At 68.3% G+C, this 55,838-nt stretch carries 52 protein-coding genes and 1 tRNA gene (1 of these 53 running past the window's edge); 22 read left to right on the forward strand and 31 right to left on the reverse strand.

Features of this window, described 5'->3' with window-relative positions; genetic code table 11:
* Window positions 1-61: 61 nt before the first annotated feature.
* The gene (gene topA / locus S2M10_RS18810) at window positions 62-2,629 is read right to left on the reverse strand and encodes a type I DNA topoisomerase (RefSeq protein ID WP_168847412.1); all 2,568 of its coding nucleotides are present in this window, start codon (window positions 2,627-2,629) and stop codon (window positions 62-64) included.
* Window positions 2,630-2,772: 143 nt separating this feature from the next.
* On the opposite strand from topA, the gene S2M10_RS18815 reads away from it, so the two are divergent.
* Complete coding sequence (locus S2M10_RS18815) at window positions 2,773-3,171, forward strand: hypothetical protein (protein ID WP_168847413.1); 399 nt, start codon at window positions 2,773-2,775, stop codon at window positions 3,169-3,171.
* Between the two features lie 44 nt (window positions 3,172-3,215).
* Here the strand turns inward: S2M10_RS18815 and yghU are convergent, their stop codons facing one another.
* Complete coding sequence (gene yghU, locus S2M10_RS18820; RefSeq protein ID WP_168847414.1) at window positions 3,216-4,121, reverse strand: glutathione-dependent disulfide-bond oxidoreductase; 906 nt, start codon at window positions 4,119-4,121, stop codon at window positions 3,216-3,218.
* Between the two features lie 130 nt (window positions 4,122-4,251).
* Window positions 4,252-4,857, reverse strand: coding sequence for an outer membrane beta-barrel protein (locus S2M10_RS18825; RefSeq protein WP_168847415.1), 606 nt, complete (start codon window positions 4,855-4,857; stop codon window positions 4,252-4,254).
* Between the two features lie 196 nt (window positions 4,858-5,053).
* Here S2M10_RS18825 and S2M10_RS18830 point away from each other — a divergent pair, with 196 nt between their 5' ends.
* Window positions 5,054-6,436 (forward strand): hypothetical protein, encoded by a 1,383-nt coding sequence (locus S2M10_RS18830; RefSeq protein WP_168847416.1) that lies wholly within the window; start codon window positions 5,054-5,056, stop codon window positions 6,434-6,436.
* Window positions 6,437-6,438: 2 nt separating this feature from the next.
* Here the strand turns inward: S2M10_RS18830 and dprA are convergent, their stop codons facing one another.
* A complete protein-coding gene (dprA, locus tag S2M10_RS18835) occupies window positions 6,439-7,518 on the reverse strand; it encodes a DNA-processing protein DprA (protein ID WP_168847417.1) in 1,080 nt (359 codons plus the stop codon).
* Window positions 7,511-8,095, reverse strand: coding sequence for a glycerol-3-phosphate 1-O-acyltransferase PlsY (plsY, locus tag S2M10_RS18840; RefSeq protein ID WP_168847418.1), 585 nt, complete (start codon window positions 8,093-8,095; stop codon window positions 7,511-7,513). Before plsY ends, dprA begins: the two co-directional genes overlap by 8 nt.
* 138 nt (window positions 8,096-8,233) lie before the next feature.
* Here plsY and murI point away from each other — a divergent pair, with 138 nt between their 5' ends.
* Window positions 8,234-9,031: a glutamate racemase gene (murI, locus tag S2M10_RS18845; RefSeq protein WP_168847419.1), complete on the forward strand. Its 798-nt coding sequence runs from the start codon at window positions 8,234-8,236 to the stop codon at window positions 9,029-9,031.
* Window positions 9,032-9,034: 3 nt separating this feature from the next.
* Here the strand turns inward: murI and S2M10_RS18850 are convergent, their stop codons facing one another.
* Complete coding sequence (locus S2M10_RS18850; RefSeq protein WP_168847420.1) at window positions 9,035-9,205, reverse strand: hypothetical protein; 171 nt, start codon at window positions 9,203-9,205, stop codon at window positions 9,035-9,037.
* Between the two features lie 303 nt (window positions 9,206-9,508).
* On the opposite strand from S2M10_RS18850, the gene hemA reads away from it, so the two are divergent.
* Complete coding sequence (gene hemA / locus S2M10_RS18855; protein ID WP_168847421.1) at window positions 9,509-10,753, forward strand: 5-aminolevulinate synthase; 1,245 nt, start codon at window positions 9,509-9,511, stop codon at window positions 10,751-10,753.
* 6 nt (window positions 10,754-10,759) lie between these two features.
* On the opposite strand, the gene S2M10_RS18860 is transcribed toward hemA, so the two are convergent.
* From S2M10_RS18860 to S2M10_RS18870, 3 genes are read right to left on the reverse strand one after another with little or no spacing between them, the layout of a single operon-like run.
* On the reverse strand, window positions 10,760-11,323 hold the full coding sequence (locus S2M10_RS18860; protein WP_168847422.1) for a Uma2 family endonuclease: 564 nt from the start codon (window positions 11,321-11,323) through the stop codon (window positions 10,760-10,762).
* A gap of 43 nt (window positions 11,324-11,366) precedes the next feature.
* On the reverse strand, window positions 11,367-12,032 hold the full coding sequence (locus S2M10_RS18865) for a class I SAM-dependent methyltransferase (protein ID WP_168847423.1): 666 nt from the start codon (window positions 12,030-12,032) through the stop codon (window positions 11,367-11,369).
* Entirely contained in the window at window positions 12,029-13,273 is a 1,245-nt protein-coding gene (locus S2M10_RS18870) for a DUF3419 family protein (protein ID WP_168847424.1), read from the reverse strand. Before S2M10_RS18870 ends, S2M10_RS18865 begins: the two co-directional genes overlap by 4 nt.
* A 235-nt stretch (window positions 13,274-13,508) precedes the next feature.
* Here S2M10_RS18870 and msrB point away from each other — a divergent pair, with 235 nt between their 5' ends.
* Complete coding sequence (gene msrB / locus S2M10_RS18875; RefSeq protein ID WP_211091145.1) at window positions 13,509-13,997, forward strand: peptide-methionine (R)-S-oxide reductase MsrB; 489 nt, start codon at window positions 13,509-13,511, stop codon at window positions 13,995-13,997.
* On the opposite strand, the gene S2M10_RS18880 is transcribed toward msrB, so the two are convergent.
* Window positions 13,998-14,531, reverse strand: a complete 534-nt coding sequence (locus S2M10_RS18880) for a CHAP domain-containing protein (RefSeq protein ID WP_247650914.1) — start codon at window positions 14,529-14,531, stop codon at window positions 13,998-14,000.
* A gap of 416 nt (window positions 14,532-14,947) precedes the next feature.
* On the opposite strand from S2M10_RS18880, the gene S2M10_RS18885 reads away from it, so the two are divergent.
* Entirely contained in the window at window positions 14,948-15,499 is a 552-nt protein-coding gene (locus S2M10_RS18885; protein ID WP_168847425.1) for a hypothetical protein, read from the forward strand.
* A gap of 145 nt (window positions 15,500-15,644) precedes the next feature.
* Here S2M10_RS18885 and S2M10_RS18890 read toward each other — a convergent pair whose 3' ends face one another.
* From S2M10_RS18890 to S2M10_RS18935, 10 genes are all read right to left on the reverse strand, one after another.
* Window positions 15,645-16,376: an extensin family protein gene (locus tag S2M10_RS18890; RefSeq protein WP_168847426.1), complete on the reverse strand. Its 732-nt coding sequence runs from the start codon at window positions 16,374-16,376 to the stop codon at window positions 15,645-15,647.
* On the reverse strand, window positions 16,373-17,107 hold the full coding sequence (locus tag S2M10_RS18895; protein ID WP_168847427.1) for an NUDIX hydrolase: 735 nt from the start codon (window positions 17,105-17,107) through the stop codon (window positions 16,373-16,375). Before S2M10_RS18895 ends, S2M10_RS18890 begins: the two co-directional genes overlap by 4 nt.
* A gap of 275 nt (window positions 17,108-17,382) precedes the next feature.
* Entirely contained in the window at window positions 17,383-18,435 is a 1,053-nt protein-coding gene (locus tag S2M10_RS18900) for an SMP-30/gluconolactonase/LRE family protein (RefSeq protein ID WP_168847428.1), read from the reverse strand.
* Between the two features lie 13 nt (window positions 18,436-18,448).
* The gene (locus S2M10_RS18905) at window positions 18,449-19,792 is read right to left on the reverse strand and encodes a gluconate:H+ symporter (protein WP_168847429.1); all 1,344 of its coding nucleotides are present in this window, start codon (window positions 19,790-19,792) and stop codon (window positions 18,449-18,451) included.
* Entirely contained in the window at window positions 19,792-22,026 is a 2,235-nt protein-coding gene (locus tag S2M10_RS18910; RefSeq protein ID WP_168847430.1) for a glycoside hydrolase family 3 N-terminal domain-containing protein, read from the reverse strand. Before S2M10_RS18910 ends, S2M10_RS18905 begins: the two co-directional genes overlap by 1 nt.
* Window positions 22,027-22,037: 11 nt before the next feature.
* Window positions 22,038-23,135: a Gfo/Idh/MocA family oxidoreductase gene (locus S2M10_RS18915; protein ID WP_168847431.1), complete on the reverse strand. Its 1,098-nt coding sequence runs from the start codon at window positions 23,133-23,135 to the stop codon at window positions 22,038-22,040.
* Window positions 23,136-23,243: 108 nt separating this feature from the next.
* Complete coding sequence (locus tag S2M10_RS18920; RefSeq protein ID WP_168847432.1) at window positions 23,244-24,578, reverse strand: HAMP domain-containing sensor histidine kinase; 1,335 nt, start codon at window positions 24,576-24,578, stop codon at window positions 23,244-23,246.
* Window positions 24,575-25,297, reverse strand: a complete 723-nt coding sequence (locus S2M10_RS18925; protein ID WP_211091146.1) for a response regulator — start codon at window positions 25,295-25,297, stop codon at window positions 24,575-24,577. Before S2M10_RS18925 ends, S2M10_RS18920 begins: the two co-directional genes overlap by 4 nt.
* Window positions 25,298-25,365: 68 nt before the next feature.
* Window positions 25,366-26,667, reverse strand: coding sequence for a M28 family metallopeptidase (locus S2M10_RS18930; RefSeq protein ID WP_168847434.1), 1,302 nt, complete (start codon window positions 26,665-26,667; stop codon window positions 25,366-25,368).
* Between the two features lie 35 nt (window positions 26,668-26,702).
* Window positions 26,703-27,158, reverse strand: coding sequence for a universal stress protein (locus tag S2M10_RS18935; protein WP_168847435.1), 456 nt, complete (start codon window positions 27,156-27,158; stop codon window positions 26,703-26,705).
* 129 nt (window positions 27,159-27,287) lie between these two features.
* On the opposite strand from S2M10_RS18935, the gene S2M10_RS18940 reads away from it, so the two are divergent.
* The 7 genes from S2M10_RS18940 to S2M10_RS18970 all read left to right on the forward strand — a co-directional run bounded on the left by S2M10_RS18940 (window position 27,288) and on the right by S2M10_RS18970 (window position 34,500).
* On the forward strand, window positions 27,288-28,604 hold the full coding sequence (locus S2M10_RS18940; protein ID WP_168847436.1) for a pyruvate dehydrogenase complex dihydrolipoamide acetyltransferase: 1,317 nt from the start codon (window positions 27,288-27,290) through the stop codon (window positions 28,602-28,604).
* 13 nt (window positions 28,605-28,617) lie between these two features.
* Window positions 28,618-28,845, forward strand: coding sequence for a hypothetical protein (locus tag S2M10_RS18945; RefSeq protein ID WP_168847437.1), 228 nt, complete (start codon window positions 28,618-28,620; stop codon window positions 28,843-28,845).
* Window positions 28,838-29,233, forward strand: a complete 396-nt coding sequence (locus S2M10_RS18950) for an acyl-CoA thioesterase (RefSeq protein ID WP_168847438.1) — start codon at window positions 28,838-28,840, stop codon at window positions 29,231-29,233. The genes S2M10_RS18945 and S2M10_RS18950 overlap by 8 nt, the downstream gene beginning before the upstream one ends.
* 2 nt (window positions 29,234-29,235) lie before the next feature.
* On the forward strand, window positions 29,236-29,829 hold the full coding sequence (locus S2M10_RS18955; protein WP_211091154.1) for an endonuclease domain-containing protein: 594 nt from the start codon (window positions 29,236-29,238) through the stop codon (window positions 29,827-29,829).
* Window positions 29,822-31,219 (forward strand): dihydrolipoyl dehydrogenase, encoded by a 1,398-nt coding sequence (gene lpdA / locus S2M10_RS18960; protein ID WP_168847440.1) that lies wholly within the window; start codon window positions 29,822-29,824, stop codon window positions 31,217-31,219. Before S2M10_RS18955 ends, lpdA begins: the two co-directional genes overlap by 8 nt.
* A gap of 157 nt (window positions 31,220-31,376) precedes the next feature.
* Window positions 31,377-32,852, forward strand: a complete 1,476-nt coding sequence (locus tag S2M10_RS18965) for a hypothetical protein (RefSeq protein WP_168847441.1) — start codon at window positions 31,377-31,379, stop codon at window positions 32,850-32,852.
* 67 nt (window positions 32,853-32,919) lie between these two features.
* On the forward strand, window positions 32,920-34,500 hold the full coding sequence (locus tag S2M10_RS18970) for an alpha-L-arabinofuranosidase C-terminal domain-containing protein (protein ID WP_168847442.1): 1,581 nt from the start codon (window positions 32,920-32,922) through the stop codon (window positions 34,498-34,500).
* Window positions 34,501-34,637: 137 nt separating this feature from the next.
* On the opposite strand, the gene araD1 is transcribed toward S2M10_RS18970, so the two are convergent.
* Window positions 34,638-35,633, reverse strand: a complete 996-nt coding sequence (araD1, locus tag S2M10_RS18975; protein ID WP_168847443.1) for an AraD1 family protein — start codon at window positions 35,631-35,633, stop codon at window positions 34,638-34,640.
* Window positions 35,634-35,756: 123 nt separating this feature from the next.
* Between araD1 and S2M10_RS18980 the strand changes: the two genes are divergently transcribed.
* Window positions 35,757-36,515, forward strand: a complete 759-nt coding sequence (locus S2M10_RS18980) for a FadR/GntR family transcriptional regulator (protein WP_168847444.1) — start codon at window positions 35,757-35,759, stop codon at window positions 36,513-36,515.
* Window positions 36,516-36,777: 262 nt separating this feature from the next.
* Here S2M10_RS18980 and S2M10_RS18985 read toward each other — a convergent pair whose 3' ends face one another.
* Window positions 36,778-38,079: a sugar MFS transporter gene (locus S2M10_RS18985; RefSeq protein ID WP_168847445.1), complete on the reverse strand. Its 1,302-nt coding sequence runs from the start codon at window positions 38,077-38,079 to the stop codon at window positions 36,778-36,780.
* Window positions 38,080-38,224: 145 nt separating this feature from the next.
* Here S2M10_RS18985 and S2M10_RS18990 point away from each other — a divergent pair, with 145 nt between their 5' ends.
* The 5 genes from S2M10_RS18990 to S2M10_RS19010 all read left to right on the forward strand — a co-directional run bounded on the left by S2M10_RS18990 (window position 38,225) and on the right by S2M10_RS19010 (window position 44,680).
* Window positions 38,225-39,358, forward strand: a complete 1,134-nt coding sequence (locus S2M10_RS18990) for an aldose epimerase family protein (protein WP_168847446.1) — start codon at window positions 38,225-38,227, stop codon at window positions 39,356-39,358.
* A 26-nt stretch (window positions 39,359-39,384) separates the two neighbouring features.
* A complete protein-coding gene (locus tag S2M10_RS18995) occupies window positions 39,385-41,178 on the forward strand; it encodes an IlvD/Edd family dehydratase (RefSeq protein WP_168847447.1) in 1,794 nt (597 codons plus the stop codon).
* 183 nt (window positions 41,179-41,361) lie between these two features.
* Window positions 41,362-41,901, forward strand: coding sequence for a GNAT family N-acetyltransferase (locus S2M10_RS19000; protein ID WP_168847448.1), 540 nt, complete (start codon window positions 41,362-41,364; stop codon window positions 41,899-41,901).
* A gap of 300 nt (window positions 41,902-42,201) precedes the next feature.
* A complete protein-coding gene (locus S2M10_RS19005; RefSeq protein ID WP_168847449.1) occupies window positions 42,202-43,680 on the forward strand; it encodes a porin in 1,479 nt (492 codons plus the stop codon).
* Between the two features lie 139 nt (window positions 43,681-43,819).
* Complete coding sequence (locus S2M10_RS19010; protein WP_168847450.1) at window positions 43,820-44,680, forward strand: PhzF family phenazine biosynthesis protein; 861 nt, start codon at window positions 43,820-43,822, stop codon at window positions 44,678-44,680.
* On the opposite strand, the gene S2M10_RS19015 is transcribed toward S2M10_RS19010, so the two are convergent.
* From S2M10_RS19015 to S2M10_RS19035, 5 genes are all read right to left on the reverse strand, one after another.
* A complete protein-coding gene (locus S2M10_RS19015; protein WP_168847451.1) occupies window positions 44,661-45,881 on the reverse strand; it encodes a cation:dicarboxylase symporter family transporter in 1,221 nt (406 codons plus the stop codon). The genes S2M10_RS19010 and S2M10_RS19015 overlap by 20 nt on opposite strands.
* 77 nt (window positions 45,882-45,958) lie before the next feature.
* Window positions 45,959-46,873 (reverse strand): hypothetical protein, encoded by a 915-nt coding sequence (locus S2M10_RS19020; protein ID WP_168847452.1) that lies wholly within the window; start codon window positions 46,871-46,873, stop codon window positions 45,959-45,961.
* A complete protein-coding gene (locus S2M10_RS19025) occupies window positions 46,870-48,027 on the reverse strand; it encodes a glycosyltransferase (protein WP_247650916.1) in 1,158 nt (385 codons plus the stop codon). Before S2M10_RS19025 ends, S2M10_RS19020 begins: the two co-directional genes overlap by 4 nt.
* Before the next feature lie 263 nt (window positions 48,028-48,290).
* Window positions 48,291-48,365: transfer RNA gene (locus S2M10_RS19030), tRNA-Val, on the reverse strand.
* Window positions 48,366-48,420: 55 nt separating this feature from the next.
* Window positions 48,421-48,795 (reverse strand): response regulator, encoded by a 375-nt coding sequence (locus S2M10_RS19035; RefSeq protein WP_168847453.1) that lies wholly within the window; start codon window positions 48,793-48,795, stop codon window positions 48,421-48,423.
* Between the two features lie 106 nt (window positions 48,796-48,901).
* Here S2M10_RS19035 and S2M10_RS19040 point away from each other — a divergent pair, with 106 nt between their 5' ends.
* A complete protein-coding gene (locus S2M10_RS19040; protein WP_168847454.1) occupies window positions 48,902-49,753 on the forward strand; it encodes an N-formylglutamate amidohydrolase in 852 nt (283 codons plus the stop codon).
* Between the two features lie 432 nt (window positions 49,754-50,185).
* Here the strand turns inward: S2M10_RS19040 and S2M10_RS19045 are convergent, their stop codons facing one another.
* Both S2M10_RS19045 and S2M10_RS19050 read right to left on the reverse strand, forming a co-directional pair.
* Window positions 50,186-50,959, reverse strand: coding sequence for a SapC family protein (locus S2M10_RS19045; RefSeq protein ID WP_066726031.1), 774 nt, complete (start codon window positions 50,957-50,959; stop codon window positions 50,186-50,188).
* 53 nt (window positions 50,960-51,012) lie between these two features.
* The gene (locus S2M10_RS19050) at window positions 51,013-52,461 is read right to left on the reverse strand and encodes an FAD-binding oxidoreductase (protein WP_168847455.1); all 1,449 of its coding nucleotides are present in this window, start codon (window positions 52,459-52,461) and stop codon (window positions 51,013-51,015) included.
* A 51-nt stretch (window positions 52,462-52,512) separates the two neighbouring features.
* Here S2M10_RS19050 and S2M10_RS19055 point away from each other — a divergent pair, with 51 nt between their 5' ends.
* Both S2M10_RS19055 and S2M10_RS19060 read left to right on the forward strand, forming a co-directional pair.
* The gene (locus S2M10_RS19055; protein ID WP_247650917.1) at window positions 52,513-52,986 is read left to right on the forward strand and encodes a hypothetical protein; all 474 of its coding nucleotides are present in this window, start codon (window positions 52,513-52,515) and stop codon (window positions 52,984-52,986) included.
* Window positions 52,987-53,069: 83 nt separating this feature from the next.
* Window positions 53,070-54,560, forward strand: a complete 1,491-nt coding sequence (locus S2M10_RS19060) for a DEAD/DEAH box helicase (RefSeq protein ID WP_168847456.1) — start codon at window positions 53,070-53,072, stop codon at window positions 54,558-54,560.
* Between the two features lie 87 nt (window positions 54,561-54,647).
* Here S2M10_RS19060 and S2M10_RS19065 read toward each other — a convergent pair whose 3' ends face one another.
* The gene (locus tag S2M10_RS19065) at window positions 54,648-55,283 is read right to left on the reverse strand and encodes a glutathione S-transferase family protein (RefSeq protein WP_168847457.1); all 636 of its coding nucleotides are present in this window, start codon (window positions 55,281-55,283) and stop codon (window positions 54,648-54,650) included.
* A gap of 78 nt (window positions 55,284-55,361) precedes the next feature.
* On the reverse strand, window positions 55,362-55,838 hold the 3' portion of the coding sequence (locus S2M10_RS19070) for a dienelactone hydrolase family protein (RefSeq protein WP_168847458.1). Its footprint extends 387 nt past the window's final position; 477 of the gene's 864 nt are visible here — the last part of the coding sequence; the start codon falls outside the window, past its right edge; it ends in the stop codon at window positions 55,362-55,364.

A 55,838-nucleotide genomic window follows, 5' to 3' on the forward strand; every position in this document is an offset into this window, starting at 1 on the left:
CCCTCCCACCGCCTGTCGGCGGCGGGCCCCTCCCTCCCCCGCAAGGGGGGAGGGGGAACAGTCACTCCGCCGCCTTCTTCGCCGGCGCCTTCTTGGCGGCAGGCTTCTTCGCCGCAGTCTTGGCGGCGGGCTTCTTCGCCGCCGTCTTCTTTGCCGGGGCCTTCTTCTTCCCCTTGACCGGGCCCTGCGCCGCCTTGGCGTCGATCAGCTGGGCGGCTTCCTCCAGCGTCAGCGCGTCCTTGTCGATCGTCTTGGGCAGCGTCGCGTTGGTCTCGCCGTCGGTGAGGTAGGCGCCGTAGCGGCCTTCCATCAGCTTGATCTCGGCATCGGTGCGCGGATGCTTGCCGAACACCTTCAAGGGCTCGCGTGCAGCACCGCGCGCCGGGCGCCCACCGCCCGCCGCCGCTTCGGCCAGCTTGACCACCGCCGCGTTCATGCCGGTCTCGAACACCTCGGCGGTCGACTGGAGCCGGGCGTATTTGCCGTCATGCGCCAGATACGGGCCATAGCGGCCGATCGACGCGGTGATCGGGTTGCCGGTCTCCGGATGGTTGCCGATGGTCCGCGGCAGCTTGAGCAGCTTGAGCGCCCATTCGAGATCGAGGTCGACGTCCTTCGGGATCGAGGCGCGCGCCGCATCCTTGCCCTCGCCGAGCTGGATATAGGGCCCGAACCGGCCCGACTTGCGCTCGACATTGAGCCCTGTCTCGGGGTCCTGGCCCAACACTTCCGGCCCGGTGTCCTCGCTTCCCTCGCCGCCCGGCTGGCCGAAGCGCCGCGTGTACTTGCACTCGGGATAGTTGGAGCACGCCACGAACGCGCCAAACCGGCCGCCGCGCAGCGCCAGCTTGCCGACGCCGCAATTCGGGCACAGGCGCGGATCGCTGCCGTCCGCCTTGGCGGGGAACAGATACGGCTCCAGAAACTGGTCGAGCGCCGCGGTGATGTCGGAGGGCTTCTGCTCCATCACCTCGGTGGTGCGCGGCTTGAAGTCGCGCCAGAAGGCCTCCAGCACCGCCTGCCACGCCGCGCGGCCGCCGGAGACGTCGTCCAGCTCCTCTTCCAGCTCGGCGGTGAAGTCGAACGACACGTACTTCTCGAAGAAGCGCTCGAGGAACGCCGTCAGCAGGCGGCCGCTCTCCTCGGCGAAGAAGCGGTTCTTCTCCACCCGCACATAGGCGCGGTCCTTGAGCACCTGGATGATCGAGGCATAGGTCGACGGACGGCCGATGCCGAGCTCTTCCAGACGCTTGACCAGCGAGGCTTCGGAGAAGCGCGGCGGCGGCTGGGTGAAGTGCTGCTCGGCATGGACCGCCTTCTTCGCGGGCGAGGCGCCTTCGCTCATGCGCGGCAGGCGGCGGCTGTCCTCGTCGCCCTCGTCGTCCTTGCCCTCTTCGTAGAGCGCGAGATAGCCGGGGAAGAGCACCACCTGGCCGGTGGCGCGCAGGCCGTGCTGGCCGGTGCCGTCCGCCAGATCCACCGTGGTGCGCTCCATGCGCGCCGAGGCCATCTGGCTGGCGAGCGCGCGCTTCCAGATCAGGTCGTAGAGCTTGGCATGGTCGCCCGAGCCCGCACGATCCTTGCTGAAATCGGTCGGGCGGATCGCCTCGTGCGCTTCCTGGGCGTTCTTCGCCTTGGTCTGGTACTGGCGCGGCTTGTCCGGCACGTAGCTGCCGTCATAGCGATCGGCCACCGCCTTGCGCGCCGCCTGGATCGCCGAGGGGTCCATCTGGACGCCGTCGGTACGCATGTACGTGATCGCGCCGTCCTCGTAGAGCGCCTGCGCGATCCGCATCGTGTGGCTGGCCGAGAAGCCGAGCTTGCGCGCCGCTTCCTGCTGCAGGGTCGAGGTGGTGAAGGGCGGCGGCGGGTTGCGCATCGCCGGCTTGGTCTCGACCGCGACGACGGTGAAGCGGCCTTCCTCGACCGCCTTCTTGGCCGCCTCGGCGCTGCCCTGGTCGCCGATCGACAGGCGATCGAGCTTCTCGCCCTTCCACTTGACCAGGCGGGCCTGGAACGGCGTGCCGTCCGATTCCATCTCCGCGATGACCGACCAATATTCCTGCGCGACGAAGCTCTCGATCTCGCGCTCGCGCCCGACGATCAGCCGCAGCGCCACCGACTGGACGCGGCCCGCCGACTTGGCGCCGGGCAGCTTGCGCCACAAGACCGGCGACAGGGTGAAGCCGACCAGATAGTCCAGCGCGCGGCGGGCGCGATAGGCGTCGATCAGGTCGGTATCCAGCTCGCGCGGGCGCTGCATCGCCTCGAGGATCGCCGGCTTGGTGATCGCGTTGAAGGTGACGCGCTCAACCTCCCTGGGCAGCGCCTTCTTGTTGCGCAGCACTTCCTGCACATGCCAGCTGATCGCCTCGCCCTCGCGATCAGGGTCGGTCGCGAGGATCAGGCGATCGGCCTTCTTGGCCTCGTCGGCGATCGCCTTCAGCTGCTTCGACTTGTCGGCATAGGTCTCCCACTCCATCGCAAACGATTCGTCGGGGTTCACCGACCCGTCGCGCGCCGGCAGATCGCGGACATGGCCATAGCTGGCGAGGACCCGATAGTCCTTGCCGAGATACTTCTCGATGGTTTTCGCCTTGGCGGGCGACTCGACGATGACAAGCTGCATGGGATCCGTGAATTTCCTTACGCGTACGCGTGTAAGGTGGGGACGGGAGCAAAGGCCCGTCAAGCGCGGCGCTTCTACAACGTCATGGCGACGACACAATGCGCAGTGATATTACGCATGGTTAACGACATGGGGAGGCTTTGATGCGCTACGTGATTCGAACGGCACTCGGCGTCGCGGCGCTGCTCCTTTCCACCCAGGCCTTCGCGCAGCACGGTCCCTGTACCAGCGGCGAGCTGACGCGCGTCCGCCTCTCCAAGCTCAAGCCTGGCGCAAGCATGGCCGATTTCCGCGCCGCGGTCGCCGCGCATGTCGACTGGTACAAGGCGCACGGCTTCAAGATCGACCAGCGCGTGGCACCGGTGCTCGTCGCCGCCCCGGGCGGCGACCCGATCGAGTCCAAGGACGAGGTGATGACCTTCGCGACCGGCGACAATGTGCCGCGCGACAAGCAGGATGCCGGCTGGGCAGCGTTCGTAGCCAAATACCGCGCCATTTCCGATCTGGTGATCGAAAAGGGCGTGTGCATGCCCGCCCAGTGACCCGATCGCCTCCCCCGGGCAGAGCGCCGGGGGAGGCCGACCGATTACGCCGGCTGGGCCGCGCGAATCCGCTCCAGCACCACGTCGATATCCGCGGCATCGTGGCGCTCGGGCACCCGCTGGTCTTCGGGCCCGGTGCCACGATTGACCAGGCGCCCGCGTCGCACCGGCTCGCGCTCGGCAATCTCGCCGGCCCAGCGCAGCAAGCTCGGATATTCCCCCGCGTTCAGAAACGCGTCCGCCCCCGGATAGGTCTCACCGCGCACTACCGCGCCGTACCAGGGGAAGATCGCCATGTCGGCGATCGTGTACGCTTCGCCCACCATGTAGCGGTGGCGCGCCAGATGGGTCTCCAATACGTGGAGCTGGCGCTTTGCCTCCATCGTGTAGCGGTCGATCGCATATTGGATCTTGATCGGCGCATAGGCGAAGAAATGGCCGAAGCCGCCGCCAAGGAACGGCGCGGAGCCCATCTGCCACATCAGCCAGCTGAGCGTCTGCGCGCGCTTGGCGGTATCGGTCGGCAGGAACGCGCCGAACTTCTCGGCGAGGTGGATCATCATCGCGCCGCTTTCGAAGATCGGCAGCGCCGGGGTGATCGACCGGTCGACCATCGCCGGGATCTTCGAATTGGGGTTGATCGCGACGAAGCCGCTGCCGAACTGGTCGCCCTCGCCGATGTTGATCTTCCAGGCGTCATACTCCGCGCCTTCATGACCCGCGGCGAGCAGTTCCTCGAGCAGGATCGTCACCTTCTGCCCGTTGGGCGTGCCGAGCGAATAGAGCTGGATCGGGTTGCGACCGACCGGCAGTTCCTTCTCGTGCGTCGCACCCGAGATCGGCCGGTTGATGTTGGCGAACTGGCCGCCATTGCCCGGCGCCCATTCCCACACCTGCGGGGGCACGTAGCCGGCGGGAAGATTGTTCGCGGGATCGGGTGCGTCGGCCATGCTGGTGTCTCCTCAGGGGATCTTGCCGGCGGCATGTAGGTGCCCGCCCGCCGCTTGCCAGCCCCATGCACGACACAGGGCCGGACGCAGCTTGTCGCCACGCCCGGCCCTGTATTCGGCAGTGCCGCGCTTACTTGAAGCGCAGGCCCACGCCGGCCATCACGCGCTGGCGCGCCGTGTTGTCGTTATACTGCGAACGGACATACTGGACGTTCGCGTAGAGCGGCATGCGGGCGTCTTCGCCGGTGAACGAATATTCGACGCCGCCACCGACCTGATAGCCGCTGGTGTTGAAGTGGTCGTAATAGCCGCCGGTCGGCGTATCGAGCCGCTTGCGCTGCTCGTTCACCACATAGCCGCCCTTGGCGAAGATCAGCAGCTGCGGCGTGGCGAGCACGCCGGCGCGCACCGCCGCGCCATATTCGTCGAACGACTTGTGGCACACGGTGCCGCCGCTGGCGCCCGAGCAATTCTCGTTCCACTCGTTGGCGCGCCAGTAGCTGCCCTCGGCGCCGATCACGATGCGATCGCCGATCTGGCCGTCGAAGCCGATGGTGCCGCCATAGCCGAACTTGTCGTTATGATTGCCCTGCGACTGGAACCGGTCGCCGCCGGCATTGGCTTCGATGCGGATGCCGCGGAAGCTGGTGCCGTTGGTGCTGGTGGTTTCCTGGGCCTGGGCGGCCGTGGCGGTGAAGCCGAGCGCCGCAATGGCGACGATGAACGCTGAACGCATACAGTACATCCCTTGAATTGGAGGGTTTTTCCAGTCGCGGTAACCCGCCAGCGCGAAAAGGTTTCCGCAGCGCGGCACAAATCCACGGCGACCGTGGCACAGATGCAACACCATGAAGATGGCACCGGGCCGTAGCGTCTGGCCTCGCCAGCGCCCCGCGCTTGCTCCCCGCGTGCGCAATGGGCAAAGGCCGGGCATGCCGTTCCGCCGCTCCACGATCCGCCGTTTCCAGCCGCTGCTGCTGGCAATTTTCGCGGTGCTCGCCTGCTATGCGCTGGCGCTGGTGCCGCGCGAGGTGCATCCGCTCGACCTCACCTTCAACTCGATGCTCGATCACCTGCTGCGCGGGCGGTTCGACGTCGATCCCGCGATCGTCGGCCGCGAGGGCTTCACGGTCGGCGGGAAGGTGATGGCCTATTGGGGGATCCTGCCCGCCCTGCTGCGGCTGCCCTTCACCCTGTTCCCCGGCTGGCGCACGCTGGACTTCACGATCGGCGCCTGCCTCGTCGCGCTGATCGGCATGGCCGCCACCAAGCTGTGGACGCTGCGCCTGATCCGCGCCGAACTGCCCGGCCTGCCGACATGGCTGGACAAGGCGATGACGGTGGTGCTGCTCCTCTCCGGCGCGCAGGTCTGCTTTCTCCGGCTCAGCCTCTACCAGGAAGTGTGCTTCTGGGCGGCGCTATGGGGGGCGCTGTTCGTCGCGGCGGCGATCCATGCGCAACTGCGCGGACTGGGGCGCGGCGCGTTGCTCGTCATGGCGCTGGCGGCGGGGCTGGCAATGCTGACGCGCGTGTCGCTCGGCATCGGCCTGGTCGCGGCGTTCGGCGGCGTGCTGCTGGTGGAGAGCCTGCGCCACCGCTCCGCGCTACGGGGATGGCTGGCGACGGCGATGGCGCCGCTCCTGCTGCTGGCGCTGCTGGGCGGCCTCACCGCGCTCGTCAATCTCGGCCGCTGGGGCAACCCGTTCACCTTCGCCGATTATCATCATTATAATTACAATGCCTGGTACCCCGATCGGCTGGTGCGCATGGCCGAGCAGGGGCTGTTCAACCTCCAGCGCATCCCGTTCGGCCTGGTCTATTACTTCGCGCCCCTGTGGGTGCTGCGCGGCGCCGATGGCCAGCTGCTGCTGGACGCCACCCGGTCCAAATGGATCGACGCGGCGGAACTGCCGCCCAGCAGCTTCCTGCTCACCGATCCGCTGCTGCTGGTGCTCGGCGGCCTTGCGATCGCGGGCTGGATCCGGCGAGGGTCCGCCGATCGAGCGCGCAACATCGCCATCGCGCTGGGCCTCGCCATCCCCGCCGGGTTGATGCTCTGCGCGGTCAGCATGAACTTTCGCTACCGGCTGGATTTCTACCCGCTGTTCGAGTTCCTCGCCTTTTCCGGGCTGATCCTCGCCGCCCGCGGCGGACGCGCACCGGGACCGCGCTGGACGGCGGTGCTGGCGACGCTGTCGGTCCTCGCCTCGCTGATCGTGGGGGCGGCTTATCTGGTCGGGCGGCTGGGGCCGGGCCAGCTGCTGATCGGCGACGGCGTGGGCGCCTATTATCTCCAGGCGTTCGGCTTGCGCTGAAACTAGCGGAGCGATACCCGCGCGCCGGCATGGCGATCCAGCCGGCCGGCCAGTTCGAGCTCGAGCAGCACCGTCTGCACCACCGCCGGCGTGCAACCCGACTGGCGGATCAGTTCGTCGACCCCCACCGGCACCGGGCCGAGCAGCGCCGCCACCCGCCGGCGATCGGCGTCGCTTGCGTCCTCCGGCGGCACCGCGCCGAACCGCCCGCCCGGCGCGCGCACGCCGCGCGCGTCGATCGGCCGTACCTGCTCCCAGATGTCCGCTGCCGACTGCACGAGGATGGCGCCTTCGCGGATGAGCAGATTGCATCCCTGCGCGCGCGGATCGAGCGGCGAGCCGGGCACCGCCATCACGTCCCGCCCCGCCTCCGCCGCGATTCGCGCGGTGATCAGGCTGCCCGATCGCGGCGCCGCCTCCACCACCACCGTACCCAGCGACAGGCCGGCGATGATGCGGTTGCGGGCCGGGAAGAAGCGCGCCAGCGGCTCGGTGCCCGGCGGCTGTTCGGTGACGAGCAGGCCCTGGCGCGCCACCCGTTCCTGCAATTCGGCATTTTCGGGCGGGAAGACGATGTCGATGCCGCTGGCGATCACGCCGACGGTGCCGCCCGCCAATGCGCCCTGATGGGCGGCGGTGTCGATTCCGCGCGCGAGCCCGGATACGACCGTCGCGCCCTGCTCGACCAGCCCGATCGCCAGCTGCCGCGCGAAGCGGCAGGCAGCCGCCGAGGCGTTGCGTGCGCCGACCATCGCCACGCACGGGCGCGCCAGCAGTGCGGCGTCGCCGCGCACGATCAACGCGGGCGGAGCATTTTCCAGCTCGGCAAGCAGGGGTGGATAGGCGGGATCGTCGAGGAACAGATAGCGGGCGCCCAGCCGCTCGACCGCGGCGATCTCGCGCCGCACCGCTCCGGCGTCCGCAATCTGCGGCGCCCGGCCGCCGCCGCGCGCGGCGAGCATCGGCAACGCCTCCAGCGCCGCTTCGGCCGAACCATAACGGGCGATCAGCTGGGCATAGGTGACGGGACCGACATTGGCGGAGCGCAGCAGTCTCAGCCGCGGCTCCCGCCCGTCAGCCACGCTTGCTGCCGACCCTGGGTTCGGCGCCGCTGAGCAGCCGATCGATATTCTCGCGATGCTTCCACAGCACGATCAGCGCGAGCGCGAGCAGCATCAGCACCAGATCGATGCGGCCGAAAAAGGCCGCGCTCACCGGCGCGCTGACCGCCGCCGCCATCCCCGACACCGAGGAGATGCGCACCGTCGCCAGCAGCCCCAGCCATACCGCGGCATAGACGAGGCCGGAGGGCCAGTAGAGCGCCAGCACCACGCCCATCAGCGTCGCCACGCCCTTGCCGCCGCGGAACTTGAGCCAGACGGGGTAGCAATGGCCGAGAAACGCGGCCGTCGCGGCGAGTGTGACCGTGCCGGGCAGAAACGCGGCCGCCAGCAGCACCGCCACCGCGCCTTTCGCCATGTCGAGCAGCAGCGTTGCCGCCGCCAGCCCCTTGCGGCCGGTCCGCAGCACGTTGGTCGCGCCGATATTGCCCGATCCGATCTGCCGCAGATCGCCCGCCCCTGCGGCGCGCGTCAGCAGCACCCCGAACGGGATCGAACCAAGCAGATAGCCGAGCAACAGGGCCCCGGCAGGGGCCATCCAAGGAACTTCCGTGGGCAAAGCGGCCCCCTTTCGTTCCCGCGTTTAGCCGCTTCCCTTGCCCGAACGCAATGACCTGCGTGCACGTGCAGACCCGCATGCGTTGACGGCGGCGGCAGGCCCCGGCAAGGGCGGCGCATGGCCGATCGTCGTCCCGTGCTGTTCTTCGATTCCGGTGTCGGCGGCCTGTCGGTGCTGGGACCGACTGCCGCGCTGCTGCCCCACGCGCCGCTGGTCTATGTCGCCGATTCGGCGGGCTTCCCCTATGGCACCAAAAGCGAGGCGGAGATCGCCGCGCGGGTGCCCGCGTTGCTCGGGCGTCTGGCGGAGCGCTATGATCCCCGGCTGATCGTGATCGCCTGCAACACCGCCTCGACGATCGCGCTCCAGCATGTCCGCGCCGCGCTCGACCTGCCGATCGTCGGCACGGTCCCTGCGATCAAGCCCGCGGCGGAGACCAGCCGCACCCGCGCGATCGGCGTGCTCGGCACCGCGGCAACGGTGCGCCAGCCCTATGTCGACGATCTCGCCGCACGCTTTGCGGGGGATTGCACCGTGCTGCGTCACGGCTCGTCCGCACTGGTCGAACTGGCCGAGGCCAAGCTGGCAGGCGAGACCATCGCACCGGAGGTCATCGCCAGTGAACTCGACGGCCTGTTTCACCAGCCTGGCGGCGACCGCATCGACGTGATCGTCAATGCCTGCACGCACTTTCCGCTGCTGGAAACGGAGATGCGCGCCGTGGCACCGACGGGCGTACAGTTCGTCGATGGCGGCCCCGGCATCGCCCGGCGAGTCGCATATCTGACGCGCGAGCAGAGCTGGGCCGCCGATCTGCCCCCCGGACGCGCCGTGTTCACCGCGCGCGACCATCGTGCCGATGCGCTCGTCCCGACCCTCGCCCGCTACGGACTCAGCCGGATCGAAACGCTGTAGGCGTCAGGCGAAATCGCCCAGCACCACCGCCGGATCGCGCGTTGTGAGCTTGGCGGTGTAGCGCTCCGCCATTTCCTGATGCACCCGGCGCGCACTGCTGTCGTCGCACAAGCGCGCGCGCTCCCGCTCCTGATGGGCGCGGCGCGCAAAATATTCGCTGTCGTTCCTAGCCATTGTCCGCTCTCCGATAGCAAGCGGGAGACAGATTCGCCTCTCAGCCGCGAACCTGCTTGAGCCCCGACTCGTCCGCGATTGCCTTGTTGTACCATGATCGCGGGCGCCGATCGCTAATCTCGCGCAATCGTCGATCAGCGCGATCGAGATTCCTCGTCAGCCATATGGGTGCGCAGCAGCCCGCCATCCCGTATGTCGCGAGGGAACGGAAAACCGCCGGACCCTGTGCGCGAAACACCGCGCACACTATACGGGGGTTCACGTGCTGGAATTGCTCGAAAACAAGGCGTAGAGAACGGACCCATGCAGCGCCAAGACGCCCCCGCCCCCGCGATCGACTATACGCGGGTCTTCACCCAGGCCATCGACCGCCTCCATGCCGAGGGGCGCTACCGGGTCTTCATCGACATTCTGCGCAACAAGGGGATGTTCCCCAATGCGCGCTGCTTCGCCGGGCATAACGGGCCGAAGCCGATCACGGTGTGGTGCTCGAACGACTATCTGGCGATGGGCCAGCATCCCAAGGTGATCGCGGCGATGGAAGAGGCGCTGCACGATGTCGGCGCCGGCTCGGGCGGCACCCGCAACATCGGCGGCAACACCCATTACCATATCGACCTGGAGCACGAGCTTGCCGATCTGCACGGCAAGGAGAACGCGCTGCTGTTCACCTCGGGCTATGTCTCGAACGAGGCGACGCTGTCGACGCTCGCCAAGGTGATGCCGGGCTGCATCGTCTATTCGGACGAGCTCAACCACGCCTCGATGATCGCCGGCATCCGCAATTCGGGCTGCGAGAAGCGCGTGTGGCGCCACAATGATCTCGCGCATCTCGAAGAACTGCTGGCGGCCGACGATCCCGCGTTGCCCAAGCTGATCGCGTTCGAGAGCGTCTATTCGATGGACGCCGACATCGCGCCGATCGCCGAGATTTGCGACCTGGCCGACAAGTACAACGCGCTGACCTATCTCGACGAGGTCCATGCCGTCGGCATGTACGGCCCGCGCGGCGGCGGCATCTCGGATCGCGAGGGTCTCGCCGACCGGCTGACGATCATCGAGGGCACGCTGGGCAAGGCGTTCGGCGTGATGGGTGGCTATATAGCCGCCGACCAGGTGATCATCGACGTGATCCGCAGCTATGCGCCGGGCTTTATCTTCACCACCTCGCTGTCGCCGGTGCTCGTCGCCGGCGCGCTGGCGAGCGTGCGCCACCTGAAGGCCTCCAGCGTCGAGCGCGAGGGCCAGCAGGCCGCCGCGGCCACGCTCAAGCGGCTGATGGGCGAGGCCGGGCTGCCCGTGCTGCCGTCGACCACCCACATCGTGCCGCTGATGGTGGGCGATCCGGTGAAGGCCAAGAAGATCAGCGACGTGCTGCTCGCCGAATATGGCGTGTACGTGCAGCCGATCAATTACCCCACGGTTCCGCGCGGGACGGAGCGCTTGCGCTTCACCCCCGGCCCCTCGCACGACGAGGCGATGATGCGCGAGCTGGTCGACGCCCTGGTAGAGATCTGGGGAAGGCTGGAACTGCGGCTGGCGGCGTAAGCGCCGTCAGTCGAGGGTGATCCGGCCACCGAGGCCGGGCACGTCCATCGGCTGGCCGAACGGCATGATCGTCGCATCGTCATAGGCGGTCCCGCTCGCGTTCAGCACGAAGCAGTGCGTCACGCGCGCTACGCTATCGACGACCCAATAGGCCGGAATACCTGCGCTACCATATTCGTCCCGTTTCTCGCCGAGGTCGCGCTTCTGCGTCGACTCTGCCACCTCGATCGCAAACAGCACGTCCTCGCCACGCAGCACCTTTTGCGGCAGCGCGCCAGGGTGCAGGACAGCGATATCGAAAGCGCGGACCGTATGCGCATCGATGCGAATGACGACATCCGCGCCCGCTTTCGTCCCCGCAGCCTGCACGAGGGGGAAAAGCAGCCCGATGAGGCGCGCGTTCAGCTCGCCATGCGACCAGTCGGCCGGCATCATCTTCTCGATTTCCCCCCGCACCAGCTCCGCGCGCATGTCCTCGAACGCCCCCAGTTCGAGCATGTGCAGGAAATCGTCCGCCGTAAACGGCGACGCCCACTCCTTGTTGGAGGCGAGGCGAACCTGCTGATTCATCGACCTTGGTATAGCACGGCCCGCAGGCTCGATGCGATAGCGCTCAGGCCGGCCGCCGCAGCACCGCGCTCCAAGTATAGCCGCGCAGCGACGAGCGGAACGCGGCCGTCATCCCCTGCTCCGCCGCAATCCCCTCCACCACCGCGCGAAGGTCGGCGCGAGGGTAGACGTGGAAGGCGTTGAGTTCCTTGAAGTGGAACCGCTTGGCGAAACCCGGCAGGCGTTCATACTGGCCGAAATCGACGATGTGCAGGCTGCCGCCCGGCGCCAGCGCCTTGGCGCCAAGCGCGATCGCCTCTTTCCACGGCGGGATCATCGACAGCGTGTAGCTCATGAACACCCGGTCGACCTGTTCGAGCCCGAACAGGGTTTGCACGTCGAACGCGCCTGCATCGCCCTGCGCCAGCGTGATCTTGGTCGAAAGCTCGTGCTTGGCCACGGATTTGCGCGCGGTGTCGAGCATCGCCTCGCTGATGTCGAAGCCGTGGAAGCGCGCGTTGGGCCAGCGCTTCGCCGCAACGATCAGGTTGCGCGCGGTGCCGCAGCCGACCTCGAGCACCGTGCCGCCCGGCGGCGGCGCAAGCTCGCGGATCAGCCGGTCGCGGCCGAGCAGATAGAATTTGCGCGTGAGATCGTAGAAGTGGCGATGGAGCGCATAGGTCGCATCCATCAGCCCCTTCTGATCGGCAGCCCCGGCCTTGGCGCTCATGCGTGCGGCTTCAGCGTCCAGACATGGGTCGCGCCGTACACCGACGAACGGTCGCGGCGGGTCCAGTCGTCGAGCTTGGCCTGGTCCTCATATTCCCACTGGTTCATCAGCTCGTCGGGGATATGGCCGCGCACCACGTCGGGCACCGCCGCCGTGCGGTAGAGCACGCGCGCGCCGGGCTTGGCGGTGCGGGTGATCTCGGTCCAGATGCGGGTCAGCTGCTCGTCGGTCATCCAGTCCTGCGCGTCGAGCAGGATGTAGCGATCGAGCGACTGGGCCGGCATCGACTCCAGATAATCGGCATAGTTGGTGTGGCGGATCTCGACGCGGTCGGCGCGGTCGCGCACCAGCTCGTAGTTCTTGCGCTCGAGATAGGGCGGCAGCGGCGCCCCCTCATGCTCGCCATAGCCGCGGCCGAACGCCTGCCAAGCGTAGTAATTGTCCTTGAGGTCGAAATCGCAGGCGAGCTTGCGCAGGCGGCTGCGCAGCGCGCCGGTGATGCCTTCCTGGTCGTCCACCTTGAGCAGGTCGTACTGCGCCGGCGGGATGCCGAAGCCGAACAGGGCGGCGGGCTGGTCGACCATCCAGCGCAGCAGCTTCTTGTCGAAGAACGGCGCGAAGCGCGTCTCGAAGATGTGGCGCTGCTCCTCGATGGTCTTCGCGGCGAGGATTTCCTTGGGGTCGATGCCGTAGCGATGGCCCAGCCAGTGGACGAAGCCGATCAGCCGGCCGAGCAGGCCCTGGCGATAGAAGCCGGTCTTGAAGCCGTTGATCCGGCGCACGCCGTTGGGTGCGCGGCCTTCCCAATAGGCGCGGGCGCTATCGTCGAGATGCCCGCGCAGATGGGTCTTGTAGGCGTCGATGTTCTCGGGCCGGTTGGCCAGCCCGAAGAAGCGATGGAAGGACTCATAGTCCGGCAGCCGCAGCGCGGCCTGCTGCTTGAGCTTGTTGAGCGCGATATGCGCGGGGTTGAGGTCCACCGCGGTGATCTTCGCGGGGTTCGCCGTCAGGTAGGAGAAGACGTTGCAACCGCCCGAGGCGATGGTGACGATATGGCTGTCCGGCGTGATCTGCAGCGCTTCCATGTCGATCACCGGGTCTTCCCAGATCTGCGCATAGACCAGGCCCCGGAACGCGAAGGTGAAGGCGCGTTCGAGGATGCCTTCCTTCGAAAGATGCTCGTGGCGGTGCACCGCACCGCGAACCGCATCGTTCTTCGGCGACTTGGCGATAGATGGCATTCGAAACGACTCCCGGCGAACCAGCCCGCCCGACGCATCGCCGAACAAGCTCCCCACCCCCCTGTGACAAAAGCTTTGCAGCCTTGTGACACTGCCCTTGGGAAATCAATCCTTCGTCAAGGGCCGGGCGGCAAAGCGGCCGCGCTTCGCGCCGCGTTGGAAAAGGACGGATCGTGCAACCTTCCGGGCCGCTTGACCGAACCTATATCGACGCTGTCCCAAAGAAAGGTTCGCCATGCCGATCCATCGCCGCCAGTTCCTCGCTGCCAGCACGACCATCGCCGCGCTGCCGCTGTTCGCTTGCGGAAACGCACCCGCTGCACCGCTGCCGGACTTCCCTTTCAAGCTGAGCGATGCCGAATGGAAGAAGAAGCTGAGCCCGGCGGCCTATAATGTGCTGCGCAACGGCGGCACGGAATACCCCTTCACCAGCCCGCTCAACAAAGAGCATCGCAAGGGCGTGTTCGCCTGCGCCGGCTGCGCGCTGCCGCTGTTCGCCTCCGCCACCAAGTTCGACAGCGGTACCGGCTGGCCCAGCTTCTATGCGCCGCTGGACAATGCGGTGGTGACACGGGGCGATCGCAGCCTGGGGATGGAGCGCACCGAAGTCCTGTGCCGCCGCTGCGGCGGCCATCTCGGCCATGTCTTCAACGACGGGCCGAAGCCGACCGGCAAGCGCTATTGCATGAACGGGGTGGCGCTGCGCTTCACGCCGCGCGCGTAATCAGTTCGACGCGATCTGGGTCAGCGTCGGCAGGCTGAGTGCGGCGACCTGGACATTGGCCCAGTCGTTCTCCGGAGCCGAACCCGGATAGATGAAGCCGTTGACCGGATAGGCCGAGATGCCGAGGCCGCCGATGCGACCGTACCATACGCGCACTTCGCTCCAGTCGCCGTTCGCCGACACGTCTACCGCGCGAACGTCGCGCTCGACGGCGCCGGGGGTCGACCAGTTGGCATGGGTCAACAGCACTTCGCGCGGGCTGATCACCTGCGACACCATTGCGACATGCCCCATCGGCATGCGGGCGGTACGCTGGAACGACATCACGGCGCCGATCTTGGGGGTCTCGCCACGCTGATAACGGCCGGCGGCCTGTTCCCACCACGTCCAGGCATTGCCGCGAAGCTCTACGCCCGAGGCCTGGCGCGCGAAGGTGACGCACTGCCAGAAGGTGCCCTTCGCCTGTGCGGGAATGACAGTCATCAGGGCGCACGCCGCCATCAGCGCGAAACGCGCTGCGAAACGAGTGAACATCTTCAAGACCCCCCGGTCAGGAAAGGAAGTGGTTGAGGGTTGCTAGCCAAACTATAGGACGGCCGTACAGCCCTGCGGCCCGTCGATCCGACGAACCGTTGGAATGGGCCGACGAGGTGCGCTGAACCGTTTCTGAACCGCCGGAACCATTTTCGAGCGCGTTTCGCCACGCGATGCGCAACCGATTGCCCACTTTGGGTCAGGCATGGGGCTGTACGTAAAAATACGTCGCCAATTCAGCGGCCTAAGGATGTTCCCTTAGCGTCATCGTTTCGTCGCAAACCGATGTTGCGTCGCAGCACATTTTAGGTTCCAATGCTCGTGGGGATACGGAGGGGGTCATTAAGCTCTGCGTTAACCAGTGCGGAGCATGATCCTTCCCACGGGCCAAAAGGAACCGAGCGGGAGACGTTAGAATGGCTGCACGAGCAAAGCCGGCCGAAGGTGCAATGACGCTGGCAGAGATGAAGGAATTCGCGGGCTTCGCCGCCGGTACCCAGCGCTACGTACGCCGGTCGCTCGACGTGGGCCTGGAACGCGACGACGCGCTCTCGCGCTGGTCGCGGGACGTGGTCGAAGCCGCGAGCATCCGCGCCCAGGCACGCGTCTACGAGCGGCTGAAGGACATTCGCACGCTGCTGCCCAATGACAGCGACCTCGGCGCGATCGAGCCGTTCATGGCGCCGCTGGTGACGCTTTCGGCGTTCGACCTCGGCCAGGGCCGGCTGACCAGCTTCTCGGCCTATCGCTTCCTGTACGAGCGGCTGCTCGGCGCGGAAGTGCGGCCGTGGCTGCCGGCGGCCTTCTGCTCGGCCTCGGCGCTGCCGCATCTCCATCCGGACCTGCGTCGCAAGCTGCTCCAGTCGATCAGCGAAGCTGCCGCGACCGCCTCGGGCTGGTCGAACCGCCAGCCGAGCTTCTTCCCGCAATGGGTCGAGAAGATCGACACCAACGCCCTGCCGAACTGAGATCTTCTTTGCGGAAGTGCGCGTGGCGCACTTCCGGGCGGCACCGGCCCTCTCCCCCACCCGGCCACCCACAAGATCCTGCCGCTGGGTGGCCGGGTTGGGGAGAGGGCCGGTACCGCAACCGCGCCGAAGGCGCCAAAAGCCGTCAGCGGCACGCCCGCCACCCCATCTCGCCGCGTGCAGCCTGGTCGAGATGGAGGTGGTCGCGGTGGGCGGCGTTATAGTCAGGCGACAGCACCGTCGCGAACAGCCGGCAGGCGCCGTCCCGCACCGCGCGCAGGAAGGCCGGCTTGCCCCCTTCCCCCTTCCAGTCCCCCAGCACGCTCACCCGCCGGCCATCCGCGAGGACGAAGGCGGCGATGTCGACGGCATTGGCCTTGGCGTGCTCGCTCCAGTCGCCCGTGCTGCGGCCATACATGCGCCGGCACGAATAGCTGCCGAAATGCTCGATCCGCACGACGCGGGATCCCAACAGCTTCTGCGCCTCGGGCTGGACGATGTTCCATTCCCACAGCGCCAGCCCCGCCGCCACCGGACAGGCGGTGCCGAGCGAGGCCGGGCTGAAGGCGATCGTCCGCGATCCGCCGCTGGTGAAGCGCACGCCATCGGCATAGCCGCATTCCCCTTGCCGCTGCACCGGTGCCAGCTTCTCGTAGCGCACCCCCGCCTGGGTGAGCAGCGCGCGGCACTGGGCACCGTCCGCACCCAGCCCTGCCAGCTTGCGCCCGGTGAAGGCGCCGATCGGCTGCGACAGGTCGAGCGGGGTCCAGGGCAGGTCCTGCGGGCGGCTGCGCGTCCACATCAGCAGCAGCAGCGCGCCGCCGGCGAGCAGCGCGAATATGATCAGTACCCAGATGGTCTGCTTCAGCGCCTTCATGCGCGCACCGCCCGGTCCATCCGCTCGGCGGTGACCGGGTAGCCGAACCCTTCCGGAATGCACAGCCAGTCGACGCCGTCGCGCGACTCGACGAAGGGGGTGATCGGCACGATCGGAAAGCTCCCGGCATGGGCCATCGCCGAGTCGAAACCGTCGAACAGCGCCAGCCGTTCCAGATTGCGCCGGGTGGGGTAGATCAGCGTTGCCTCGCCCCGATCGGCGGCGCCCAGCGCCGCCTGCGCCGTACTCCAGCACAGCCGGACATTCTCGCTGCCATCGACCTGCGGATCGGCCCCTTCGGGCGCGCGGGCGAGATAGAAGCGGGTGTCGAACACCCGGTGCGGCAGGCCATGGGGCAGCCACCGGGCGAAGGGGACCAGCACGTCGAGGTCGAGGGCGAGGCCTGCCTCCGCCAGCAGTTGCGCAAACGGCGCACCGCCATGGAGCCCCGCCCGCAGGGTGGCGAGGGTATCGGGATCGCAGGGGAGGCCCAGCGCCAGCCCGGCTTCCTCGATCGTCTCGCGGATCGCCGCGACTCGCGCCGCCGCATCGTCATGGCTGTCCGCCAGGAGGTGATCGCCCGGATCGATCCGGCCGCCGGGAAACACCAGCGCGCCGCCGGCGAACGCCATCGCCCGCGACCGTTCGACCATCAGCAGCTCGGGCGGCCCGCTGCCCGTGTCGCGCATCACGATCACGGTGGCGGCGGGGATGGCTTCGGCTTGCGACATCGCGCCGGCTCTACGCCCGGCGCGCCCCGCTTACCAGCCTGGGGCAATCGCCTATGCGCTCTACCCCTCCCCCCTCGCGGGGGAGGGAGGGGCCCGCCGCCGAAGGCGGTGGGAGGGAGAGGGGGGCGATTTGCAGCGCAAATCGCGCGGCGCTTCGCGCCGCTCACCCTCTCCAAGCTTCGCTAGGCAGCACGCTGCCAAGCTACGCTATCCTCCACCGTCAAGGGGGAGGATCGGCACCCTTGTGCGGCCAAATTCTAATCCAATCGCCCTGCTTACCAGCCGGAGGCGCGCAGGCGCAGGCGGAACACCTGATCGCTGGAGGTGATGAACAGCGTCTTCCCGTCCTCGCCGAAGCAGCAGTTCGCCGCCTTCTTGCCGGTCGAGATCAGCCCCAGCCGCCGCCCGTCCGGCGCCACGACATGGATGCCGCCCGGGCCGCTGGCATAGAGATGCCCGCTCGCTGCCACCTTCATCCCGTCCGGATGCCCCGGGAGTCCCTGCGCCGCACCGGCACGGTGATCGAGGAACAGCTTGCGGCCGGTCGCGAGGCCGTCGTCTCCCAGGCTGTACGCCCAGGTGAACAATGCCGCATCGTCCGAGACCGACACGTACAGCGTGCGCTGGTCCGGCGACAGGCCGATGCCGTTGGGCCGGGTGAGCTTCGATTCGATCAGATGCACCGTGCCGTTCGGATCGAGCCGATAGACGCCGTTGAACGGCAGCTCCTTCATCGGCGACTGGTCGCCCTCGGTGAAGCCATAGGGCGGATCGGTAAAGTAGATCGCGCCGTTCTTCGCCTGCACCAGATCGTTGCAGCTGTTGAAGCGCTTGCCCTCGTACCGGCCGGCGAGGATCGTCTTCTGCTTGGTCTCCAGGTCCACCGCCGCGATGGCGCGGGTGCCGCTGTCGGCGATCAGCAGCTCGCCCTTGCGGCCCTGGATCATCCCGTTCGATCCCGCCTCGCGCACCCCCTTGGGGATCGGCCCGGCGAGCCCAGAGGGCACGAGGAACGGCTTGGTCTCCTTGCCGTCCCAGCGATAGGCGATGTTCGCCGGCACGTCGGAGAACAGCAGATAGCTGCGATCGAACGCGCTCGCCCCGCCCAGAGCGCCGCCGGTCACCGCGCCGTCTCGGATCCATACCGGCCCCTCGGCCCATTGGATGCCGCTGGCGATCACCTCGAGCGGCGATTCGACGTCGAGCAACGCGTCGAGCTCGGGATCCAGCCGGGTGATCGTCCCCGCCCCCGCCGCGCGGGCGATGCCCGGCAGCAGCGGCAGCGCGGCGAGGCCGCCGAGCAGGGTGCGGCGGGTGGTGGCGAGCATGGTCAGGATCCCCTCAGACGAACGGCCATAGCAGCAGCGCCATGGCGAAACTGGTCAGCCCCGCGATGGTGGCACCGATGGTCCAGCTGCGAAAGGTCTGCGCTTCGGTGAGGCCGAGATATTGCTTCACCAGCCAGAAGCCGGTGTCGTTGACATGGGAGGCGATGGTCGCGCCCGATCCGATCGCGACGGTGACCAGCGCGATCCGGTCCGGCCCCAGCCCGGCCGCGCCGATCAGCGGGGCGGCGAGGCCAGCGGCGGTGACCATCGCGACGGTGGCCGAGCCCTGCGCCACCCGCACAAAGGCGGAGAGCAGGAAGGCGAACACCGGAATCGACACCTGTGCCGCCTGCACCGCCAGCGTGATCTGCTGCCCCGCCCCCGACTCGATCAGCACTTCCTTGTACGCCGCGCCCGCGCCGATGATCAGCACCATCAGTCCCGCGGGCTCCAGCGCGCGGGTGCTGATCTTGGACAGCGTCTCGAACCCCGCCCCCGCGACCAGCCGCAGCCACAGCATCGCCCCGATCACCGCGATCACCAGCGCGGTGAAGGGATGGCCGAGGAACACCAGGGCAGAGCGCGCCAGCCCCGGCGCCATCGCCTCGCTCGCCACCGTACCGATCAGGATCAGCGCGAGCGGCAGCAGCATCGCGGCGAGCGCGGGGGCGAAGCCCACCGCATTGGTCTGCGGCGCGCCTTCGTCGAGCATCGGCGGCGCGCCGATCGCGCCATAGCCGGGCGCGCCATGCGCCAGCTTGGCGAATACAGGCCCGGCCAGGATCGCCGAGGGGATGCCGCAGATCAGGCCATAGAGCGCCATCCGGCCATAATCGGTGTGGAGCAGCTCGGCGACCGCCACCGGCCCCGGATGCGGCGGCAGAAGCGCGTGCATCGTCATCAGCCCTGCCAGCAGCGGCAGCGCGAAATAGGTGACGCGCCGCTCCGCCCGCACCGCCAGCGTGGTGAGCAACGGCGCGAGGATGATGAAGGCCACGTCGAAGAACAAGGGCACGCCGACGACGATGCCGATCGCGGTCAGCGCCCAGGGGACGCGCTTCTGCCCGAACAGGTCGAGCAGCCGCCGCGCGATCGCCTGCACGCCGCCCGAAGCCTCCAGCATTCCGCCCAGCACCGCGCCCAGCCCGATCACCACCGCGACGAAGCCGAGCGCCTCGCCGGTACCCTTGCGGATCGCGGCGATCACCGCCAGCGGATCGTTGCCGAAGACGAGGCCGGTCGCCAGCGCCACCAGCAGCAGCGCGACGAAAGGCTGGAGCTTGAGGCGCAGCACCAGCAAGATGACCGCCGCGATGCTGCCGGCGACGATGAGCAATGTATGCCAGGGCTCGCCCATCACGCGACCTCCACCTTGGTGGCCAGCGAAGCGGCAGGCACCTGCCCTTCGGCGGCTGCGGTGATCCGGAACTTGGCTTCGCTCTTGATGTCTGCCGAGGAGGCGCCGGCCATCAACCGGATGTCCCCCGCCTCGACGATCCATTTGCCGTCCCGCCAGAAGGCGAACTGCTCGGGGCTCAGGGTGAAGCGTACGGTGCGGCTCTGGCCCGGCTTGAGCGGCACGCGGGCGAAACCGCGCAGCTCGGCCACCGGCCGCGAGATCGCGGCGACGGGGTCGTTGGCGTAGAGTTGCACCACCTCCTCCACCGGCATCGTGCCGCGATTGGTGACCTGCACCGAGGCGGTGATCCGGCTACTGGGGGCAACGGTCTCGCCGCTGAGCGTCAGCGGGCCATAGGCGATCTCGCCATAGGTGAGGCCGTGGCCGAAGGCGAAGAGCGGGCCGATCTCGGTATCGTGATAGCGCGCGCTGTCCACCGCCAGGTCCGGGTTGGCCGGGCGCCCGGTGGGCAGATGGGCATAGCTTTGCGGCGACTGGCCGGTCCGGCGCGGCATGCCGATCGGCAGTCGACCGCCTGGCGCGGCCTTGCCGGTGAGGATCTCCGCGATCGCCGGGCCGCTCTCGATGCCGAGCAGCCAGGTCTGTAGCACGGCGGGCACGCCGGCCAGCTCGCGTTCGAGCGCGAGCGGGCGGCCACCCATCAGGATCGCGACGATCGGCTTGCCGGTCGCCTTGAGCGCTGCGAGCAGCCCCCCTTGCGCGCCGGGCAACCCGATCTCGGCATAGCTGCGCGCCTCGCCGGTCCGATCGAAATCCTCGCCGACCCCGACGAGCACCACGTCGGCACGTTTCGCCGCCTCGACGGCGGCTGCGACATCGGTGCCCGGCTGGTATTCCGCACCCGCCAGCGCCGCCTTGAGCGTCACCGCGTCGGTCGCCTGCCCCCGTGCGCGCCACGAACCGATCGCCGAGGACGCATCGTCCGCCAGCGCGCCGATCAGCGCGAGCCTTGCGCCGGGCTTGAGCGGCAGCACCGCGCCTTCGTTGCGCAGCAGCACCACAGAGCGTTTCGCAAGTTCGCGCGCCTCGGTCCGCCGCAGCGGCGCTTTGTCGCGCGCCGGATCGCCGAAACCATAGGGATCGTCGAACAGCCCCAGCCGCGCCTTGGCGGCGAGGATGCGGCCCACCGATTCGTCGATCAGCGGCACCAGCGACGCGTCCGCCGTCGCCGCTTCGGCGAGGTACGTCGCGTAGCTGCCGCTCGCCATGTCCATGTCGACGCCCGCCTTGAGCGCCAGTACCGCGGCTTCGCGCGCATCGGCGGCGATGCCATGGTTGACCAGCTCGCGGATCGCGTTCCAGTCGCTCACCACCAGCCCTTGATAGTTCCAGCGGGCGCGCAGGAAGCCACGCACCAGATCGGCATTGGCGGTCATCGGCACGCCGTCGAGCGCATTGAACGCGGTCATAAAGCTGCCGGCGCCCGCCCGCGCGGCCGCATGGAAGGGCGGCAGATAGACTTCGTTGAGCGTCCGCGGCCCGATGTCAGCGCTGTCGTAGTCGCGACCGCCTTCGGCCGCGCCATAGCCGACGAAATGCTTGGCGCAGGCCATCATCCGCATGCCGCGCCCCAAGTCCGCGCCTTGGAAGCCGGTGACCTGCGCCTCGGCGATGCGGCTGCCCAGATAGGCGTCCTCGCCCGCACCCTCGACCACCCGGCCCCAGCGCGGGTCGCGCGCCACGTCGACCATCGGGGTGAAGGTCCAGTGCAGCCCCGCCGCCCAGGCCTCTTCCGCCGCGATCCGCGCGGCCTGTTCGGCAACCTCGGGATCCCAGCTCGCCGCCAGCGCCAGCGGCACCGGCAGGATCGTGCGATAGCCATGGATCACGTCCATCGCGAACAGGAGCGGAATCTTGAGCCGCGATTCCTCCACCGCGACGCGCTGCAGGTCGCGCAGCGGCTCGGCGCCGGCGACGTGGAGGAACGACCCCATCTCGCCCTTGCGCACGCGATCGAGCATCGCCGCGTCGAGCTTCGAGTTGAGCGACTTCTGCCGCCCGCCCGCGATCTGGTTCATCTGCCCGACCTTTTCGGCGAGCGTCATCTGGCCGAGCAGCGCCTGGATGCGGGCGCGGTGATCGGCACCGAGCGGTCGTGCGGCGCGGGCCAGCGGGGTCCAGGCGGAAGCGGCGAGCATCGCGCCCGCCGCCAGTACTTCCCGTCGCTTCATGCGTCCGTTCTTCATGCCAGCGGGATCGCCCGGTGTTCGCGGGCCGAGCGGTAGATCGCCTCGATCAGCCGCATGTCGCGCAGCCCTTCCTCGCCCGAGACGATTGGCTCGCGGTCGCGCATCGCGCATTCGGCGAGATGGTCGAGCTGGCGGACGAACATGTTCTTCGCCGGCGCGGGCAACACCACCTGCTCGCGCTTGCCGCCCAGCCGGGTCCACATTTCGATGCCCTGATAGGACGTGGCCGGCTCCAGCTCCACCCAGCCCTTCTGGCCGGTGACACGATAATGATTGTGGTTCGAGCTGTAGCTGGACACGCAGTCCGCGATCAGCCCGCTCGGAAAGCGGAACTGCCAGTCGATCCGATCCTCCACCGTCTTGAAGCGCGGATCGCTGCGATCGGTATACTCCATCGCGCTGACCTCGACCGGCTCCTCGCCCGCCAGATAGCGCGCGGCGTTGAGGCTGTAGATGCCGATATCCATCAGCGATCCGCCGCCCGACATCGGCTTGTCCAGCCGCCACTGATTGGGTTGCGCGTTGAAGCCGTGCTCGGCGAAGATCAGCGTCGGCTTGCCCAGCGCGCCGGCCTTGATCATCTCGATCGCCTTGAGATTGTACGGCTCGAAATGGCAGCGATAGCCGATCATCAGCTTCTTGCCCGCCTTCTTGGCCGCCGCGATCATCGCCTCGCATTCGGCGGCGGAGGTCGCCATCGGCTTCTCGCACAGCACGTGCTTGCCGGCCTGGGAGGCGCGGATCGAATATTCGGCGTGCATGCTGTTCGGCAGGATGACGTAGACGAGGTCGATGTCCGGATTGTCGCGCATCCGATCATAGGTCTGGTAATTGTACCAGTGCGTTTTCGGGATGCCGTATTCGGCGCCATATTTCTCCAGCTTGGCCGGGGTGCCGCTCACCAGCGCCTTCAGTTCTGCGAACTCGCAGTCCTTGATGCGCGGCATGATCTGGTTGGTGGCATAGTTGCCGAGGCCCACTACCGCATAGCCGAGCTTGCGCTTGCCCTGTGCCTGCGCCGCCGATCCGCCGAGCGCACTGGCCAAGACCCCGGCGCCGATTCCGCCGAGCACGTCGCGTCGCGTTCCCATGATCCACCTCCTCGTACCCGGCGGTCCGTTGGCCGCGCGGGCGGTATCGGTATCAACAATGCCGGGAGCGGGCCAGTAGGTCGAGGTCGTAGATCGAAGCGCCTGGATTCAAAGCGGAAGCTTGACGGTGGCGCACAGCCCGCCACCATCGCGCCGATGCAGGCTGATGTCCCCGCCATGCGCGCGCGCCGTCGCGCGCGCGCTGGCCAAGCCCAGTCCCATGCCGCCGGTATCGCGGTTGCGCGAGCGTTCGCCGCGAAAAAAGGGATCGAACACCCGCTCCATGTCTTCGTCGGCGATGCCGGGGCCGCGATCGCGCACGGCGATCACCGCCTCGTGCGCGCGCGCCTCGAGCACCAGCTGCGCACCGCCGGCATATTTCACCGCATTGCCGACCAGATTGGCGAGCATCGCCTTGAGCGCCACCGGATCGGCTTCGAGAACCACGGGCTCGCCCGACTCGAGGCTCACCGCCGCCCCGCGATCGGCGGCATCGTCGACCACCGTCTCGGCCAGCGAGCGCAGGTCGAGCGGACGGCGCACGCCGATGCGGCTGGTGTCGCGCACATAGGCCATCACCGCGGAGATCATCGCCTGCATCTCGCGGATATCGCCCTCGCACGCGCCGCGGATCGCCGGATCGGCATCCTCGATGCGCAGGCCCAGCCGCATCAGCGGCGTGCGCAGATCATGCGCCACCGCGGCAAGCATCGTCGCGCGATCGTCGACATAGCGGTTGAGCCGCGCCTGCATGTCGTTGAACGCCCGCGCCGCCTCGGCGATCTCGGCAGGTCCGTCGAGTTCGATCGGCGGCGCGCGCGGATCCCGGCCCAGCCGCTCGGCGGCGCGGGCAAAGGCACCGATCGGGCGAGCGAAGCGCCGCGCCATCGCCCAGGCGAACACCGCTGCCGCCAGCGCCGACAGCAGCAGCCACACCACCACGAACAAGCGCCACGGCTCCTGCCCCGATCCCGCCGTCACGGTCCGCCAGCTGCCGTCCGGCATGCGCAGCGACGCTTCGAACCCGCCCGCGACGATCACGTCCTGCGCCGCCGCCGGGCTGGCCGGACGCGGTGCGGGCGGCACCCCGGCGCGGTCATAGACGGGCGGACGCTGCAGGAAGCCGACGGGAAAGCGCAGGATCACCCGCTCGGGCCGCACCCCCAGCGCGGTCGCCAGGGCCACCTCGGTCCGCTCGATGCGCGGGTTCCAGGGATCGCGTTCGACGGCATCGTCCCGCTCGACCGCGAACCCCTCGGGCGCCGCGGCGGGATGGCGCATGGCCTGCGCGATCTGGCCGATGGTGTGCAGTTTCGGATTGGGCGTCTGTACGGCGAACAACAGCCCGAAATTGAGCAGCTGCACCACCACGACGCAGGCCAGCATCCGCGCGAAGATGCGCAGGAACAGCGGCGATCGCGGGGCCGCCGTCCCCTCGCTCATGCGCGCGTGACGCGGGGTACGAACAGATAGCCTTCGTTGCGCACGGTACGGATGATCTCGTCCGCGCCCGAACGCAGCTTGCGGCGCAGGCGGCTGACCTGCACGTCGATCGCGCGGTCATAGGCATCCGAATCGGGGCCCCGCGCCGCCGCCAGCAGCGCCTCGCGGGTCAGCACGCGGCGCGGCCGCTCGATGAACACGCGCAGCACCGCGAACTCGCCGTCCGTCAGGCCTACCAATACGCCTTCGGGGTCGAACAGTTCGTGGCTGCCGAGGTCGATCCGCCAGCCTTCGAAGGTGTAGACATCGCCAGCCGAGGGCGCTGCCGTGGTGCCCCGCTTGCGCAGCGCCGCGCGCACGGTCGCAAGGATCTCGCGCGGGCTGCACGGCTTGGGCAGATAATGGCCCGCGCCCACCTCCAGGCCGAGGATGCGATCCTGTTCCTCGCCCAGCGCGCTGAGCAGGATCACGTCGGGGCCATCGGCGGTGGCGATGCGGCGGCAGGCGGAAAGCCCGTCCTCGCCCGGCATCATCACGTCCAGGATCACCAGGTCGACCGGCATCTTGTCCAGGATGACGTCCATGTCGCGCGCGCTCGACGCGGTTTCGACGCGGTAGCCGCGTGCGCCGAGGCTGTTGGCGAGCAGAAGGCGAATGTCGCGGTCGTCATCGACCACCAGCAGCGTGGCGGGTTCGTCGGAAGCGGGGTGGGTTGCCATACTCAAACTCGACTCTTGTACCATATCGCCCCCGATGGCCGCCCCTATGAACCGATGCGACCGAAGGTTCAACGTCCGCGCACCGGACGCGCGCCGAAGCTCACCAGGCTCTCCGCGCCATCGGCCGAGACCGCGGCGACGCCGACAAAGGTATCGTCGACGATGATGCCCTTCAGCACCGTTTCTGTCCGGTCGCCCGGCACGTCGACATGGCTTGCCCAGTCCGCACGATCCGCGGCGCGCCAGTAGACGCGGTATTTCGCCGCACCCGGCACCGCCGGCCACTTCACCGTCGTATCGGTGGCGAGCGCGCCGCTGAGGATCACCGGCTCCGGCGCGGCGGGCGCGCTGGCGAGCCGGCGCAGCGTCGCGACGTTGAGCGCGGTCACCTTGGCGAGGTAGGGAAAATCCATCCGGTCGACGGTGTCGCCATAGACCTTGCCCGCTTCCGTCCGCAGATCCTGGTGCTGGGCGTCGTAATTCTCGGCGCCCACCGAGAAACGCACCGCCGGGTAGCCGAGGGTGAGGAACGGGGTGTGGTCGCCGCCGCGCCCGAACCGATCGGGACGGCGGACCATCAGCACCTTCAGGCCCTTGGGATCGGCGGCCGCGACGCCGCGGATCGCCTTGGCGAGCGCACGGCTGGGGCCGTCGTCCTCACCGCCATCGGCACGACGCGCCTTTGCCTCGAGCAGCGTTTCCGAATCGCGCGCGCCTTCCGAGAAGACACGGACCCGGTCCGCCACGCGGCGGCCATCCTGGCCGATGGTGTTGCCGACGATGTCGTTGTTGAGCACGGCGGACACGGTCCAGCCGCGCTCCTTCGCCGTCTCGGCGAGCAGCTGGCCGCCATAGAGCCCCTGCTCCTCGCCGGAGAGCGCGGCATAGACGATCGTCGCCTTGAACTTGTGCTTCGACAGGATCCGCGCCGCCTCCAGCACCAGCGCGACGCCCGAGGCGTCGTCATTGGCGCCGGGCGCGTCGGCGGTGGCGTTCATCACGTCGGTCACGCGGCTGTCGATATGGCCCATCACGATCACGACGCGGTTGGGCTCGCTGCCGCGCTGGATGCCGAGCACGTCGACGATGTTCACGCCGTTGGGCGCGCGCGGCCCCTTGAACACGCGTGCGATCTCGCTCGTCTCGATGCAGCCGCCGCACGCCGCGCCGATCCGGGCAAGCTCGCCACCGAACCAGCGCCGCGACGCGCCGATGCCGCGAGTGGGATGATCCGGATCGGAAAGCGTGTGCCGGGTGCCGAAGCTTACCAGCTTCTCGACGCTGGCTTTCAGGCGGGCGGGATCGGGCCGGTCCTGCGCTGCGGCGGGGGTGGCGAAGAGGGCGAACGGCAAAAGGGCAAGGATGCGCATGGACATATGCTGACGCGGGCGGGCGCCTCGGTCAATCAGCTCAGCCGGTCGATCGCGTCCATGTCGAGCGAACCCGGGATGATCATCACCGGCACGGTCAGCTTGCCGGCATCGGCCCCGGTGAAATGCGCGACCAGCTTGCCCGGCGCCCCGCTCGGCGCCGCGCCCAGCACCAGGGCAGCGATGTCGCCATTGGCTGCCAGCATTTCGCGGACCACCTTCGGCCCGTCGCCCTGTCGCACCGTGATCGAGGGAGTCAGGCCGGATTCGGTGAACAGCGTGCCCGCCGCGCGCATCACCAGCGCCTCGGCGCGTTCGCGCGCTTCCTCCTCGATCGTCGCCATCACCCCGCCCCATTGGACGAACTCGGCGGGCGGGATCAGGGCGAGGATCTCGACATTGCCGCCGGTCTTGCTCGCGCGCCTGGCGGCGAAGCGCAGCGCGATTTCGGCCTCGGGCGAATCGTCGATCACCACCAGATAGGTGCGCATGGGGGCCTTCCTTGAAGTCACGCGTTACGTGGACCGGCGCGGGCCGCAGCGCAAGACCGGGGCTTGACCCTAGGGTTTACGGCGGCAAAGGAGGGGCCAGCCACCCCAGGACCAACGACGGGAACCTTCATGGGAATCGAAATCAAGATGCCGGCACTTTCTCCCACCATGGAGGAGGGCACGCTTGCCAAGTGGCTCGTCAAGGAAGGCGACACGGTGAAATCCGGCGACCTGCTTGCCGAGATCGAAACCGACAAGGCGACGATGGAATTCGAAGCGGTCGACGAAGGCGTGATCGGGAAGATCCTGGTCGCCGAAGGGACCGATAACGTAAAGGTCGGCACCGTGATCGCGGTGATCGCCGGCGAAGGCGAGGACGTGTCGTCCGCCAGCGCCGCCCCCGCGCCGAGCCCGACCCCGGCACCCGCGCCTGCTCCGACCCCCACCGCGAGCGCGCCTGCACCCACGCCGACTCCGGCCCCTGCTCCGGCGGCCCAGCCCGCCGCGGCTTCGGGCTCGCGCGTCAAGGCGAGCCCGCTTGCCCGCCGCATCGCCGCCGACAAGGGCGTCGACCTCGCCGGCGTGACCGGCTCGGGCCCGAACGGCCGCATCGTCAAGGCCGATGTCGAGGGCGCCAAGCCCGGCGCTGCGCCTGCCGCCCAGCCGGCCGCTGCCGCCGCTGCCCCGGCGCCGACGGCTGCTCCGGCCGCCGCGCCTGCCGCAGCCGAGGCCAAGGCCGTCTGGTTCGACGACTCGATCCCGCACGAGGAAGAGAAGCTCTCGAACATCCGCAAGACGATCGCGCGTCGCCTCACCGAGTCGAAGCAGACCGTGCCGCACATCTACCTCACGGTCGACATCCGCCTCGACGCGCTGCTCAAGCTGCGCGGTGAGCTCAACAAGGCGCTCGAAGCGCGCGGCGTGAAGCTGTCGGTCAACGATCTGCTGATCAAGGCGCTCGGCGTCGCCCTCGCCCGTACGCCCAAGTGCAATGTCACCTACACCGGCGACAAGCTGATCAAGTACAGCCGCGCCGACGTGTCGGTCGCGGTGTCGACGCCCACCGGCCTGATCACCCCGATCGTCAAGGACGCGGCGAACAAGAGCGTCTCGGCCATCGCGACCGAGATGAAGGACCTCGCCGCCCGCGCCCGCGAGGGCAAGCTGCAGCCGCAGGAATATCAGGGCGGCACCGCCAGCCTGTCCAACATGGGCATGTACGGCATCAAGCAGTTCGAAGCGGTGATCAATCCGCCGCAGGGCATGATCATGGCGATCGGCGCGGGCGAAAAGCGCCCGTACATCATCGACGACGCGCTCGGCGTGGCGACGGTAATGAGCGCGACCGGCAGCTTCGACCATCGCGCCATCGACGGTGCCGACGGGGCCGAGATGATGAAAATCTTCAAGGAACTCGTCGAAGCCCCGATGGGCATGATCGCCTGATCGGAGCCGGGCGGTGCGCGTCCTGATCGAAGTGATCCATATCGTGGTCGGGCTGATCGCGGCGGTGGTGATCGCGTCGCTCGCCGCCTGGTCGTACCGCCGCGCCACCCACGACATCTGGCTGGTCGCCTATGTCGCGATGGTGGCGGTGGTGGCGATGGGCATCGGCCCGCTGCGGCGGGCCTATGCCGAGGATCGTGCGAAGCTGCGCGGAACCGAGGAGGCTGCTCGCGATGATTGATCAACAGGGCGGCCCGCCCGACCGCCAGCCGGCGATCCGGGTGACGACGATGCCGGCGGATACCAATCCGTACGGCGACATCTTCGGCGGCTGGCTGATGAGCCAGATGGACATGGCGGCGGGGCTGTTCGCCTCGCGCTATTCGCGCGGCCGCGCGGTCACGGTGGCGGTGGAGGGGATGAAGTTCCACTCGCCCGTCGCGGTGGGCGACGAAGTCTCGGTCTATGCCGAGCTGGTCAAGGTCGGCCGGACCTCGATGACCATCGAGGTCCAGGCCTGGCGCCGCGGCCGGCACATCGAGGAAAGCTGCCTCGTCACCCAGGCACATTTCGTGTTCGTCGCGGTCGACGAGAACAAGCGCCCGCGCCCGGTGGAGGCGATTGCGTGAGGATGGGGGATAAAGGCGCCGAGCCGGGCATCGAGCCCGGCTCGACGCCATCCCCTCTCCCCGGCCCTCCCCCGCAAGGGGGGAGGGAGCGCAGTGTTGCGCATGCCCGTCCTTCTTCTAGCCCCTCCCCTCTTGCGGGGGAGGGAGGGGCCCGCCGCGCAGCGGTGGGAGGGAGAGGGCGCGCGCTCGCCAGAGCGCGCGAAATGCGGAAGGACCCAACCGAAGCCGAACGCCGTCTCTGGTCCCTCCTCCGCGCCAAGCGGCTGGCGGGCTGGAAATGGAAGCGCCAGCAAAAGCTCGGCCGCTACATCGTCGACTTCGTGTGCCTCGAAGCGCGCGTCATCGTCGAAGCGGATGGGTCCCAGCATATCGACAGCAGCTACGACGCCACCCGCGACGCATGGATAAAGGCGCAGGGCTTCACCATCTTGCGCTTCTACAACAACGACATCCTCGCCGACACGGACGCGGTCGCCACCGCCATCCTGTCGGCCCTGAACGCGGCCGCCGGGGCGTCGAGCCCCGCCGCCCGCACCCCTCTCCCCAGCCCTCCCCCGCAAGGGGGGAGGGAGCAGAAGGAAGCACACCTTGGCTGAATCCTACGACGTCATCGTTCTCGGCTCGGGCCCCGGCGGCTATGTCGCGGCGATCCGGGCGGCCCAGCTGGGCCTGAAGACCGCCATTGTCGAGCGCGAGCTGCTCGGCGGCATCTGCCTCAACTGGGGCTGCATCCCCACCAAGGCGCTGCTGCGCTCGGCGGAAATCTTCCACTATATGCAGCACGCCAAGGATTACGGCCTGATCGCCAACCAGATCAGCGCCGATCTGGACGCGGTGGTGAAGCGCTCGCGCGGCGTCGCCAAGCAGCTCAACCAGGGTGTCACGCACCTGATGAAGAAGAACAAGATCGCCGTGCACATGGGCACCGGCGTCCTGACCGCGAAGGGCAAGCTGACCGTCACCGCCGCCGACGGCAAGAAGACCGACCTGGAGGCGAAGAACATCATCGTCGCGACCGGCGCGCGCGCCCGCGACCTGCCCTTCGCCAAGGCCGACGGCAAGCGCATCTGGACCTATCGCCACGCGATGACGCCGACCGAGATGCCCACCAAGCTGCTGGTCATCGGCTCGGGCGCGATCGGCGTGGAGTTCGCCAGCTTCTACAACGACATGGGCTCGCAGGTGACGATCGTCGAGATGCTCGACCGGATCGTGCCGGTGGAGGACAAGGACGTCTCCGCGCATCTGGAGAAGGCGTTCAAGAAGCAGGGGATGACCATCCTCACCCAGACCGGCGTCGAGAAGCTCGACGTGACCGCGAGCGGCGTGAAGGCGTCGATCAAGGGCAAGGACGGCAAGGTGACGGTGGAGGAGTTCAGCCACGTCATCGTCGCAATCGGCATCGTGCCCAACACCGAGAATATCGGCCTCGAGACCCTCGGCGTGAAGACCGAGCGCGGCCATATCGTGACGGACGGCGCCTGCCGTACCAATGTCGACGGCCTGTGGGCGATCGGCGACGTCACCGCGCCGCCCTGGCTCGCGCACAAGGCCAGCCATGAGGGCGTGATCGCGGCCGAGGCGATCAACGGCGGCCACCCGCACGCGATGGACCCGCGCAACATCCCGGGCTGCACCTATTGCCACCCGCAGATCGCCAGCGTCGGCCTCACCGAAGCCAAGGCCAAGGAAGCGGGCTATGACGTCAAGGTCGGCAACTTTCCGTTCATCGGCAACGGCAAGGCCATCGCGCTGGGCGAGCCGGAAGGCTTTGTGAAGACGGTGTTCGACGCCAAGACCGGCGAGCTGCTCGGCGCGCACATGATCGGCGCGGAAGTGACCGAGATGATTCAGGGCTACACGATCGGCAAGACCGGCGAGCTTACCGAGGCCGAGCTGATGGAAACGGTGTTCCCGCACCCGACGATCAGCGAGACCATGCACGAATCGGTGCTCGGCGCCTATGGCCGCATGCTGCACATGTGATTCCCCTCCGGCGGGGGAGCGCCTCTCCCGCCGTTCGGCCTGCGGCGGATGCCGCAAGACGGCAGGCGGATCGTTCCGCCTGCCGCTTTCGTCTGGAGCGGTGCTGGTCTAGACCTTGGTGCCCGCCCCTCCGGAGCCGACAGGTCGCCCCCGTCCGATGTCCAACAGCTTTTCGCGTTCGTCCTTCGGCAGTTCCCGGCGCGGTCGCGCGCTGCAGCGCAAGCCCGTCGGCGCGCGGCGCAAGGCGATCTCCGCGCTGCTCGTCGCGGCGCTGTTCGCGGCGATCACCATCGGCTTTTTCTGGCCCGGCGTCGCCAGCTATGACAGCATCGTCCAATATCGGCAGGTGCTGAGCGGCCGCTTTGACGATTGGCACCCGCCGGCAATGGCGCGGCTGTGGGCGCTGTTCCACGACCTGGGCTGGCGCAGCCATGCGCCGATGTTCGTGCTGCAGGCATCGCTCTACTGGATCGGCCTCGCCTTGTTCGCGGGCGCGCTGGCGCGACGCGGGCGGGCGATCGCGGCGCTGGTCGTGCTGCTGTTCGGCCTCTGGCCGCCGATCCTGGGCTGGCAGATCGCGGTGCTGAAGGACGGGCAGATGACCGGCGCGCTGATGGCCGCGGTCGGCATCGCCTGCTGGTGGCGAATGGACGATCGCCGCCTGCCGGTGTGGGCGGCGGGACTGGTGCTGGTGCTGCTCGGCTATGCCACGCTGGTGCGGTTCAACGCCGCCTTCGCGACGGTGCCGCTCGCTTTCGGGTTGCTCGGCGGCTGGCGCTGGGATCGGCCGCTGTTCCAGGCGGTGCTGGTGGTGGTGTCGACGGCCGCCGTGCTCGCCATCCTCACGCCCGTCAACCAGCGCCTGCTCGGCGCGGCGCCGAGCGGCGTGGAACGCTCGCTGCCGCTGTTCGATCTGGCCGGCATCGCCCACCGGGCGGGCCCGGGCGCGGTGCCGCAGGTGCCCGCACGATTGTGGCGCCGGGCCGAGACGCGCGGTTGCCTGACCCCGATCCTGTGGGATCCGATCGGCGACGCGCAGGCGTGCGGCTATATCCTCGATACGCTGCAGCGCGCCGCCCCGGGCACAAAGCTGCGCAGCGTCTGGCTGGAGGCGATCGCCACCCATCCGATCGCCTATGCCACCCACCGCATCGCCCATTGGAACAGCGAGATGCGGCTGTGGATGCCGACGACGATGCCCGGCACCGGGCCGCTCGCGCGATCCGAGCCCAATCGGCTTGGCCTTTCCTCTCCGACCAAGCGGATCGATGGCTTCCAGAAGCTCGGCTACACGCTGGCGACCAGCCCGGCCGGTGCACCGATCCTGTGGCTGGCGATCGCGCTGGGCGTGCTGTTCTGCACCTGGCCCGCACGCGACGGCACAGGCGGCGTGGCCGTCACGCTCGCGCTCTCGGCTCTCTGCAACGAGGCCGCATTCGGGCTGGTCGGCGTTGCATCGGACTATCGCTACCATTGCTGGGCGATGCTGGCGTCGGGCCTCGCGGTGCTCGCCGCCACGGGGACGCGGGCCGCGCCACAGCGCGTGGTTCTTGCGGTGCTCGGCGTCGCCGTCGTTGCGGTGATCGTGTCGGTCGCCCGCTGGATGCTGCCGCCCGCCCTGCCCCCGCTTTGAACTCACCCCTTTTGTCGGAGTAGAGTTCGTGGCATCGCTTCCCCCAGAAAATCTCAGGGAGGATTCCATGCTTCGAAAGACCTTGCTCGCGGGTGCGGCGCTGCTTTCCATATCGGCCCCGGCGCTGGCACAAAACGCGCCCGTCACCGTCACCGTCGAGGCCGCCAAGACCGGACCGACGATCGATCGGCACATCTTCGGCCAGTTCGCCGAGCATCTCGGCAGCGGCATCTATGGCGGCATCTGGGTGGGCAAGGACTCGCCCATCCCCAACACCCGCGGCATCCGCAAGGACGTCGTCGCGGCGCTCCGGGCGATCAAGGTGCCGGTGGTGCGCTGGCCGGGCGGCTGCTTCGCCGACGAATATCACTGGCGCGACGGCATCGGCCCGCAGGACAAGCGCCGCAGCAGCGTGAACACCAACTGGGGCGGTGCGGGCGAGCCCAACAGCTTCGGCACCGACGAGTTCATGGACTTTGCCGATCAGGTGGGGGCCGAGGCTTATGTCTCGGTGAATGTCGGCTCGGGCACGATCCAGGAGGCGGCCGACTGGCTGGCCTATATGACCGCCGATCCTTCCAGCACCGCCGGCAAGGAGCGCGCCGCAAACGGCCATGTCGCGCCCTACAAGGTAAAATGGCTGGGCCTGGGCAACGAAAGCTGGGGCTGCGGCGGATCGATGCGCCCGGATCATTATGTCGACCTGATGAAGCGCTTCGCCCGCTTCACCCATAATCTCGATCCCAAGCAGGGCGAAAAGGGTCCCGAGCCGATGCAGCGAATCGCGGTGGGCCCGAACGACAACGACACCACCTATACCGAGGCGGTGATGGCGGCGTGGAAGGGGCATGACTGGGCCTGGAACATCGAGGGCCTGTCGATGCACGCCTATACCACCGGCGGCTGGCCGCCCTCGTTCCCCAGCATCGGCTTCGACGAGACGGGCTATGCCAAGCTGGTCAAGGCGGCGCTGGCGATGGACGGGATGATCGCCAAGCACGCGGCGATCATGGACAAGTATGATCCCGAGAAGAAGGTGCCCCTGATGATCGACGAATGGGGCGTGTGGCTGGCACCGTTGCCGGGATCCAACCCGGGCTTCCTCTACCAGCAGAACTCGCTGCGCGACGCGATCATCGCGGCACTGCACTTCAATATCTTCGCGCGCCATGCGGACCGGGTGCGGATGACCAACATCGCCCAAATGATCAACGTGCTCCAGGCGATGATCCTCACCGACAAGGAGAAGATGGTCCTCACCCCCACCTATCACGTGTTCCGCATGTACGTGCCGTTCCAGGATGCGAAGGCGGTGCCGGTTTCGTTCGATGCGGGGACCTACACCCAGGGCGACGTGACCATGCCGCGCGTCGATGCCATCGCCGCGCGCGGCAAGGACGGCAAGCTGTGGCTGGCGGTAACCAACCTCGATCCGGCCAAGCCGGCGCGGATCGCGGTGTCGTTCGCGGGGCTGACGGCGAAGAGCGCCCGGGGCGAGGTGCTGACCGCGGCCAGGGTCGATGCGGTCAACAGCTTCGAGGCACCGAATGCGGTGGCACCGAAGCCGATCAACGGGACGGTGGCGACGGGCGCGGTGACGCTGGACCTGCCGGCCAAGTCGGTCGCAGTGGTGGAAGTCGGGGGCTGAAAGATCCTCCCCGGCACGGGGAGGGGACCGCCGCCGAAGGCGGTGGTGGAGGGGGCCTCCACGCCGGACTCGCTTGCGGTGATCCCCCTCCACCATGCTGCGCATGGTTCCCCTCCCCGTGCCGGGAAGGATCTGAATTACAGCGTCTTCACCGTCGTCAGCCCGGTGTCGTCGCCCTGCGCCAGCGGGTTGCGCAGCGGCAGGGTGAAGGGGGCAGCCTCGATCTCGAACGTGTCGCCCACTTCCGTCTTCACGCCGTCGCTGAACGACAGCGTCGCGGTGCCGAAAAAGTGGACGTGCACGTCGCCCGGCTGGCGGAACAGGCCATATTTGAAGTGGTGATGCTCGAGATTGCCGAGCGTGTGCGACATGTTGGTCTCGCCGGAGAGGAACGGCTTTTCCCAGATCGTCGCGCCGTCGCGCACGATTCGGCTGGTGCCGCGCACGTCGCTCGGCGCCGCACCCACCAGCAGCTCGGGCCCGAGCGCCGCCTGGCGCAGCTTGGAATGCGCGAGCCAGAGGTAATTGTGCCGCTCGGTCACATGGTCGCTGAACTCGTTGGCAAGGGCGAGGCCGATCCGCCACGGCGTGCCGTCGGGGCCGATCAGGTAGATGCCGGCCAGCTCCGGCTCCTCGCCGCCGTCCTGCGCGAAGCCGGGCATTTGCAGCGTATCGCCGGGGCCGACCAGATGATGGCCATTGCCCTTGTAGAACCATTCGGGCTGCTGGCCGATCGCGCCCTCATCCGGCTTGCCGCCCTCGACGCCTTCCAGGAACATGCGCATGGAATCGGTCTTGTGCTCGGCCGCCGCGGCATCGCGGTGCATCTTGTCGCGCCCCTCGGCCGAGCCGAGATGGGTGAGGCCGGTGCCGGTCAGCACCAGATGCGCGCCATCCGGATGATCGATCGGCGCGAGCAGCTGGCCCGCCGCCAGCGCCTCGGCCGGATCCACCTCGCCCTCGCGCCCCGCCGCCGCCACCGCCTCGGCGAGCGACTGGCCCGCCTCGATCGCCTGCAGCGCCAGGCTGCGGACGTCGGTGGCGCCGCGCACGAAGCCCGCCCCCGCTTCGTCGGCCGCGATCACCCGCCGCACGCCATCGCTTCCCTTGAACTGCATCAGCCGCAACGCCATCGAACTGCTCCTCATCCTCGGTTTAGTCCGACATATTAGGGTCGATCCCGAATGGCAATCGCGCATCGTTTGCGGCAGGCCCCCGCTTCGCGCTACACGGGTTAAATGCAGGAGAGCGAGCGGATGGCAGGGGACGATCGGGCGGAAGACGCCGACGAGGCAGGCGTGCAGCCGATCACCCGCACGCCGAAAGGCTCGGGCCGCCGCCTGCGCGGCGCAATCGCGCATTATCTCGGCACGCAGATCGTCTCCGGCGCGATCGCGCCTGGCGAGAAGCTGACCGGCGAAGTCGCCAACGCCGAGGCGCTCGACGTGTCGCGCAGCGCCTATCGCGAGGCGGTGCAGGTGCTCACCGCCAAGGGGCTGGTGGAGAGCCGCCCCAAGGCCGGCACCCGCGTGCTGCCGCGCAGCCGCTGGAACATGCTCGATCCGCAGGTGCTCGCCTGGGCCTTTTCGGGCGAGCCCGACACCGATTTCGTCCGCGACCTGTTCGAGCTGCGCGCGGTGGTGGAGCCCGCCGCCGCCCGCCTCGCCGCCGAACGCCGCGACCGCGACGATGTGAAGGCGATGCGCGACGCGCTCACCCAGATGCGCCGCCACACGCTGGCGACCGAAGCGGGCCGGGCTGCCGACCGCGACTTCCACGATGCGCTGCTCGAGGCCACCCACAACAACGCGCTGATCGCGCTGAGCGCCAGCATCGGCGCGGCGGTGAGCTGGACGACCAAGTACAAGCAGCGCGCCCGCGCCCTGCCGCGCGATCCCGTGCCCGATCACATCAAGGTGTTCGACGCGATCGCGGCGGGCGATCCCGAGGCCGCCGCCGCCGCGATGCGCACGCTGGTCGACCTCGCGCTGGAGGATACGCGCCTCTCGATGTGAGGGAGCCCCCTCCACCACCGCCTATGGCGGCGGCCCCCTCCCCCGCTTCGCGGCACAGCAAACGCTATCCTGGTTCCTGACTGCCAGCGTTTCCTCCCTTGGAGCACAGCTCCGGGGAGGGGGACCGCGCCGCGCCAGCGGCGTGGTGGAGGGGGCATCCCCCACAACCGAAAAGGGCGCCGCCCGCGGCGACGCCCCCTCCACCCCCGCCTGCGGCGGCGGTCCTCTCCCCCGCTTGCGCGAGGGAGGAAATGCTCCGTCCTCAATCCTCGATCGCGTTGGTCGGCTTGCTGCCCCACAGCGCATAGAACAGGATGTACAGCTCGCAGATCGCGGTGAGCAGGAACGAGTTCTGCAGACCGTACTGGTCGGCCAGCCAGCCCTGCACCGCCACCAGCGCGCCGCCGGCGATCGCCATGATCAGCAGGCCCGAGCCTTCCTCGGTCAGCGGGCCGAGGCCCTTGATGCCAAGGGTGAAGATCGTCGGGAACATGATGGAGTGAAACAGGCCCACCAGGATCAGCGACCACATCGCCACTTCGCCCTGGGTGAACACGGTGACCATCATCACGATGAAAGCGGCAACAGAAAATGCGGCGAGCACGATCGCCGCATCCACCTTCTGCATGATCGCCGAACCGACGAAGCGGCCGACCATCATCCCGCCCCACAGCAGCGTGAGGTAGCGGCCCGCCTGCTCGGTCGTCATGTTGCCGATCTCGGGGCGGCTGACGAAGTTCACGAACAGGTTGCCGACGCCGATCTCGGCGATCAGGTAGATGAAGATCGCGCCGATGCCGAACACCAGGTTGCGGTGGTTCCACAGGCTATGGTGCTTGCGATCTTCCTTCGCGACGCGGCTGGTGGCCGAGCCCATGGCGGGCAGCGGAAAGCGCGCGATCACGATCGCCAGGACCAGCAGCACCACGGCGACGAGCACATAGGGCAGGATCACGGCATGCGCGTCGGCCAGGCGCTCGGCCTGGGTGAGCGCGGCCGAACCCGCCTGTGCGGTGCCGCCCTTGGAGCGGCCGAGGATCAGATACGCCCCGAACAGCGGCGCCAGCATCGTGCCGGCCGAGTTCATCGCCTGCACAAGGTTGAGCCGCGACGACGCGGTCTCGGACGGGCCGATCACCGCGACATAGGGGTTGGCCGCGACCTGCAGCAGCGTGATTCCGCTGGCGATCACGAACAGCATGAACAGCGTCACGCCATAGGAGGGCAGGCTTGCCGCCAGCGTCATCCCCAGCGCGCCCGCCGCCATGATCAGCAGCCCGACGACCAGCGACTTCTGATAGCCGATCCGCTCGATCAGCTTAGCCGAGGGAATCGAGGCGAAGAAATAGGCGATGAACCAGACGCTCTCGATCAGCGCCGCCTGGAAATAGCTGAGCTCGAACACGCTGCGCAGATGCGGCAGCAGCGTGCCGTTGATCACCGTGATGAAGCCCCACATGAAGAACAGCGTGGCCAGCAGGGCCAGGGCGCGTCCATATTGCGTTGGGGGAGAGGCTTGCCCGGCCCCCGCCGGAGAAGCCTTTGACGTTGGCATGACCGCCATGCTGGTTTGATCCTCTCGTTTTTTGCCACGGGGAGACGCGGCGGGGTTGCTCTTCGCTTTCTAGTCGGAGTATTCAACCCGATGTCCAGCGTCAACGGCCGCGTCGCCGCTTGCAGCAGCGATAACCGATAGGGAGAGGTATTGCATGAATTATCTTATCAAGGGCGCGCTGCTCGCCACCGCGATGCTGCCGCTGTCCGCACAGGCCGGCGAAGCGACGCGCGCCGCCTTCGGCACCACCGCCGACGGCCGACAGGTAGAGGCGATCACGCTTACCAACGGCCATGGCATGCGCGCCACGATCCTCAGCTACGGCGCGATCCTCCAGTCGCTCTCGGCACCCGACCGCACCGGCAAGTCCGAAGACGTGACGCTCGGCTATACCGACATGAAGGGCTATCTGGTCGCGCCGAACTATTTCGGCGCCACCGTCGGCCGTTATGCCAATCGCATCAAGGGCGGCACCTTCAGCATCGACGGCAAGACCTACACCCTCGCCAAGAACAACGGCCCCAATGCGCTCCACGGCGGCCCGACGGGCTTCGATAAGCGGCTGTGGACGGTGGAGAAGGTCAGCAGCGGCGAAAGCGCCAGCGTCACCCTGCGCTACGTCTCCGCCGATGGCGAGGAAGGCTATCCCGGCCAGCTCACCGTCACCGCCACCTATGCGCTCAACGAGAAGAACGAGCTGTCGGTCGAGTACACCGCGACCACGACCAAGCCGACCATCGTCAACATCACCAACCACAGCTTCTTCAATCTTGCCGGCGAGGCCTCGCAGCGCTCGATCTTTGACCATGTCGTGACGATCCCGGCCGAGACGACGACGCCGGTCGACAAGACGCTGATCCCCACCGGCGAGCTGCGCCCGGTCGAGGGCACGCCGTTCGACTTCCGCAAGCCGACCGCGATCGGTGCCCGCATCCGCGACGGGCGCGATCCGCAGATCGTCTTCGGCCAGGGCTATGACGAGAATTTCGTGATCGCCAAGGCGCCCTCCGCCCAGCCGGTGCTCCATGCCCGGGTCGAGGATCCGTCGAGCGGCCGGGTGATGGAGATCCTCTCCAATCAGCCGGGCGTGCAATTCTATACCGGCAATTTCCTCGACGGCACCGCGATCGGCAAGTCGAACCATGCCTATCGCCAGGGCGACGCCCTTGCCCTCGAACCGCAGGTCTTCCCGGATACGCCCAACCAGCCCGCCTTCGGTTCGGCGCGGCTGAATCCGGGGCAGACCTATCGCAATATGATCGTCTATCGTTTCTCGACGACGCGCTGACCTCCTCCTCCCGCAAGGCTTTTCCGATGACCGACACTGCCCCGAAGCTGCGCAGCCGCGCCTGGTTCGACAATCCCGATAACGTTGACATGACCGCGCTCTATCTCGAGCGCTATCTCAACTACGGGCTGAGCCTGGAGGAGCTGCGCTCGGGCAAGCCGATCATCGGAATCGCCCAGACTGGCTCGGACCTCAGCCCGTGCAACCGCCACCACCTGGTGCTCGCCGAGCGGATCCGCGAAGGCATTCGCGAGGCCGGCGGCATCGCGATCGAGTTCCCGGTCCATCCGATCCAGGAAACCGGCAAGCGCCCGACCGCGGGGCTCGATCGCAACCTTGCCTATCTCGGCCTGGTCGAATTGCTCTACGGCTATCCGATCGACGGCGTGGTGCTCACCACCGGCTGCGACAAGACGACGCCTGCCTGCCTGATGGCGGCGGCGACGGTCAACATTCCGGCGATCGCCCTGTCGGTCGGCCCGATGCTCAACGGCTGGCACCGCGGCGAGCGGACCGGCTCGGGCACGATCGTGTGGAAGGCGCGCGAGCTGCTCGCAGCGGGCGAGATCGACGACGAAGGCTTCATCCGCCTGGTCAGCTCCTCGGCACCGTCGACCGGCTATTGCAACACCATGGGCACGGCGACGACGATGAACAGCCTCGCCGAGGCCCTCGGCATGATGCTGCCGGGCTCGGCCGCCATCCCCGCCCCGTACCGTGACCGCCAGGAAGCCGCCTATCGCACCGGCAAGCGCATCGTCGACATGGTCCACGAGGACCTCAAGCCCTCGGACATCCTGACGCGCGAGGCCTTCCTCAATGCGATCGTCGTCAACTCGGCGATCGGCGGCTCGACCAACGCGCCGATCCACTTGGCGGCGATCGCCCGCCATGTCGGTGCCGAGCTCGCCCTTGACGACTGGCAGACGCACGGCCACAAGGTGCCGCTGCTGGTCAATCTGCAGCCCGCCGGCGAATATCTCGGCGAGGATTATTACCGCGCCGGCGGCGTGCCCGCGGTGGTCGCCCAGCTGATGCAGCAGGGCCTGATCCACGAGCATGCGATCACCGCCAACGGCAAGACGATCGGCGACAATTGCCGGGGCGCCACGATCGAGGACGAGAAGGTGATACGCACCTTCGACAAGCCGCTGGTGAACGAGGCCGGTTTCATCGTGCTGCGCGGCAATCTGTTCGACGCCGCGATCATGAAGACCAGCGTGATCGGCCCCGAATTCCGCGACCGCTATCTCTCCAATCCGAACGATCCCGAGGCGTTCGAAGGCCCCGTCGTGGTGTTCGACGGCCCCGAGGATTACCACCACCGCATCGACGATCCCGCCACCGGCATCACGCCGGACACGCTGCTGGTGATGCGCGGCGCAGGCCCCATCGGCTATCCGGGCGCTGCCGAGGTCGTGAACATGCGCGCGCCTGCCTATCTGATCCGCGAAGGCGTCCATGCGCTTCCGTGCATCGGCGACGGCCGCCAGTCGGGCACCTCGGCCTCGCCCTCGATCCTCAACGCCTCGCCCGAGGCGGCGGCGATGGGCGGCCTGGCGCTGCTCCAGACCGGCGACCGGGTGCGGATCGACCTCAACCGCGGCACCGCCGACGTGCTGATCCCCGCCGACGCGCTCGCCGAGCGCCGTCGCGCGCTGGCCGAGGCGGGCGGCTATGCCTATCCCGCCTCGCAGACGCCGTGGCAGGCGATCCAGCGCGCCGTGGTCGGCCAGATGAACACCGGTGCGATCCTGGAGGGCGCCGAACAGTTCCAGCGCATCGCCCAGGCGCACGGCGTGCCCCGCGACAACCACTAAGGGCTCGTCCCGTCCCCGCCCGCAGGAGAGGATGGGACTTGGCCCGAGATACGTCGTCATCCCCGCGAAGGCGGGGATCCATTGGCGCTGATGCCGCGGTTCTTTCTTCCACCGCACAGGGCAATGGATTCCCGCCTTAGCGGGAATGACGCCAGTTTTTTTGACGCCGCCTGGAGCCCTCCAATGCCCGACTTCACCCACCGCCTCGCCCAGCCGCATGATCTCGAAGCGCTGCGCACGGTGATGCACCGCGCGATCGCGCAGCTGCAGCACGGCTTCCTCACGCCGGAACAAGTCGCCGCCAGCCACCGGGTAATGGGCCTCGACACCCAGCTGATCGCCGACCAGACCTATTTCCTCGTGGAGGACGACGCCGGCACGATCGCCGGCTGCGGCGGCTGGTCGTTCCGGGCGACGCTGTATGGCGGGGACGCGAGCATCGTCGCGCGCGAACCCCAGCGGCTCGATCCCGCCCGCGACGCCGCCAAGATCCGGGCGATGTACACCGATCCCGCCTTCACCCGCCGCGGCATCGGCAGCCGGGTGCTCGGACTGTGCGAGAATGCCGCCCGCGCCGCCGGCTTCGCCCGCGCCGAGATGATGGCAACCATGGCCGGCGTGCCGCTGTACGAAGCCTGTGGCTATGTTCAGGTCGAACCGATCCTCTCGGCGCCGATCGGAAGCATTCGCGTGCCGCTCGTGCGGATGGAAAAATCGCTTTGAACCGCGCGCCGACCCCGGTGGCTGCTACCTAGGCACATCGAAACGTTGCAGTAACCATTTTGAACCTACAGGCGTCGCTGATATGTCAGGAGCGCTACGCAAACCCTGGCGGCTAAACAATAATAAGTCCACAACTTACACCGTTTAGATTTCGCGGGCCCAATCGCGATTCCTGCCGTTTATTCAGGCATAATGCGTAGCAGAAACATTTAGTATCATGATCGCATCGTTCGTCAGAACCCTGTCCTATACTGGTACGGTTACCATTGGTGACGCAGAATCAACAAACGGGGTTTGACGATGAAGACGAAATTCCTGGTGGGCGCGGCATTGTCCGCCCTGCTGTTCGCCGCGCCGGCGTTCGCGCAGAGCGGGTCGACCGATCAAGCCGAGCTGGTGAAGCTGCTCAAGGCGCAGGCGGAAGAGATCGCCGCGCTGCGCGCCCGGCTGGACAAGATCGAAACCGCGCGCCCCGCCGCACCCGCGCCGGTGCAGCAGGCGGCGCCGACCCGCCGCGTGGACGTCGCCAATGACGAGACCGTTGCCGGCTCCTTCGCGCCGCAGCTCGCCGCCGCCGACCTCGCCGACCAGACCGTCGCCCAGGCGCGCGCGCTGCAGAATGCCTCCAACGTCACCGCCGAATGGCGCGGCGGCCTGCCGATCTTCCGCTCGGCGGACGGCAAATTCCTGTTCAAGATGCGCGGCCGTATCATCAACCATGTCAGCTCGACCTTCGGATCGAACTACGACGCCCGCAACATCACGACGACCGGCGCCCGCGCGCTGCGTATCGGTATCGAAGGCGCGGTGGGCCCGCACTTCTTCTACCAGTTCGAGAATGACTTCGCCGACAATGTCTCCGACGTCGGCACGATGTTCGTCGGCTGGCGCAACGACATCGGCAAGGTGTCGTATGACGTCCGCTTCGGCAACATGTTCAACGATCGCGGCTTCGAAGGTTCGGGCGGATCGGATGCGCCGCCGTTCCTGGAGCGCAACGTCGTCGGCACCTCGATTATCCCGCAGCGCGGCTTCTACGGTATCGCGCTGATGTCGCGCCTGTTTTGGAACACGGGTCACGCCTCGATCACGCTCAGCGGCGACAGCGTCGATGCCACCCAGGCGGCGAACGACAGCCGCACCGTGATGGCCCGCGCCCACTGGAATCCGGTCAAGACCGATCGCTCGCTCCTCCATGTCGGCCTCTGGGGCTTCGACGAGGCGCTGTCCTCGCGCGGCACCGGTACGCTGACCCGCAACACCGTGATCGGCGGCCGCTTCAACGGCAATCTGCGCGTCCAGACCGGCACCCTCACCGGCGGCACCGGCACCACCGGCTATGGCGCCGAACTGGGCGGCTATGTCGGCCCGCTCTGGGTGATGGGTGAAGCCGGCAAGCGCGTCGCGCACCTCAACGCCGGTCGCCCGGACTTCGAGAGCAAGGCGTGGAGCCTGTCGACCGGCTTCTTCGTCACCGGCGACCTGCCGCCGTACAATCCGCGCCTCGGCACCTTCGCCCAGCCGCGCGTGCTGCGCCCGGTGTTCGACGGCGGCCCCGGTGCGATCGAGATCCTCGCCCGTTACGAGAATCTCGAATATTCGGGCATCCCGAACGCCACCAAGGGTGAGGCCGCGACGATCGGCACCAATTGGTATCTGGACAGCATCATCCGCGTGCAGCTGAACCTGATCCACTGGAAGACCAACAACCGCGCCGGTTCGTTCACCGGCAAGGACAGCGGCGAGACGGTCAGCGCCGGCTTCGGCATCACCTTCTGATCGGTCCTGATCCTGCTGCGCGGCCGTCGCCCCTCCAAGGGCGGCGGCCGCAACGCGTTTCGGTGCCTGCTTGCCACGCCCGCCGCTATCGGCGATCTCTTCCCCAAACGCCGCCGCTGCGGCAGGGGAGATGCACCGAATGACGACGCCCTTCGCGCTGGTCGATGTGTTCCATGACGGACCGTTTACCGGCAATCCGCTGGCGGTGGTCCATGGCGGCGGCGATCTCGATACCGCGACTATGCAGGCGATCACCCGCTGGTTCAATCTGAGCGAGACGGTGTTCCTGCTGCCGCCGAGCGTCGCGGGCGCCGACTATCATGCGCGCATCTTCACGCTGGATCGCGAGCTGCCCTTTGCCGGCCACCCGACGCTGGGCGCCTGCCACGCATGGCTGGCGGCCGGGGGTAGGCCCGCCGCGCCGGACCGGATCGTCCAGCAATGCGGCGCAGGCCTGATCCCGATCCGTCGCGAGGCCGATCGGCTCGCCTTCGCCGCCCCGCCCCTGCTGCGCGGCGGGCCGGTGGACGGCGATACGCGGGCGCGGCTGGCCCAGGCGCTGCGGATCGATCCAGCCGCCATCGTTGATGCCGCCTGGGCGGACAACGGCCCCGGCTGGATCGCGGTGCTGCTCGAGTCCGCCGAGGCGGTGCTGGCGGTGGAACCGGTGCGCCACGCGGACGCGCGGATCGAGATCGGGCTGATCGGCGCGCATCCCGCCGGAGCGCCGGTCGACTGGGAGATCCGGACCATCTTCAGCGGCGCGTTCGGCGCGGTGATCGAGGATCCGGTGACCGGCAGCTTCAATGCCTCGGCGGCGCAATGGCTCTACCAGAGCGGCCGCGTGACCGGCGGCTATGTCGCCGCGCAAGGCACCCGGCTGGATCGGCGCGGGCGCATCTTCGTGGATTATGACGGCGACGGCCAGGCCTGGATCGGCGGCCGCAGCATGACCATCGCGGAGGGTACGCTGCCCGGCCTCAGCCCCCTCGGCGGATAAGCCGGGCAACCAGTGTCGTCGCGGTTACCTGACCGGTGACGCTGGCGGTGGTGATGAACATGTCCGGGATCGCCGAGACCGCGATGTACAGCGGGATCATCGCCAGCGGCGCGCCTAGAATCTGCATGCCCGGTGCGTCGCAGGCATAGAGGATCGCGGCACCCGGCAGCCCCGGCGTCGCGATACCCGCGATCACTGCGGACAGGCCGGCCAGCACCCACTGCACCGGCGACGCCTCGACGCCCGCCGCATGCGCCGCCAGAAACACCTCGATCACGGTCGCGCCGGTCGTCGCCAGCCGGAAGGTGGAGATGGCGAGCGGCAGCGTCGTCCCCGCCACTTCCTGCGGCAGCTTTAGCCCGTTGAGCGCGACGTCCATCGAGACCGGCGCGGTCGCCATCGACGAGCAGGTGCCCGCCGCCGTCGCCTGCGCGGGGAGGATGGCGCGGGCGAAGCGGCCCAGCGGCATCGCCCGCAGGCCGAAGACCAGCAGATAGCACATGCCGATGGCCATCAGGCAGAACAGGATCTCCGCCGCCACGTCGCGCGCCAGCACGCCGGCGACGCTCGCCCCCGCCGCCTTGCCCGCCCCCATCGCCAGGACGAAGATGCCGATGGGCGCGGCGAGCAGGATCCAGTCGACGATGCGCGTCATTGCCCGGGCCAGTTCGTCGATCACCGCCGTGAGCCCTGTACCGCCGGTCCGCGCCAGCGCCACGCCCAGCAGCACCGCGAACACCACCAGCGGCAGCATCTGCCCGCCGGCCGCCGCCGCGATCGGGTTTTCGGGCAGGATGGCCAGGATCTGCTCGGACGCGCTCGGGACATGCGGCACCGCCGGGGGACCGGCGGTCAGCAGGCCGGCGAGCGGGTCGGGGCCCAGCGGGAAGAGCCACAGCACGATCTCCAGCGCCCCCCAGGCGAGCAGCGCCGCGAGCACCAGCATCGGCAAGAACACGGCGAAGCTCGTCGCCAGCAGCCGCCCGCCCTGGCCGTGGCGCACGGCGTTGACGACGCCGCTGACCACCAGCGCGAACACCAGCGGCACCAGCGTCATGGTCAGCGCGCGGATCCAGAAGGCGCCAATGGGCGCGAGCAGGTCGATCCACGGCACCAGAAAGGCGCCCGCCGGCCAGCGCGCGGCGAAGCCGAGCAACACCCCCGCCAGCAATGCGCCGATCACCAGCGCCGTCTTCGCCATCCCCTGTCCTTTCCCGCTCGTTCGGCGCGGCTGATGGCGGCTGGGCGGCGCTGACGCCAGCCCCTTTTTCGCGCCGCTCAGGCCAGGCGCGGCCTCGCGCGGGCGACCATATCGGCCAACGCCGCCATGCCGCCGACGATGACGTGTGCGGCCAGCATCAGCGTGGCGACGAAGAGCACCGCCCCCGCCAGCCCCGCCGAATCGCCGAGCAGCGCGACGATCAGCGGCGCGAGCAGCGCCTCGCGCGCGGGGACGAAGGGCAGGCGCGACAGCATCATCCGCAGCGTGCCGACCATGAACAGCGCCGTCGCGGGCACCGCCGGCAGCAGCAGTTTCCACAGCAGCGCGGTAAGCACCAGGCTCAGCAGGATGCGCACCGTGTGGATGCCCAGCGTCTCGGCGATCAGGCGCGGCGGGAGGGCGAATACCACCCGGCGGAAAAACAGGATGGCGAGCGACGACAGCACGATCGTCGCGGTCGAGATCAAGAGCGTGGTGAACAACGTCCCCTTGGCGAGCCCTTGCACGATCGGCGCATTCAGCACCATCATCGCCAGCGTCACGAGATTGCCCGCCAGCGCGGAGGTGACCGCCACGTCGCGCAGCGTCTCGAACGGGCGTCCTTCCGGCCCCAGCGTCCGCCTTGCCCAGACATAGAGCTGGGCGTCGCCCGCATAGCCCAGCACTACTTCATTGGCCGCCTGCTTGCGGAGCAGCGCCGGGAAGGCGCCCAGGCTGAGCCCCCAGATGCGCCGCAGGATCAGCCAGTCCATCACCGGCCCCAGCACATAGGTGGCGACGAAACAGAGCCAGAAGACCGGATCGCGCGGGGTCCGGGTCAGCACGGTGAAGTCCAGCCCGTCCAGCTGCCAGAACACCGCGACGAGGATCGCGGCCGAAAAGGCGAGGCCGGTTACCGCGAGGATGCGCTCGCGCGTGGTCGAGGACAGCGATGCATAGGCATTGCGCACCGCCCGAAGTGGAGACTTCATGCGGAGGCCTCTTGCTCCAGCCGGACCGGACGGTCGCCGGTGCGGCCTGCCGCCGCTGCGCCTTCGAACAGCGCCCAATAGGCCTGTGCGGAGCGTTCGAGCGTGAAGCGTCGCAGCGATTCCAGCAGCGTCTCACGCTCTGGCGATGCGAGGGGCGCGGTGCGAATGGCTTCGGCCAGCAGAACCTCGTTCTGCGGCACGATCGTGCCGAATCGCCCCTGCCCCAGCAGGCTGCGCAATCCGGCACCGCAATCGGTCGACACCACGGCGAGCCCGGCTGCCAGCGCCTCGATGACCACCGCCGGCACGCCTTCGTAGCGCGACGACATCAGCAGCACGTCATAGTCGCCAAGCCGGGCCGGCGCGTCGGCGACATGGCCGGCGAATCGCACCCGATCGGCGATCCCCAGCGTGGCCGCCTGCGCTTCGAGCGCGGCACGCTCCGGCCCGTCACCGAAGATCGTCAGCGTCTCGCCCGGCTGCACCGCGCGGGCGAAGGCCCGCAGCATCAGCGCGAAATGCTTCTGCGCTACCAGCCGTCCCACCGCGACGAAGCGCCGCGGGCCTGTGGACCGCGGGTCGCGCGGCGGCAGCAGTTGCGCGGCGGAAATCGCGGGATCGTGCACCACATGGCCACGCCGCGCCATCACCGGCGGCAGTTCCGGCACCATCGATTCGTCCATCACCACCCAGCTGTGCGCGCATCGCGCCTGGATGTGCAGCCAGGCCCGCCAGAAGAAGCGGCCGAGCGGGTTGAGATCGCGGCGCGCAAGGTCGTTGCTGACCTTGACGACGATCGGCGGGCATTTGCGCCCAAGCAGCAGCGTCATCGCCACGGCGACGATGGTGTAGGTGGACCCCGCCACGAACAGCACGTCCGGGCGCAGCCGCCGGATCGCAGCGGGCAGCATGAGGATCATCCACAGGGTTTCCCACGAGGCCTGGCTGACCCGGGGCTGGCGGGGGACTTCATAAGCGATGTCCGCGAACTCGTCGCGCATCGCGCCGGTCTCGCGGCCGAGGAACAACGGCGCATCCATGCCGTTCGCACGCCAGTGCCGCACCAGCCGCAAGGCCACGCGCTCTACGCCGCCCGGCGCGAAGCTGTGCAGGAACGTCAGAACGCGGAGCCCCCCGCTGCTATCCTTGGGCAACAATCGCGCTTCCCCTACCCCGTGCGACCCCTGTGCCGCCAACCTGCCCGCTTTCCCTGGCGGCGACGATCATGGCGCGCGACGCATGTTCGAAAGGTGGTCGCGCTAGCACAAAAATCAACGGCGGAGATACACAATCGGAGGGCGGCATGCCGCGGGCGCGCTGCCCTCGGTGCGATGGGCGCGGGTGCCCTTTTTTGCCACGGACCCCCGCATCCTTACGAAAAACCCCGCCAAGCCGTGGCGGCTGGCGGGGTCTTTGATGGTGGGCGCGGCAAGGATTGAACTTGCGACCCCTGCGATGTCAACACAGTGCTCTACCACTGAGCTACGCGCCCGAAACTCGGGAAGCGCGCCTCTAGCGGGGGTCCGCCCCCCGCGCAAGCGCAAAATTCAGTTCTGCCCCACATTCTCCGATTCGAACATCCGATCCACTTCCAGCACCAGGTCGCGCAGGTGGAACGGCTTCGACAGCACCCGCGCCTGCGGTACCTGCTTGCCCGCCCGCAGCGTCACCGCAGCGAAGCCGGTGATGAACATCACCCGCATGTCCGGCGCGATCTCGGCGGCGCGCTGCGCCAGCTCGATCCCGTCCATCTCGGGCATCACGATGTCGGTCAGCAGCAGGTCGAATCGTTCGGTTTCCAACAGCGGCACCGCCGCCGTCCCGCGATCCACCGCGCTGACCGCATAGCCAGATCGCTCGAGCGCGCGCGTGAGATATTCGCGCATGACGCGGTCGTCCTCGGCCAGCAGAATCCGGATCATCTTTACCCCATCGGTACCAACCGCTGGTCCCTTATGAGCGAAGGCCTTAAGATTTTCCAGCCGGTGCCGCCCGATGTTGCCCGGCCCGTCGTCGCGGCCTAGGCTGATGGCCGTGACTCGCGCCGCCAGCTTCGATCGCTACGGGCCGGTATCGCCGGAAAGCCCCGTGGTGCTCTCCGTGCCCCATGGCGGGCGCGACTATCCGGATGCGCTGCTCGCCTGCCTGCGCGTGCCCGCAATTGCCCTGCGTGCGCTGGAGGATCGTCATGCCGATTCGCTGGCGCTCGCCGCCCGGCGCGACGAGACGCTGTTCGTCGCCACGCGGGCCCGCGCCTGGATCGATCTCAACCGCGCCGAGCATGAGCGCGATCCCCAGATCGACGAGGGCGCGCACCTGATCGGTCGGCCGCTCTCCAGCAAGGTGCGCAGCGGCCTGGGGCTGGTGCCGCGGCGAGTCGGCACCGTCGGGCAGCTCTGGCGCGGGCGTTTCGCTGCCGACGATGTCGCGGCCCGCATCCATGCCGATCATCGCCCCTATCATCTGGCACTGGGCGAAGCGCTGGCGGCGGCGCGGGCGCGGTTCGGCATCGCGGTGCTGCTCGACATCCATTCGATGCCGCCGCTGGGTGCGCCGGAAAGCGCACCGCGGCTGGTGATCGGCGATCGCTTCGGGCGTTCGGCCGCCGCGCGGTTCGGCGCGCGCGTGGAGGGGGTTGCGCGGCGGCATGGCGTCGCCATCGCGGCGAACACGCCCTATGCCGGCGGCCACATACTCGAACGACACGGCGATCCCCGCCGCGGCGTGCATGCCCTGCAGCTGGAATTCGATAGATCCCTGTATCTGGATGCGGCGCTGGACCAGCTCGGCGCGGGGGCCGCGCCGGCGACGGCTTTGCTCCGCGCGACCATCGACGCCCTGGCCGACGAAGCCCTGCCCGACGCGCTCGCTGCCGAGTGAACCGCACATAAAAAACCACCTCGTGGTTACCCACGAGGTGGCCAAGGTTCAGGGAGGAGACACGCCCGGAGGCGCGTCGCACGGCATCGCGAAAGGGGGGACACGAGCCGTACCTACAAGATATAGAGGGCAGGCGACCGAGTTCAAGGCAACTCGTCGCAGAAGTTCTTCGATTGAACGGCGGGAAATTTTTTGACGGCCTCGGGGGCCGGAGATGCCGGATCGATTCAGCATCTAAGCCCCTCCCCTTCAAGCGCATCAGGTCGGCGCTGCCCCCGGCAGCGCCTGAAAAGCGCGGGGCGCTGATGCGGGGTCGGGGCCGTGTCTCACCGAGACCAACAGAGGACCTTGAAATCCCTCCACCCCCAACTCCCTTCTCTCGAGAGAAGGGGGGTGAAGAAGCACCGGGGGCCAGAACGCCCCCGGCACGGATCAGCCGACCAGCTGCACCTCGGGCTGCCAGCCCGAGCGCATCTGACGGGCGAACAGCTCGCGCATCTGCGCCAGCGAGAAGAGGTGCGCGTAGATCAGCGGCAGCATGCCGTTCTGGACGATCTTGCGCAGCTGGTCGCCGCGCATTTCGTTCAGCTTGTTCTCGTCGACCATCATGAAACCGCGATAGACGAAGGGCTGCGCAGCGCCGTCCGGCTGGATCGAGACTTCGCCGTCGATCAGCAGGTTCATGTCCTTCAGCTCGCGCATGAACTGGCTGGTGCGGGCACCGGCGGTCTCGAACTGCTCGTTGAACTGCAGGATGTTCTTGGTGACTTCGCTCGGCTCGCCATTCTCGAACAGGGCCTCGCCCTCCTCGAACTTGCCGATCACGTCCGAGGTCGGATCGAAGCACAGCGACAGTTCGTCGCTCTCCGGGCGCAGGCGCGCCAGCAGGAACGGGTAGCGGCGGATATAGGCGGGCACGTAGAAATTCGGGTCGACCAGCTTGCCCTCGGCGTCGAAGAAGGTGTTCACGCCTTCGTTCAGGCCCATCAGCGCCAGCGGCACGGGATCGTCACCGACCGAGAAGACGATCGGCATGAAGCGCTGCACCAGCGGGAATTCCTCGACGGTCACCGGCACGGCGTGCTGGTTGGCGAGGAAGGCCGCGCGGTCGGTCGAACGCGTACGGAAATCGGCATGGACCTGGCTCGAAAGCGGCTCGAGCTGATTGTAGAACAAGGGAAGCGACTGCTGCGGCGCGCTGGCCATGAGGATCTCCTGAGAACTTTTTTCGTCGAAAGGCGTTTCAACCGGCCCGGGGTCTATTTGCTGAATGTTTCAGGCGCAAGCGCGACCAGCTTCCCCGGATTGAGAATCAGCTTCGGATCCAGCGCCGTCTTGATCGCCCGCAGTGCCGCCATCCGCGCCGGCGAGGAAAGCCGCGCCAGCTCGTCACGCTTCATCTGGCCGATGCCGTGCTCGGCGGAGATCGATCCGCCCGCCGCCACCACCATGTCGTGCACCATCCGGGTGATGTGCGGCGCATCCTCGGCATACCAGCGCTCGCGATCCACTCCCTTGGGGGCGCGTACGTGGAAATGGACGTTACCGTCGCCGAGATGGCCATAGGCGATCGCGTGGGTGCCCGGAAAACGCGCCTCGGCGGCCGCGCCGCCTTCCACCATGAAGCGCGGCATGGCTTCGACCGGCACCGAGATGTCGTGCTGCACCGCCGGCCCGGCCGAGCGCTCCGCCTCCGAGATCGAATGGCGGATGCGCCAGAAGGCTTCCGCCTGCGCCTCGCTCGCCGCAATCACCGCATCCCCGGCAAGGCCCGCCTCGAACGCGCCGGCCAGCATCCGCTCCAGCACCGTCGCCGGCGCCTCGGCTGCCGCGTCGCTCGTCACTGCCTCGATCAGCACGTGCCACGGATGCGTGCCGGCGAGCGGCAGGCGCGTACCCGGCACATGCGCCAGCACCAGCGCCACCGTGTCGTCGGGCATGATCTCGAAGCTTTCGACCATATCGGTCGCCGCCTGCAACCGGCGGAGCAGCGAAAGCGCCTTGGCCGGGCTCTCCACGCCGACCCAGGCCACCGCCCGCGCCGCCGCCGCCGCCGCCAGCCGTAGCGTCGCCGCGGTAACGATGCCCAGCGTTCCCTCCGCGCCGATCAGCAGCTGGTTGAGGTCGTAGCCGCGATTGTCCTTCTTCAGCGCCGACAGCCCGTCATGCACCGAACCGTCGGGCAGCACCGCCTCCACCCCCGCGACAAGCGCGCGCATCGTGCCGAAGCGCAGCACCTGCACGCCCCCGGCATTGGTGGAGACCAGGCCGCCGATCGTCGCACTGCCCCGCGCGCCGAGATCGAGCGGGAAGCGGCGCCCCGCCGCCTCCGCCGCGTCGCGGAAGGTGCCGAGGATCACGCCGGCCTCCGCGACCGCCAGATTGGCTTCCGCGTCCATCGCGCGGATCCGCTGCATCCGCCGCGTGGAGAGCAGCAACGCCGAGCCGTCCGCCGGGGGGATGGCGCCGCCGACCATGCCGGTATTGCCGCCCTGCGGCACCAGCGCCACGCCGAGATCGTGCGCAAGCGCCACCAGCGCGCTGACCTCCTCGGTCGATCCCGGGGACAGGATTGCCGGCGTCGTGCCGCGATAGCGCCGCCGCCAGTCGATCAGCCAGGGCGCGATGTCCTGCGGATCGATGGTGACGGCCTTGGGGCCGAAGCGCTCGGCGGCGAAATCGGTGATGCGTTGCTGCGCGGGTGTCATGACGCTTGCGCACTAGCATGACGTGCGGCAGTTCATCCACCGTTCAAGCCGATGCTTCTACTATTCGATCCCACGATGCCGAATCTGCCGATCGCCGCCGCCGGCCTTGCGCTGATGCTCGCCGCACCCGCGGCGCGCCCTGCCATGGCGGTGGATGTCGCGGCCCCTTCGGCGTTCCAGCAGCATGTGACGATCCATGTGCCTCGCATGACCGTCACGACGACGACCATCGTCGTGCGCGAGGCGCCCGCCGTGGTCGAGCGCCGCGCCAAGAGCTGCGTCGCGGTGGACCGGATCCAGGGCTTCACCGTCAATGCCGCGGACAGCGTCGACCTGATCCTGGAGGACGGATCGCTGCTCCGCGCCAAGCTGGGCGCCGAATGCCCGGCGCTCGGCTTCTATTCGGGCGCCTATCTGAAACCGACCAAGGACAGCAAATTCTGCGCCGGCCGCGACGCGCTGCGCTCGCGATCCGGGCGAACCTGCCCCGTTCAGGCGTTCAAGAACCTCGTTCGCGCACGCTGAAGCTTGACTTTTGCGGTTGAATCCGCAAGCGCGATGCCTTCTGCTAAGGTGCAAATCAACGCGCCATTTATCCGGACAATTGCATGAGCTTTGCCGATCTCGGCCTTTCCGACGACCTTCTCCGCGCGGTGACCGACGCCGGCTATACCGAGCCGACGCCGATCCAGCGCCAGGCGATCCCGTCGGTGCTGATGGGCAAGGACCTGATCGGCATCGCCCAGACCGGCACCGGCAAGACCGCCGCCTTCGTGCTGCCGATGATCGACGTGCTCCGCGAAGGGCGCACCCGCGCGCTGATGCCGCGCTCGCTGATCCTCGAGCCGACGCGCGAACTGGCGGCGCAGGTCGCGGAGAATTTCGAAAAGTACGGCGTCAACCACAAGCTCTCGATGGCGCTGCTGATCGGCGGCGTGCAGATGGGCGACCAGGTCAAGGCGCTGGAAAAGGGCGTCGACGTCCTCATCGCCACCCCGGGCCGGCTGATGGACCTGTATGGCCGCGGCAAGATCCTGCTCACCGGCTGCAGCCTGCTGGTGATCGACGAGGCGGACCGGATGCTCGACATGGGGTTCATCCCCGATATCGAGGAAATCTGCACCAAGCTGCCCAAGATACGCCAGACGCTGCTCTTCTCGGCGACGATGCCGCCGCCGATCAAGAAGCTGGCCGACCGGTTCCTCACCGATCCCAAGACGATCGAGGTGGCGCGCCCGGCCAGCACCAACACCAACATCACCCAGCGCATCGTCCAGGTGCCCGCCACCGCGCATGTGAAGCGCGATGTGCTCCGCCGCCTGCTGCAGCAGGACGAGGTGTCGACCGCGATCATCTTCTGCAACCGCAAGACGACCGTGCGCGACCTGAACAAGAGCCTGAAGAAGCACGGCTTCCGCTCGGCCGAGATTCACGGCGACATGGACCAGTCCGCCCGCATCGCCGAGCTCGACCGGTTCAAGAACGGCGACGTCAACATCCTCGTCGCCTCCGACGTCGCCGCGCGCGGCATCGACGTGAAGGGCGTGAGCCATGTCTTCAACTTCGACGCACCCTGGCATCCGGACGATTACGTCCACCGCATCGGCCGCACCGGCCGCGGCGGCGCCACCGGCACCGCCTATACGCTGGTGACTCCGGAGGATGCCGAGAACATCGCCGAGATCGAGAAGCTGACCGGCCACAAGATCGAGCGCGTGCCGAGCCCGGTGGCGGTCGACGAGGCAGAGGCTGCGCCCGCGCCGAAGCGCACCCGCGGCGGCAAGCGCGAGGCCAAGAAGACCGAGCCGCGCCGCGAGGAAGCCGCTGCCGAGGCGCCCGCCAAGCCCCGTACCCGCCGCACCGCCGCAGCGCGCGAAGAGGTACCGGCCGCACCTGCGCCCGCGACGCGCGAGGAAAGCAGCCGCGCCCGCCCGGCACGCGACGAGAGCCGCAGCCGGCCCCCGCGCGATGAACGCCCGGCACGCGACGAGCGCCCCGCCCGCGACGACCGTCGCCGCCGCCGCGATCAGGATGATGGTCCCGACGAAGGCTGGAACGGGCCGATCCCCGACTTTCTGAACTACACGATCGACGCCTGAGCGGGCGGCGCGAAAGCGCCGTCCTCCCCCTTCCGACATCCTTCCGCGAATGCCCGCGCGCGCGCGCGCGCGACGGGCATCGACGGCTCATGCCGGCTCGGCGGCCTTTTGCAGCGCGGCGGCATCCGCATCGTCCAGCGCTCCGGCGCGCTTGTACGCTTCGCGGCTCTGCACGCGCGCGACATAGGCGAGGAATGACTCGCGCCCGGGCAGCATGCCGAACTGCGTCAGCCAACCGACCTGCGAGCCCAGATAGACGTCGGCGGCAGTGAAGCGGTCGCCGGTCGCATAGGGGCGCGACGACAGCAACCCGTCCAGCACATCGACCACCAGATCATAATTGCCATAGCCGAACATGCGCGACTGCTCGCCGGAATCGAACTTGGCATGATTGTTGGTGGTCGCCTGTTCCACGGGACCCGCCGCATAGAACAGCCAGCGATAATAGTCGGCACGCTCCTCCGGCAGCGGCGCCAGGCCGGCTTCCGGAAACGCCTCGGCCAGATAGGCGCAGATCGCCGCGCATTCGGTGACGACCTTTCCGCCATGGACGATTGCCGGCACCTTGCCCATCGGGTTGATCGCGCGATAGGCGTCCGCCTTCATCGTCGAGACGTAATCGAGCACCTCGACGCGGTAGCTGGCCCCGGTCTCTTCGAGCATCCACCGCGCGATGCGCCCGCGGGATTGCGGGTTCGTGTAGAGAGTCACTTCGTCCGTCATGGCCCGATACCCCTGTTGCTCCCGACTCAGCCAGCCGGGAACAGGAGGGGAACACGGATCATCCTAGCGGTCAATCGCTCACAGGCCGGCCAAGGTCTTGAGCAATCGATCCCATGCGCGATCCGCCTGCGCGGCATTGTACGCGCGACTGTCCGGCGGGCACCAGCCGTGCATCGCGCCGGCATAGACCTCGATCTCCGCGGGCAGCTTGGCCGCAGCGAAGGCGCTGCGCAGCGTCGCCTTGTCGGTCGGCGCACGCGCGTCGTCATTTTCGGCGATGGCCACCAGGTAGCGGCCGCGCATCTGCGGGACGAGCTGGTGCGGACTGTCCGCCGCTTCGGTCACCAGCGGCGCGCCGTGGAAGCTGCCGCCGGCGCGCACGCGCTCGGGCAATGCCGCCGCGGTTCGGAAGACGAAAGGGCCGCCCATGCAATAGCCGGTGCTGGCCATGCCGCGCTTGGCATCCACCTCGGGCTGCGCGTCGAGAAACGCGGCGAAGCGCTTGGCATCGGCCGTGATCGCGGCAGAGGTCAGCGCGCCCCGCCAGGGCATGAT

Source organism: Sphingomonas sp. S2M10, assembly GCF_012650175.1.
In the GTDB taxonomy this organism is placed as follows: domain Bacteria; phylum Pseudomonadota; class Alphaproteobacteria; order Sphingomonadales; family Sphingomonadaceae; genus Sphingomonas.

What these genes read in the sequence shown, in the direction of transcription:
- S2M10_RS18900 (WP_168847428.1), bottom strand. Translation starts at nt 18,435, where the DNA reads ATGCTCGCCACCACCCGCCGCACCCTGCTCGGCGGCCTCGCCGCGCTG.
- S2M10_RS18920 (WP_168847432.1), bottom strand. Translation starts at nt 24,578, where the DNA reads ATGAGCGAGGGGACGGCGGCCCCGCGATCGCCGCTGTTCCTGCGCATC.
- S2M10_RS18885 (WP_168847425.1), top strand. Translation starts at nt 14,948, where the DNA reads ATGGCTGCACGAGCAAAGCCGGCCGAAGGTGCAATGACGCTGGCAGAG.
- S2M10_RS18815 (WP_168847413.1), top strand. Translation starts at nt 2,773, where the DNA reads ATGCGCTACGTGATTCGAACGGCACTCGGCGTCGCGGCGCTGCTCCTT.
- hemA (WP_168847421.1), top strand. Translation starts at nt 9,509, where the DNA reads ATGCAGCGCCAAGACGCCCCCGCCCCCGCGATCGACTATACGCGGGTC.
- S2M10_RS18935 (WP_168847435.1), bottom strand. Translation starts at nt 27,158, where the DNA reads ATGCGCACCTATCTGGTGGTGATCGACGATTCGCCCGAGGCCGAAATC.
- S2M10_RS19050 (WP_168847455.1), bottom strand. Translation starts at nt 52,461, where the DNA reads ATGACACCCGCGCAGCAACGCATCACCGATTTCGCCGCCGAGCGCTTC.
- S2M10_RS18985 (WP_168847445.1), bottom strand. Translation starts at nt 38,079, where the DNA reads ATGGCGGTCATGCCAACGTCAAAGGCTTCTCCGGCGGGGGCCGGGCAA.
- plsY (WP_168847418.1), bottom strand. Translation starts at nt 8,095, where the DNA reads ATGGCCCCTGCCGGGGCCCTGTTGCTCGGCTATCTGCTTGGTTCGATC.
- S2M10_RS19060 (WP_168847456.1), top strand. Translation starts at nt 53,070, where the DNA reads ATGAGCTTTGCCGATCTCGGCCTTTCCGACGACCTTCTCCGCGCGGTG.
- S2M10_RS19045 (WP_066726031.1), bottom strand. Translation starts at nt 50,959, where the DNA reads ATGGCCAGCGCGCCGCAGCAGTCGCTTCCCTTGTTCTACAATCAGCTC.
- S2M10_RS18940 (WP_168847436.1), top strand. Translation starts at nt 27,288, where the DNA reads ATGGGAATCGAAATCAAGATGCCGGCACTTTCTCCCACCATGGAGGAG.
- topA (WP_168847412.1), bottom strand. Translation starts at nt 2,629, where the DNA reads ATGCAGCTTGTCATCGTCGAGTCGCCCGCCAAGGCGAAAACCATCGAG.
- murI (WP_168847419.1), top strand. Translation starts at nt 8,234, where the DNA reads ATGGCCGATCGTCGTCCCGTGCTGTTCTTCGATTCCGGTGTCGGCGGC.
- msrB (WP_211091145.1), top strand. Translation starts at nt 13,509, where the DNA reads ATGCCGATCCATCGCCGCCAGTTCCTCGCTGCCAGCACGACCATCGCC.
- S2M10_RS18930 (WP_168847434.1), bottom strand. Translation starts at nt 26,667, where the DNA reads ATGCGCATCCTTGCCCTTTTGCCGTTCGCCCTCTTCGCCACCCCCGCC.
- S2M10_RS18970 (WP_168847442.1), top strand. Translation starts at nt 32,920, where the DNA reads ATGCTTCGAAAGACCTTGCTCGCGGGTGCGGCGCTGCTTTCCATATCG.
- S2M10_RS18830 (WP_168847416.1), top strand. Translation starts at nt 5,054, where the DNA reads ATGCCGTTCCGCCGCTCCACGATCCGCCGTTTCCAGCCGCTGCTGCTG.
- S2M10_RS19020 (WP_168847452.1), bottom strand. Translation starts at nt 46,873, where the DNA reads ATGAAGTCTCCACTTCGGGCGGTGCGCAATGCCTATGCATCGCTGTCC.
- S2M10_RS18955 (WP_211091154.1), top strand. Translation starts at nt 29,236, where the DNA reads ATGGGGGATAAAGGCGCCGAGCCGGGCATCGAGCCCGGCTCGACGCCA.
- S2M10_RS18980 (WP_168847444.1), top strand. Translation starts at nt 35,757, where the DNA reads ATGGCAGGGGACGATCGGGCGGAAGACGCCGACGAGGCAGGCGTGCAG.
- S2M10_RS18990 (WP_168847446.1), top strand. Translation starts at nt 38,225, where the DNA reads ATGAATTATCTTATCAAGGGCGCGCTGCTCGCCACCGCGATGCTGCCG.
- araD1 (WP_168847443.1), bottom strand. Translation starts at nt 35,633, where the DNA reads ATGGCGTTGCGGCTGATGCAGTTCAAGGGAAGCGATGGCGTGCGGCGG.
- S2M10_RS19005 (WP_168847449.1), top strand. Translation starts at nt 42,202, where the DNA reads ATGAAGACGAAATTCCTGGTGGGCGCGGCATTGTCCGCCCTGCTGTTC.
- S2M10_RS18905 (WP_168847429.1), bottom strand. Translation starts at nt 19,792, where the DNA reads ATGGGCGAGCCCTGGCATACATTGCTCATCGTCGCCGGCAGCATCGCG.
- S2M10_RS18850 (WP_168847420.1), bottom strand. Translation starts at nt 9,205, where the DNA reads ATGGCTAGGAACGACAGCGAATATTTTGCGCGCCGCGCCCATCAGGAG.
- S2M10_RS18965 (WP_168847441.1), top strand. Translation starts at nt 31,377, where the DNA reads ATGTCCAACAGCTTTTCGCGTTCGTCCTTCGGCAGTTCCCGGCGCGGT.
- yghU (WP_168847414.1), bottom strand. Translation starts at nt 4,121, where the DNA reads ATGGCCGACGCACCCGATCCCGCGAACAATCTTCCCGCCGGCTACGTG.
- S2M10_RS18895 (WP_168847427.1), bottom strand. Translation starts at nt 17,107, where the DNA reads ATGTCGCAAGCCGAAGCCATCCCCGCCGCCACCGTGATCGTGATGCGC.
- S2M10_RS18825 (WP_168847415.1), bottom strand. Translation starts at nt 4,857, where the DNA reads ATGCGTTCAGCGTTCATCGTCGCCATTGCGGCGCTCGGCTTCACCGCC.
- S2M10_RS18910 (WP_168847430.1), bottom strand. Translation starts at nt 22,026, where the DNA reads ATGAAGCGACGGGAAGTACTGGCGGCGGGCGCGATGCTCGCCGCTTCC.
- S2M10_RS19035 (WP_168847453.1), bottom strand. Translation starts at nt 48,795, where the DNA reads ATGATCCGGATTCTGCTGGCCGAGGACGACCGCGTCATGCGCGAATAT.
- S2M10_RS18925 (WP_211091146.1), bottom strand. Translation starts at nt 25,297, where the DNA reads ATGGCAACCCACCCCGCTTCCGACGAACCCGCCACGCTGCTGGTGGTC.
- S2M10_RS19015 (WP_168847451.1), bottom strand. Translation starts at nt 45,881, where the DNA reads ATGGCGAAGACGGCGCTGGTGATCGGCGCATTGCTGGCGGGGGTGTTG.
- S2M10_RS18915 (WP_168847431.1), bottom strand. Translation starts at nt 23,135, where the DNA reads ATGGGAACGCGACGCGACGTGCTCGGCGGAATCGGCGCCGGGGTCTTG.
- S2M10_RS19010 (WP_168847450.1), top strand. Translation starts at nt 43,820, where the DNA reads ATGACGACGCCCTTCGCGCTGGTCGATGTGTTCCATGACGGACCGTTT.
- S2M10_RS18870 (WP_168847424.1), bottom strand. Translation starts at nt 13,273, where the DNA reads ATGCCATCTATCGCCAAGTCGCCGAAGAACGATGCGGTTCGCGGTGCG.
- S2M10_RS19040 (WP_168847454.1), top strand. Translation starts at nt 48,902, where the DNA reads ATGGCCGTGACTCGCGCCGCCAGCTTCGATCGCTACGGGCCGGTATCG.
- S2M10_RS18950 (WP_168847438.1), top strand. Translation starts at nt 28,838, where the DNA reads ATGATTGATCAACAGGGCGGCCCGCCCGACCGCCAGCCGGCGATCCGG.
- S2M10_RS19000 (WP_168847448.1), top strand. Translation starts at nt 41,362, where the DNA reads ATGCCCGACTTCACCCACCGCCTCGCCCAGCCGCATGATCTCGAAGCG.
- S2M10_RS18880 (WP_247650914.1), bottom strand. Translation starts at nt 14,531, where the DNA reads ATGTTCACTCGTTTCGCAGCGCGTTTCGCGCTGATGGCGGCGTGCGCC.
- S2M10_RS18890 (WP_168847426.1), bottom strand. Translation starts at nt 16,376, where the DNA reads ATGAAGGCGCTGAAGCAGACCATCTGGGTACTGATCATATTCGCGCTG.
- S2M10_RS18995 (WP_168847447.1), top strand. Translation starts at nt 39,385, where the DNA reads ATGACCGACACTGCCCCGAAGCTGCGCAGCCGCGCCTGGTTCGACAAT.
- S2M10_RS19055 (WP_247650917.1), top strand. Translation starts at nt 52,513, where the DNA reads ATGCTTCTACTATTCGATCCCACGATGCCGAATCTGCCGATCGCCGCC.
- S2M10_RS19065 (WP_168847457.1), bottom strand. Translation starts at nt 55,283, where the DNA reads ATGACGGACGAAGTGACTCTCTACACGAACCCGCAATCCCGCGGGCGC.
- S2M10_RS18860 (WP_168847422.1), bottom strand. Translation starts at nt 11,323, where the DNA reads ATGAATCAGCAGGTTCGCCTCGCCTCCAACAAGGAGTGGGCGTCGCCG.
- S2M10_RS18865 (WP_168847423.1), bottom strand. Translation starts at nt 12,032, where the DNA reads ATGAGCGCCAAGGCCGGGGCTGCCGATCAGAAGGGGCTGATGGATGCG.